This is a genomic window from Amycolatopsis heterodermiae (assembly GCF_034929455.1).
GTDB lineage: Bacteria > Actinomycetota > Actinomycetes > Mycobacteriales > Pseudonocardiaceae > Amycolatopsis > Amycolatopsis heterodermiae.
This window is the reverse complement of the sequence record NZ_JAYFSI010000012.1, coordinates 1-56138: the sequence shown is the minus strand read 5'-3', so window position 1 is coordinate 56138 and position 56138 is coordinate 1. Positions and strand designations below refer to the sequence as shown.

54 protein-coding genes (1 of these 54 running past the window's edge) are annotated in these 56138 nt (G+C 71.9%); 20 read left to right on the top strand and 34 right to left on the bottom strand.

All coding sequences use genetic code 11. The features are described 5' to 3' along the window. The 3 genes in view from VA596_RS37870 to VA596_RS37860 are tightly spaced (each overlapping or abutting the next) and all read left to right on the top strand, a layout consistent with a single transcriptional unit that may run on beyond the window. A protein-coding gene (locus VA596_RS37870; protein ID WP_323333797.1) for an ATP-binding SpoIIE family protein phosphatase crosses the window boundary here: on the top strand, nt 1–364 show its end. The gene continues 668 nt to the left of window position 1, outside the view; 364 of the gene's 1032 nt are visible here — the last part of the coding sequence; its start codon lies beyond the left edge, outside the window; its stop codon occupies nt 362–364. Further along, nucleotides 361–2121, top strand: coding sequence for an ATP-binding protein (locus VA596_RS37865; protein WP_323333795.1), 1761 nt, complete (start codon nt 361–363; stop codon nt 2119–2121). Before VA596_RS37870 ends, VA596_RS37865 begins: the two co-directional genes overlap by 4 nt. Continuing rightward, nucleotides 2118–3674, top strand: a complete 1557-nt coding sequence (locus VA596_RS37860; RefSeq protein ID WP_323333794.1) for a fused response regulator/phosphatase — start codon at nt 2118–2120, stop codon at nt 3672–3674. The genes VA596_RS37865 and VA596_RS37860 overlap by 4 nt, the downstream gene beginning before the upstream one ends. 3 nt (nt 3675–3677) lie before the next feature. Here the strand turns inward: VA596_RS37860 and VA596_RS37855 are convergent, their stop codons facing one another. Further along, a complete protein-coding gene (locus VA596_RS37855) occupies nt 3678–4628 on the bottom strand; it encodes a methanogen output domain 1-containing protein (protein WP_323333791.1) in 951 nt (316 codons plus the stop codon). Between the two features lie 180 nt (nt 4629–4808). On the opposite strand from VA596_RS37855, the gene VA596_RS37850 reads away from it, so the two are divergent. Beyond that, a complete protein-coding gene (locus VA596_RS37850) occupies nt 4809–5171 on the top strand; it encodes an STAS domain-containing protein (protein ID WP_323333789.1) in 363 nt (120 codons plus the stop codon). 43 nt (nt 5172–5214) lie between these two features. Here VA596_RS37850 and VA596_RS37845 read toward each other — a convergent pair whose 3' ends face one another. Next, nucleotides 5215–5715 (bottom strand): hypothetical protein, encoded by a 501-nt coding sequence (locus VA596_RS37845; RefSeq protein WP_323333788.1) that lies wholly within the window; start codon nt 5713–5715, stop codon nt 5215–5217. Nucleotides 5716–5842: 127 nt separating this feature from the next. Beyond that, nucleotides 5843–6427, bottom strand: coding sequence for a nitroreductase family protein (locus VA596_RS37840; protein WP_323333787.1), 585 nt, complete (start codon nt 6425–6427; stop codon nt 5843–5845). Nucleotides 6428–6512: 85 nt separating this feature from the next. Between VA596_RS37840 and VA596_RS37835 the strand changes: the two genes are divergently transcribed. Together VA596_RS37835 and VA596_RS37830 are read left to right on the top strand one after the other, a co-directional pair. Continuing rightward, nucleotides 6513–6998, top strand: a complete 486-nt coding sequence (locus tag VA596_RS37835) for a MarR family winged helix-turn-helix transcriptional regulator (RefSeq protein WP_323333785.1) — start codon at nt 6513–6515, stop codon at nt 6996–6998. A gap of 117 nt (nt 6999–7115) precedes the next feature. Further along, nucleotides 7116–7868 carry a HisA/HisF-related TIM barrel protein gene (locus VA596_RS37830; RefSeq protein WP_323333783.1) on the top strand — a complete coding sequence of 251 codons (753 nt, stop codon included), beginning with the start codon at nt 7116–7118 and terminating at the stop codon, nt 7866–7868. Between the two features lie 89 nt (nt 7869–7957). Here the strand turns inward: VA596_RS37830 and VA596_RS37825 are convergent, their stop codons facing one another. Further along, nucleotides 7958–8494: a GNAT family N-acetyltransferase gene (locus VA596_RS37825; protein ID WP_323333782.1), complete on the bottom strand. Its 537-nt coding sequence runs from the start codon at nt 8492–8494 to the stop codon at nt 7958–7960. Between the two features lie 55 nt (nt 8495–8549). Between VA596_RS37825 and VA596_RS37820 the strand changes: the two genes are divergently transcribed. Together VA596_RS37820 and VA596_RS37815 are read left to right on the top strand one after the other, a co-directional pair. After that, on the top strand, nt 8550–9137 hold the full coding sequence (locus VA596_RS37820) for a TetR/AcrR family transcriptional regulator (RefSeq protein ID WP_323333780.1): 588 nt from the start codon (nt 8550–8552) through the stop codon (nt 9135–9137). Between the two features lie 171 nt (nt 9138–9308). After that, nucleotides 9309–9575, top strand: coding sequence for a hypothetical protein (locus VA596_RS37815; protein ID WP_323333778.1), 267 nt, complete (start codon nt 9309–9311; stop codon nt 9573–9575). A gap of 5 nt (nt 9576–9580) precedes the next feature. Here the strand turns inward: VA596_RS37815 and VA596_RS37810 are convergent, their stop codons facing one another. The 16 genes from VA596_RS37810 to VA596_RS37735 form a co-directional block, all read right to left on the bottom strand. Continuing rightward, nucleotides 9581–10183, bottom strand: a complete 603-nt coding sequence (locus VA596_RS37810) for an anthranilate synthase component II (RefSeq protein ID WP_323333777.1) — start codon at nt 10181–10183, stop codon at nt 9581–9583. Further along, nucleotides 10180–11526, bottom strand: a complete 1347-nt coding sequence (locus VA596_RS37805) for an anthranilate synthase component I family protein (protein WP_323333776.1) — start codon at nt 11524–11526, stop codon at nt 10180–10182. The genes VA596_RS37810 and VA596_RS37805 overlap by 4 nt, the downstream gene beginning before the upstream one ends. Continuing rightward, nucleotides 11523–12692, bottom strand: a complete 1170-nt coding sequence (locus VA596_RS37800) for a DUF362 domain-containing protein (protein WP_323333775.1) — start codon at nt 12690–12692, stop codon at nt 11523–11525. Before VA596_RS37800 ends, VA596_RS37805 begins: the two co-directional genes overlap by 4 nt. Then, nucleotides 12685–13359 (bottom strand): cyclase family protein, encoded by a 675-nt coding sequence (locus VA596_RS37795; RefSeq protein WP_323333774.1) that lies wholly within the window; start codon nt 13357–13359, stop codon nt 12685–12687. The genes VA596_RS37800 and VA596_RS37795 overlap by 8 nt, the downstream gene beginning before the upstream one ends. Nucleotides 13360–13375: 16 nt before the next feature. Next, nucleotides 13376–14719, bottom strand: coding sequence for a hypothetical protein (locus VA596_RS37790; RefSeq protein WP_323333773.1), 1344 nt, complete (start codon nt 14717–14719; stop codon nt 13376–13378). 15 nt (nt 14720–14734) lie between these two features. Beyond that, nucleotides 14735–15988, bottom strand: a complete 1254-nt coding sequence (locus VA596_RS37785) for an MFS transporter (protein WP_323333772.1) — start codon at nt 15986–15988, stop codon at nt 14735–14737. Further along, nucleotides 15985–17208, bottom strand: coding sequence for an ATP-grasp domain-containing protein (locus VA596_RS37780; protein ID WP_323333770.1), 1224 nt, complete (start codon nt 17206–17208; stop codon nt 15985–15987). The genes VA596_RS37785 and VA596_RS37780 overlap by 4 nt, the downstream gene beginning before the upstream one ends. Before the next feature lie 85 nt (nt 17209–17293). Next, the gene (locus VA596_RS37775; RefSeq protein ID WP_323333768.1) at nt 17294–18544 is read right to left on the bottom strand and encodes an ATP-grasp domain-containing protein; all 1251 of its coding nucleotides are present in this window, start codon (nt 18542–18544) and stop codon (nt 17294–17296) included. A gap of 10 nt (nt 18545–18554) precedes the next feature. Continuing rightward, nucleotides 18555–19157 (bottom strand): mycothiol-dependent nitroreductase Rv2466c family protein, encoded by a 603-nt coding sequence (locus tag VA596_RS37770; protein WP_323333766.1) that lies wholly within the window; start codon nt 19155–19157, stop codon nt 18555–18557. Continuing rightward, nucleotides 19154–20254 carry a branched-chain amino acid aminotransferase gene (locus VA596_RS37765; protein ID WP_323333764.1) on the bottom strand — a complete coding sequence of 367 codons (1101 nt, stop codon included), beginning with the start codon at nt 20252–20254 and terminating at the stop codon, nt 19154–19156. Before VA596_RS37765 ends, VA596_RS37770 begins: the two co-directional genes overlap by 4 nt. Then, the gene (locus tag VA596_RS37760) at nt 20251–21612 is read right to left on the bottom strand and encodes a class-II fumarase/aspartase family protein (protein ID WP_323333762.1); all 1362 of its coding nucleotides are present in this window, start codon (nt 21610–21612) and stop codon (nt 20251–20253) included. The genes VA596_RS37765 and VA596_RS37760 overlap by 4 nt, the downstream gene beginning before the upstream one ends. Continuing rightward, the gene (locus VA596_RS37755) at nt 21609–23576 is read right to left on the bottom strand and encodes an FAD/NAD(P)-binding protein (protein ID WP_323333760.1); all 1968 of its coding nucleotides are present in this window, start codon (nt 23574–23576) and stop codon (nt 21609–21611) included. Before VA596_RS37755 ends, VA596_RS37760 begins: the two co-directional genes overlap by 4 nt. 25 nt (nt 23577–23601) lie before the next feature. Continuing rightward, on the bottom strand, nt 23602–24654 hold the full coding sequence (aroF, locus tag VA596_RS37750; RefSeq protein WP_323333758.1) for a 3-deoxy-7-phosphoheptulonate synthase: 1053 nt from the start codon (nt 24652–24654) through the stop codon (nt 23602–23604). Between the two features lie 29 nt (nt 24655–24683). Further along, entirely contained in the window at nt 24684–26354 is a 1671-nt protein-coding gene (locus VA596_RS37745) for a class I adenylate-forming enzyme family protein (protein ID WP_323333756.1), read from the bottom strand. 156 nt (nt 26355–26510) lie between these two features. After that, entirely contained in the window at nt 26511–28361 is a 1851-nt protein-coding gene (locus VA596_RS37740; protein ID WP_323333754.1) for an AfsR/SARP family transcriptional regulator, read from the bottom strand. Between the two features lie 345 nt (nt 28362–28706). Beyond that, the gene (locus VA596_RS37735; RefSeq protein ID WP_323333752.1) at nt 28707–29531 is read right to left on the bottom strand and encodes an ATP-dependent sacrificial sulfur transferase LarE; all 825 of its coding nucleotides are present in this window, start codon (nt 29529–29531) and stop codon (nt 28707–28709) included. 195 nt (nt 29532–29726) lie between these two features. Between VA596_RS37735 and larB the strand changes: the two genes are divergently transcribed. From larB to VA596_RS37720, 3 genes are all read left to right on the top strand, one after another. Continuing rightward, nucleotides 29727–30422, top strand: coding sequence for a nickel pincer cofactor biosynthesis protein LarB (gene larB / locus VA596_RS37730; RefSeq protein WP_323333751.1), 696 nt, complete (start codon nt 29727–29729; stop codon nt 30420–30422). Continuing rightward, nucleotides 30419–31606 carry a nickel pincer cofactor biosynthesis protein LarC gene (larC, locus tag VA596_RS37725; protein ID WP_323333750.1) on the top strand — a complete coding sequence of 396 codons (1188 nt, stop codon included), beginning with the start codon at nt 30419–30421 and terminating at the stop codon, nt 31604–31606. The genes larB and larC overlap by 4 nt, the downstream gene beginning before the upstream one ends. 83 nt (nt 31607–31689) lie before the next feature. Further along, nucleotides 31690–32763, top strand: a complete 1074-nt coding sequence (locus tag VA596_RS37720; RefSeq protein ID WP_323333749.1) for an aldo/keto reductase — start codon at nt 31690–31692, stop codon at nt 32761–32763. On the opposite strand, the gene VA596_RS37715 is transcribed toward VA596_RS37720, so the two are convergent. The 3 genes from VA596_RS37715 to VA596_RS37705 are packed head-to-tail and all read right to left on the bottom strand — an operon-like array spanning nt 32760 to nt 35790. Beyond that, complete coding sequence (locus tag VA596_RS37715) at nt 32760–33965, bottom strand: metal-dependent hydrolase family protein (protein ID WP_323333748.1); 1206 nt, start codon at nt 33963–33965, stop codon at nt 32760–32762. The genes VA596_RS37720 and VA596_RS37715 overlap by 4 nt on opposite strands. Continuing rightward, nucleotides 33962–34402: a GAF domain-containing protein gene (locus VA596_RS37710; protein ID WP_323333746.1), complete on the bottom strand. Its 441-nt coding sequence runs from the start codon at nt 34400–34402 to the stop codon at nt 33962–33964. Before VA596_RS37710 ends, VA596_RS37715 begins: the two co-directional genes overlap by 4 nt. Continuing rightward, entirely contained in the window at nt 34399–35790 is a 1392-nt protein-coding gene (locus VA596_RS37705; RefSeq protein WP_323333744.1) for an MFS transporter, read from the bottom strand. The genes VA596_RS37710 and VA596_RS37705 overlap by 4 nt, the downstream gene beginning before the upstream one ends. 125 nt (nt 35791–35915) lie before the next feature. Here VA596_RS37705 and VA596_RS37700 point away from each other — a divergent pair, with 125 nt between their 5' ends. Next, complete coding sequence (locus tag VA596_RS37700) at nt 35916–36791, top strand: MurR/RpiR family transcriptional regulator (RefSeq protein ID WP_323333742.1); 876 nt, start codon at nt 35916–35918, stop codon at nt 36789–36791. Nucleotide 36792: 1 nt separating this feature from the next. Here VA596_RS37700 and VA596_RS37695 read toward each other — a convergent pair whose 3' ends face one another. From VA596_RS37695 to VA596_RS37670, 6 genes are read right to left on the bottom strand one after another with little or no spacing between them, the layout of a single operon-like run. After that, nucleotides 36793–37608, bottom strand: a complete 816-nt coding sequence (locus VA596_RS37695) for a tetratricopeptide repeat protein (RefSeq protein WP_323333740.1) — start codon at nt 37606–37608, stop codon at nt 36793–36795. A gap of 42 nt (nt 37609–37650) precedes the next feature. Further along, complete coding sequence (locus VA596_RS37690) at nt 37651–39384, bottom strand: glycoside hydrolase family 35 protein (RefSeq protein ID WP_323333738.1); 1734 nt, start codon at nt 39382–39384, stop codon at nt 37651–37653. Next, nucleotides 39377–40834, bottom strand: a complete 1458-nt coding sequence (locus VA596_RS37685; RefSeq protein ID WP_323333736.1) for an alpha-N-arabinofuranosidase — start codon at nt 40832–40834, stop codon at nt 39377–39379. Before VA596_RS37685 ends, VA596_RS37690 begins: the two co-directional genes overlap by 8 nt. After that, entirely contained in the window at nt 40831–42168 is a 1338-nt protein-coding gene (locus tag VA596_RS37680; RefSeq protein WP_323333734.1) for an ABC transporter substrate-binding protein, read from the bottom strand. Before VA596_RS37680 ends, VA596_RS37685 begins: the two co-directional genes overlap by 4 nt. Before the next feature lie 28 nt (nt 42169–42196). After that, a complete protein-coding gene (locus VA596_RS37675) occupies nt 42197–43060 on the bottom strand; it encodes a carbohydrate ABC transporter permease (protein ID WP_323333732.1) in 864 nt (287 codons plus the stop codon). Beyond that, nucleotides 43060–43884: a carbohydrate ABC transporter permease gene (locus tag VA596_RS37670; protein ID WP_323334290.1), complete on the bottom strand. Its 825-nt coding sequence runs from the start codon at nt 43882–43884 to the stop codon at nt 43060–43062. Before VA596_RS37670 ends, VA596_RS37675 begins: the two co-directional genes overlap by 1 nt. A gap of 203 nt (nt 43885–44087) precedes the next feature. Here VA596_RS37670 and VA596_RS37665 point away from each other — a divergent pair, with 203 nt between their 5' ends. Both VA596_RS37665 and VA596_RS37660 read left to right on the top strand, forming a co-directional pair. After that, a complete protein-coding gene (locus tag VA596_RS37665) occupies nt 44088–45074 on the top strand; it encodes a LacI family DNA-binding transcriptional regulator (protein WP_323334288.1) in 987 nt (328 codons plus the stop codon). A gap of 128 nt (nt 45075–45202) precedes the next feature. Then, the gene (locus VA596_RS37660) at nt 45203–45388 is read left to right on the top strand and encodes a hypothetical protein (RefSeq protein ID WP_323333730.1); all 186 of its coding nucleotides are present in this window, start codon (nt 45203–45205) and stop codon (nt 45386–45388) included. Here VA596_RS37660 and VA596_RS37655 read toward each other — a convergent pair. Continuing rightward, complete coding sequence (locus tag VA596_RS37655) at nt 45385–46020, bottom strand: DsbA family oxidoreductase (protein WP_458364028.1); 636 nt, start codon at nt 46018–46020, stop codon at nt 45385–45387. The two genes, VA596_RS37660 and VA596_RS37655, sit on opposite strands and share 4 nt — an antisense overlap. Before the next feature lie 565 nt (nt 46021–46585). Here VA596_RS37655 and VA596_RS37650 point away from each other — a divergent pair. After that, complete coding sequence (locus tag VA596_RS37650) at nt 46586–47596, top strand: ABC transporter substrate-binding protein (protein ID WP_323334285.1); 1011 nt, start codon at nt 46586–46588, stop codon at nt 47594–47596. A gap of 104 nt (nt 47597–47700) precedes the next feature. Here VA596_RS37650 and mdlC read toward each other — a convergent pair whose 3' ends face one another. Then, nucleotides 47701–49287 carry a benzoylformate decarboxylase gene (gene mdlC, locus VA596_RS37645; RefSeq protein WP_323333728.1) on the bottom strand — a complete coding sequence of 529 codons (1587 nt, stop codon included), beginning with the start codon at nt 49285–49287 and terminating at the stop codon, nt 47701–47703. A 145-nt stretch (nt 49288–49432) separates the two neighbouring features. Between mdlC and VA596_RS37640 the strand changes: the two genes are divergently transcribed. Continuing rightward, complete coding sequence (locus VA596_RS37640; protein ID WP_323333726.1) at nt 49433–50020, top strand: QsdR family transcriptional regulator; 588 nt, start codon at nt 49433–49435, stop codon at nt 50018–50020. A gap of 357 nt (nt 50021–50377) precedes the next feature. Continuing rightward, nucleotides 50378–51313 carry a bis(hydroxyethyl) terephthalate hydrolase gene (bdeA, locus tag VA596_RS37635; RefSeq protein ID WP_323333725.1) on the top strand — a complete coding sequence of 312 codons (936 nt, stop codon included), beginning with the start codon at nt 50378–50380 and terminating at the stop codon, nt 51311–51313. A gap of 30 nt (nt 51314–51343) precedes the next feature. On the opposite strand, the gene VA596_RS37630 is transcribed toward bdeA, so the two are convergent. Continuing rightward, nucleotides 51344–52189 (bottom strand): helix-turn-helix transcriptional regulator, encoded by an 846-nt coding sequence (locus VA596_RS37630; protein ID WP_323333724.1) that lies wholly within the window; start codon nt 52187–52189, stop codon nt 51344–51346. A gap of 100 nt (nt 52190–52289) precedes the next feature. Here VA596_RS37630 and VA596_RS37625 point away from each other — a divergent pair, with 100 nt between their 5' ends. Then, the gene (locus tag VA596_RS37625) at nt 52290–53132 is read left to right on the top strand and encodes an aldo/keto reductase (RefSeq protein WP_323333723.1); all 843 of its coding nucleotides are present in this window, start codon (nt 52290–52292) and stop codon (nt 53130–53132) included. On the opposite strand, the gene VA596_RS37620 is transcribed toward VA596_RS37625, so the two are convergent. Then, nucleotides 53119–54087 carry an NAD(P)-dependent alcohol dehydrogenase gene (locus tag VA596_RS37620; protein WP_323333721.1) on the bottom strand — a complete coding sequence of 323 codons (969 nt, stop codon included), beginning with the start codon at nt 54085–54087 and terminating at the stop codon, nt 53119–53121. The genes VA596_RS37625 and VA596_RS37620 overlap by 14 nt on opposite strands. 99 nt (nt 54088–54186) lie before the next feature. Here VA596_RS37620 and VA596_RS37615 point away from each other — a divergent pair, with 99 nt between their 5' ends. Together VA596_RS37615 and VA596_RS37610 are read left to right on the top strand one after the other, a co-directional pair. Beyond that, nucleotides 54187–54900, top strand: coding sequence for a TetR/AcrR family transcriptional regulator (locus VA596_RS37615; RefSeq protein WP_323333720.1), 714 nt, complete (start codon nt 54187–54189; stop codon nt 54898–54900). Nucleotides 54901–54962: 62 nt separating this feature from the next. Next, complete coding sequence (locus VA596_RS37610; RefSeq protein ID WP_323333718.1) at nt 54963–55964, top strand: LLM class flavin-dependent oxidoreductase; 1002 nt, start codon at nt 54963–54965, stop codon at nt 55962–55964. Between the two features lie 59 nt (nt 55965–56023). Here VA596_RS37610 and VA596_RS37605 read toward each other — a convergent pair. After that, a partial coding sequence (locus VA596_RS37605; RefSeq protein ID WP_323331648.1) for a fasciclin domain-containing protein occupies nt 56024–56138 on the bottom strand: 115 nt, incomplete at its 5' end.

The window sequence follows — 56138 nt, the reverse complement described above, 5'->3', positions numbered from 1 at the left end:
CCTGCGCCGGACCCGCGGCGGCGCGGTCGCCGTGGCGGACGTCGACGTCGCCGCCGGCTCGGTCCGGTTCGCCGGCCTGGGCAACATCGCCGGCTCCGTGGTCGCCGGCGGGCGCAAGCAGGGCATGATCTCGGCGCCCGGGGTCGCCGGGCACCAGGCCCGCACGATCCGCGCGTTCGACTACGAGCTGCCGCCCGGCGCGACGGTGGTCCTGCACTCCGACGGCCTCACCGAGCGGTGGAGCGTGGACGGCCGCGACCGCCTGTTCGCCGCCACTCCCCTCGCGATCGCGGCGGCGCTGCTGCGCGACGCCGGGGTCCGCAACGACGACGCCGGCGTGCTGGTCGGCAAACCACGCCCATGACCGCCCGGGCCCGCGACGAGCTCATCCGGCTGCCGGTCAGCGCGGAGACCGACGTGTTCACCGTCCGCCGGTGCGGCCGCGAGGTCGCCGCCGCGGTGGGCCTGGAGAGCCAGGACCAGATCCGGGTCGCCACCGTCCTCAGCGACCTCGGGCGCGATCTGGTGCACGCCGGGGTGAAGGCCACCGTGCGGTTCGTCCTGCAGGAGGCGCCGCCCGCGCTCGTCGTCGAGTTCACGTGGCACGGCGCCGCGGCCGAGACCGTGCTCCGGGTCGGCCGGGACACCGCGGACCGGCTGATGGACAACGTGCGCGTCAGCCGGGAGAACGACCAGAACGTCGTCTCCCTGCACAAACTGCGCTCTCCCGCGGCGCGCACCCCCACCGCCGCCGATCTGGCCCGGCTGCGCGAGGTCCTGGAACAGCGCGGGGTCAGCACGCCGATGGACGAGCTGCGGGCGCAGAACCAGGAACTGCTCGAAACGCTGGAAAGCCTCGAAGCGAAGAGCCAGGAACTGATGCGGGTCAACGAAGAGCTCGAAGAGACCAACCACGGTGTCGTCGCGCTCTACAAGGAACTCTCCGAAGAGCTGGAGGAGACCAACCGCGGCGTCGTCGCGCTCTACGCCGAGCTGAACGAAAAATCGAGCCAGCTCAAGGCGGCCAGCGAAGCCAAGACCCGGTTCTGGTCCAACATCAGCCACGAGCTGCGGGCGCCGATCAACTCCGTCATCGGCCTCGCGCGCCTGCTCACCGGCCCCGGCGCGGACCCGCTCACCGAGGACCAGCAGCGTCAGGTGGCGCTCGTCAACGACGCCGGCTCGACGCTGCTCTCGCTGGTCAACGAGCTGCTGGACACGGCGAAGGCCGAGTCCGGCCGGCTGGTCGCGCAACCGACCCAGGTCGACCTGACCGCGGTCTGCCTGCAGCTGCGGGGCGCGCTGCGCTCGACGGTGACGTCGCGCGAGGTCAAGCTGGTGATCGAGGCGCCCGTGCCGGCGCCGCCGCTGGTCACCGACGAGACGATGCTCGTCCGGATCCTGCGCAACCTGCTGTCCAACAGCCTCAAGTTCACCGAACGCGGCGAAGTCCGGCTGGCCATCGACACCGACGAGGACACCGTCCGGTTCACCGTCTCGGACACCGGCATCGGCATCCCGGACGAGCACCAGGAGCGGGTCTTCGAGGAGTTCCACCAGGTGCAGCACGACCTGCAGGTCGGCGTCGCGGGCACCGGGCTCGGCCTGCCCTACGCCCGCCGGCTGGCGGAGATCCTGGGCGGCGGCCTGACGCTGTCGAGCGAGCACGGCCGGGGCACCACCGTCGTGCTCCGGCTGCCGCGGCCCGACCCGCGCCGGGCCACCCCCGCCGGCGTCGACTCGCTGCTCATCGTGGACGACGACGCCGACTTCCGCGACCGGCTCGCGCGGCTGGTCCACGGCGTCTCCGCCAACGTCCGGCACGCCGCGGACGGGCGGGAGGCGATCGAGGTGCTCGACGAGCACCGGCCGGACCTGATCTTCCTCGACCTGTTCATGCCGGGGATGAACGGCAAGGAGGTGCTCCAGGTGCTGCGGGAGAAACCCGGGCTGCGCGACATCCCCGTCGTCGTGGTCACCTCCTCGGCGCCGGAGGGACTGGACCTCACGGGGACCGGGCTCGGCGCGGGCCTGCTGCTCAAGTCGCAGGTCACGCCGGAAACCCTCAAACTCGCCATCGGAGAAGCATTCGCGGTCGTGGCCAGGACGGTGCCCAGATGAGTTCCCCCGAAGACGACACCACGGCCGGGCGGGCCAGCATCCTGGTCGTCGACGACCTCGAAGCGAGCCGGTACCTCACCAGCAGCTGGTTGCGCCGCAACGGCTACCGCGTCACCGAGGCCCGGACCGGCCGGGAGGCCCTGGACGTCCTCGCCACCGACGAGCTCGACATGGTCCTGCTGGACGTCAACCTGCCGGACATGAGCGGGTTCGAGGTCTGCGAGCGGGTCAAGGGCGACCCGCGCACGGCCGCGATGCCGGTCATCCACATCTCCGCCACGGCCATCGAGGTCGAGGACCGCACCACCGGGCTCGACCGCGGCGCGGACGGTTACCTCGTCGAACCGGTCGACCCGGGTGAGCTGGTGGCGACCGTCGAGGCCGCCCTGCGGTACTACCGGGCCCGGAGCCACGCCGAACGGCTGGCGCTGCGGCTGGGCCGGCTGACCCGCGCCACCCTGGCGATGAACAGCGCCCGCACGTTCGACGACGTCCTCGTCGCGGCGGCGGCCGGGGCCGCGACGATCTTCGAAGGGCCGGCCTCGGTCGTCAGCGCGAGCCACCGTGGCCTGGTGCGCTCCGCGACCACCGACGACCCCGCCGAACCGCCGGCTGTCCGCGCGGACACCCTGCGCGCGCTGGAGCAGGTCACCAAGGAGGTCGGCGACGGTGCGACGGCGTCCGCCGTCTTCCCCACCCCGGACGGGCTTTCGACGGTGACCCTGGCCTACCCGAACCCGTCGCAGCTGCCCGTCGCGATCACGGTGGCGGCGCGGTCGATCCGGTCCGAGGACGACCGCAACCTGCTGCTGCAGCTGGGCCAGGCGACCGCGCTCGCGTGCGAGGCGATGCGGACGTTCTCCGAGGAGCACCAGCTCGCCCTGACCCTGCAGCGGAGCCTGCTGCCCCGGGAGCTGCCGGCCCGGCCCGAGCTGGAGATGGCCGCCCGGTACGCGCCCGCGAGCGACAACGCGGAGATCGGCGGCGACTTCTACGAGGTGTCCGACCTCGGGGGCCGGCTCCTGATCGCCGTCGGGGACGTCGTCGGGCACTCCATCGAGGCGGCCACGGTGATGGGCGAGGTCCGGCATGCGCTGCGGGCGTACGCGGTCGAAGGGCACGGCCCGGTGGAGATCCTGCACCGGCTGGACGCCATGCTGCGCCGCTACCACCCGCGCAGCCTGACCACGCTCTGCCTGGTCGTGATCGACCCGGCGTCGGGCGCGGTGGAGATCGCGAACGCCGGCCACATCCCGCCCCTGCTCGCCGACGCGACCGGCGCCCGCTACGTCGAGATCGCCGGCCCGCTGCTGGGCATCGGCCTGCCCCGCCCACCGGCCACGGAGCTGACCGTGGCGCCCGGCACGCTGGTGCTCCTGGTCACGGACGGCCTGATCGAGCGCCGCGGCATCGTGATCGACGACGGCATGGAGTCGCTGCGCACGGCGGTCGTCCACGACGCCGACCTGGAGACCCTGTGCGACCAGCTGCTGGAGCGCTTCGGCGAAGCCGCGGAGGACGACATCGCCCTGCTGGCCTTCCGGCGCCGCTGAGGTCTAGGGCGCCGCGCTGTAGCGGTGCGCGCGTTCCGCCTTGGCCGCCGCCGCACCCAGGTGGACGACGACCCGGCACTGCGGGTCGCCCATGGCGATGCGCTCCTCCAGCGTCACCGCCGACGAGCCCACGTTGCGGGCCGCGATGCCGCCGAACACCGAGGACGTCATGCGGCACAGGGACGGCGACTGGCGCACCGCGGCACCGAACGGGCAGTCGGAGTTCACGAAGACCAGCCGGTCCTCGGTGACCTCGACCACCTCGAACGTGCCGCCGATCGCCGCCTTCAGGCGGATCAGGCACTCCGCGATCTGGGCGGGCTCCAGCGGGGCCTCGTGCGCCGCGACGGCGTCGCGGTACTCCTGCTCCATCTGGCCGCCGATGTCGGCCGCGACCTGGGCGATCGCGCGCTGCGCCGCTTCCGGGCCCTGCTGCTGCTCGATGGCCGTCGACAGCTGGACGACCAGGGCGCGCAGGAAGCTCTCCCGGCCGAACCCGCCCTCGGGCCGGGCCTCGGACAGCGCGGGCAACGGGCTGACGCGACGCGCGGGCAGGTCGAGCGTCAGCTCGAGCGGGCGGACCACCGGCAGCACGGACCGGACGACCTTCCCGCCGGCGCGTTTCGCGGCCACCGCCAGCTCGGACGAGAACCGGGACACGATCCACAGGCCACGGCCGCGGGACTGCTCGGCCGAAGGCGCCTCCCGCGGCAGCGTGAACGCCGCCCCCATGTCGTGCACCTCGAGCACGGGCCGGGCCTCGGTCCACTGCAGCGACACCCAGATGTCGCCCTGCCCGTGGTCGTAGGCGTTCGCCAGCAGCTCCGCCACGATCAGCGCGGCGTCGTCGATCTCCTCGGCCTGGTCCACCGTGTGGCGGGTGAGGAAGGCGGTGATCTCGCGGCGCAGCAGGGATGCCGACGCCCGGTCCTGCCGGTCAAGGAACCAATCCACGCCAGGACCTCCTCCGTAGCCCTCCACACCGTACGCTCCCCGGACGCGTCTCCCCGGTGTTCCGGAGCACGGCCGCCGACGCCGTGGGCTGCTACCGTTTGCCCATGCGGCTGAACTCGGCCGTGGTCCAGTCATGCGTGGCCCGCCACCCGGCCCGCGCTGACCCGGAGGAGTCCCCTCGTGCTCGATGGCCCGCCCGCTCGCCTCAACTTCTCGATCGAACTCACGACCACCGGCACCGCCACGGTGCTCAAGGTGGCCGGCGAGATCGACGCGGCCGTGTCCGGCCGGTTGACCGAACAGCTGGCCACCGCCGTCGAGGCCGGGCGGCCCGTGGTCGCCGACCTGGCCGGCGTGACCTTCTGCGACTCCACCGGGCTGACCGCCCTGATCCACGCCCACCGCACCGCCGAGGCGGCCGGCACGAGGTTCGTGATCGCCACCGGGCAGCGCGCCGTGCTCCGCCCGCTGTCCCTGCTGGGGCTGACCCAGCTGCTGGAGATCCACCCGGACGTCGAAGCCGCCCAAGAGGCCGTCGCCTGAGTCGTGAAGACCGCGCCGCCGGCCCGGCGGCGCGGCCACGGCTTCAGCTGCGGATGGTCTTCGACGCGTTGATGTAGGCGTTCGACGGGGCCATGAACGACAGCACGACACCGACCACCGCGGCGAGGACGCTGACGTAGCCCGCCCAGGTGCTCTGGCCGACCAGGACCGACAGCAGCTGCAGCGCCGTGATCACGGTGAGCACGATGCGCGCCCAGTTGCGCCCGGCCCGGAGCTTGAACGCGAACAGCAGGTAGAGCAGCGCGATCACGACGGCGATCACCAGGGCCACGACGATGCCGATGGTGACGAGCTGGTCGATCTGCGCCTCGGTGAGGCTGCTGCCGCTCTGCTGGCTGCTGGTACGGGTGGCGTCGGCGAGGGCGTCCCTGTTGCCGAAGACCAGGATCCCGCCGAGCAGGCTGATCACGGTCGAGGCGATGAACGCCCAGAACGCGCCCTCGATCGTGCTCGGGCGGGCCTGCGCGGCGGCCCCGGAAGGGGATGGGTCGGACGAAGCCGGATAACTCGGGTATTCGCTCATGGGATCAACTTGGCACGGCCGTTCGGCGGTCGCTAGCTGAATACGTAAGGCCGACTCGACCGGCCCAACCGGACGCCGGAAACCGGCGATCGTGACCCGCGTCACCACGAATTCCACGGCCGCGAGGTCAGCCCCAGTGGCCGCGGTGCACGACGTCGGCCGATGGTTTCCGCCGGCGCTTGAACCGGTCCCGGTCGACCGGCACGGTCTCCGCCGGGTACCCGATGGCGATGGCCCCGATCGGCTCCTGGTCGTCCGGGACGCCGTACAGCGCGCGGAACGGCGCCACCTGCGGCGGCACGATCCCGAAGTACAGCGCGCCCAGTCCTTCGTCGACCGCGGTCTGCAGGATCAGCAGCGCCGCCATCCCGGTGTCGATGTGCCAGAACGGCACGGGCCACCGGGATTCGTCCCGATCGGTCCAGCCCTTGTCGGGCTCGGCGTAGCGATCCAGGTACACCCGCTTGCACGACAGCGGGACGATCACCAGCGGTGCGCTGCGCACCGATTCCTGGACGGCGTCGGAGCCCACGGTCCAGAACCGTTCCAGGGCTTCGCCTTCGAGCACCAGGAACGCCTGCCCCTGCGAGAACCCGGCCGACGGCCCGCGGGTGGCGTTGTCGAGGATGCGGTCCAGGCTCTCGGCGGGGACGGGATCGGGCCCGAACTCCCGCACCATGCGCCGCCGGCGCACGACGTCTTGGAACTCCATGATCGAAGACCCTAGCCGTCCCCGGCTGCGAACTCCCGGATCAGTGTCAATTACGGTTATCCGAATTGAAGGTATCTTGAGGGGCATGTCCAGGGAGATTCCGGCGACGGCGGGCCGCGGCGAGCGGGTGCCGTCCGGCGCCGATCTGGCGAACGCGCTGCTGCGGGCCACGCACACCTTGCGCCGGTTCGCCGGCCGGCCGTACCGGCAACGCGGCTGGTCGACGCCGCGCGTCCTGCTGATGCTGGCCGTCGAAGAAGCCGGCTCGCCCCGCATCGGCGAACTCAAGAAGCAGCTCGGCGTGACCGGTCGCTCGATCACCTCCCTGGTCGACGGCCTGGAGCAGGAGGGCGTGCTCACCAGGCACGACGACCCGGACGACCGGCGCTCGACCCGGCTGCGGATCACCGGGAAGGGCCACGAGCACCTGGCGGAGATCAAGGCGCTGCACGGCGCACACGCCGACCGCACGTTCGGCGTGCTGGGCGCCGCGGAGAAGATGCTGCTCCTCGAAATGCTCGAACGGCTGGAGCGGCACGTCCTCGAGCAGACCGAAAACCCTGACAATTGACACTTTAATAGTCGCCGAATCCCGGGCCGCCGTATTGGTATAGACCAGGATGCGGCATCCTCGCCTGTGGGCGCCGGCGGTCGCCGGCGTCGAGTCACCGAACTGACGAGGAGGATCGTGCGCGACACGAACAGTCCGGCCGACGCCCCCGCCGGACGACCCTGGCTGGTGGCCGGCGGGGTCTCCTTCACCTCCCGGCTGATCGTCGGGATCGAGCAGTACTCCGACCCCCGGCTCGTCGCCGACGTCCTGGCCGCCGGCGGCTGTGACGTCTTCATCACCACCTACGACCCCGCCGGGGACCGGGCCAGCCTGCTGCTCTCCGACCTCGACGAAGTGGTGGACCTGTCCCGGTTCGGCTGGATCGGGACGACCTCGTTCGCCTACTCGGCCGGGGAAGCCGTGGACACCGCGAAGCGGCTGCGGGACGCGTTCGGCATCGAGGTGATCAAGCTGGACGTCCGCACGCCGGACAACCTGCCCGACGGCGAGCCCACCGTGGCCGCGGCCCGCACCCTGGTCGCCGACGGGTTCGCCGTGCTGCCGTTCATCCGGCCCGACGTGGACCTGGCGACGCGGCTGGTCGACCTCGGCGCCGTGGCCCTGCGGGTGATGGCCTCCCCCGTGGCCAGCGCGCAAGGCGTCCTCGACACGGACGCCGTCCGCGCCGTGATCGACACGGCCGGCGTCCCGATCGTCGTCGAGGGCGGCCTTGGCACACCGGACCACGTCTCGGACGCGATGGCCCTCGGAGCGGACGCGGTCCTGGTGAACACGGCGATCGCCACGGCACCGGACAGCCCCGCCACGGCGGCGGCCATGCGGCGAGCGGTCGACGCCACCCGCCAACCCGAGGTGGCCGGTACGTAAGTCCACATCGGACACTGTCCCGACCGGCCGCTGTCCGTGAAGGCCACATCGAGGGACTCTGAGTCCCTCGATGTGGCCTTCACGGACGGTCAAGCGGTGCGGGCGGGCCAGTCGCGGGCCAGGATGGCCCAGATTTCCTTGTCGTAGCGCTTGCCTTCGTACGGCCAGTGCTCGCGCAGGACTCCTTCGCGGACCATGCCCAGCCGCTGGGCCACCGCGGAGCTGCGGGTGTTGTCCGCGCGGCAGCGCCACTCCGCGCGGTGCAGACCGCGGGTGGTGAACGCCCAGTCCAGCAGGGCCGCGCACGCCGGCGTGACCAGGCCGTGGCCCACCGCCGACGGTTCCAGCCAGCAGCCGACCTCGCACGTGCCCCGCGCCGCGTCGACGTCCACGAAGAGGACGCCGCCGACGAGCACGCCGTCCAGGCGGATCCCGAAGATCCGGCCGCCGTCCGCGGCCTGGCTGTCGGCGTAGCGGCGCAACGTCGCCCGGGCGCCCTCGAGGCCGTCGGCGACGAACGACGCCCCGACCCACGGGCGGATGTGCTCGCGCGCCCGGTCGAGATGAGCGGCGAACTCCTCGGCCTGCCACGGCTCCAGCGGCTCGAGCCGGGCGTTTTCCTTCAACGGCAGAGAGAACACGGTGACCCCCAATTCGCACAACGCTTGTTATGCTATCACCGTGCCCCGCACCAAGGGAGACCACGAGGCCCGCCGCCGTGACGTCTCCGAAGCCGTCTGGCGGGTCCTGACCGCGCACGGCTTCGGCGGGCTGACCCTGCGCGCGGTCGCCGCCGAGCTCGGGGCCACCACCGGCCTGCTCACCCACTACTTCCGCGGCAAGCAGGAACTGCTCACGCATGCACTGGACCTGCTCGACGAACGCACCGGCACCCGCGCGCGCCGCGCCGCCGGCCCGGGACTGGCCGGGGTACGGGCACTGCTGCTGGACGTGCTGCCGCTGAGCGAAGAAGCCGTCACCGGCAACCGGATCTGGGTGTCCTCCTGGGACACGGCCCTGGCCGATCCGGCGTTGAGCGCCGCGTACGCGCGCAAGTACGGGCGGAGCCGCGAACGGCTGAGCGACCTCGTCGCCGACGCGCAGCGGCGAAACGAGCTGCGGCCGGGTGATCCCGCCCGCATCGCCGAGGGCGCGTTGGCCTTCACGCTCGGGCTGGTCGTGCAGGCGCTGTTCGACCCCCGCGCCTTCCCGCCGAAACGGCAGGTCGAGCTGCTCGACGACCACCTGAACACCCTGGTGGAGCCGTAGTTCCGGGCGGGCGGGTGATCTCGTGTTAGCCTGTCGCCGTGCAGCGCCCGATGACGTCCTCGCGACTCGTAACCCGGCGCGCCGGCTGAACCAGGTCGCCGGCGCGCAGCGTCGTCGACCCCCGGGGCCTGGCCCGGATCCCGTCAGCTTCCCCAGCTCTGGAGATCCGTCATGGCCCCCACGTCCTTCGCCACCCGTTCCCCGCTGGTCCGCCGCCGGATCGCCACGTACTTCACCGGCGGTGCCGAGGGCATCCCCGCCCTGGTCGGCGCGCTGTCCGAGCAGGGCCGCGTGATCCACGAACTGTCGGTCGACGTCCGGGACGGCGTCCGCGAGAGCAACCTGGCCTGCGCGGTCCTGCTCCCCGGCGACGAGCTCGACGGCCTGCTCGACCGGCTGCGCGCCCTCCCGACGGTCGTCTCGGCCGAACCGGCCTGACGGGCTCAGGCGACGATCAGCCCCTGCTCCGAGTCCCGGCTCCGCAAGCCGCGCACGGCGTTCGCCACCATCGCCACCCCTTCCTCGGTGAACAACGACTCCGGGTGGAACTGGACACCCTCGATCGGCAGCGTGCGGTGGCGGACGCCCATGATCTCGCCCGTCCCGGACCAAGCCGTCACGACCAGCTCGGCGGGGATCGTGCTCGGCTCGAGGACCAGCGAGTGGTACCGCGCGACCGTCAGCGGGTTCGGCAGCCCTTCGAAGACCCCGTGACCGTCGTGGGCGAGCGGGGAACACTTGCCGTGCATGGGTTCCACGGCGTGGCGCACGTGCGCGCCGAACGCCGCGCCGATCGCCTGGTGGCCCAGGCAGACGCCCAGGATCGGGAAGCGGCCGGCCAGCGTCCGCACCAGCTCGACCGAGATGCCCGCGTCCGCCGGGTCGCCGGGGCCCGGAGAGATCAGCACCAGCTTCGGGTCGAGCGCGGCGACCTGCTCGACCGTCACCTCGTCGTTGCGGTGCACCACGCACTCCGCGCCGAGGTTTCCCAGGTACTGCACCAGGTTGTAGACGAACGAGTCGTAGTTGTCGATGACGCAGATCACGCGGCGTTCCCTTCCACCGATACCCCCAGGGCGCGGGCCCCGGAGCCGAGCTTCGCCAGGCACTCGGCGTGTTCCTCCGCCGGGTCCGAGTCGTGGACGATGCCGCCACCGGCCTGCAGCCGGATTTCCCCGTCGCAGAACACCATGCTCCGGATCGTCAGGTAGAGGTCCACATGGGACGGTCCGAACGAGCCGACCGCGCCCGAGTAGAGCCACCGCCGCGACGGCTCGAGGTCGTCGATGATCTCCATCGCGCGCACCTTCGGCGTGCCGGTCATGGTGCCCGCCGGGAACGTCGCCCGGATCAGCTCGTCGGTCCCGCGCTCGCCCTGCGGCCGGCCCCACACGTCCGACGTCAGGTGCATCACGTGCGAGTACCGCTCGACCTCCATCAGCCGCCCGACCGAGACGCTGCCCGGACGGCACACCCGCCCGAGGTCGTTGCGGGCGAGGTCGACGAGCATCCGGTGCTCGGCCAGCTCCTTGACCGACGACCGCAGCTCGTCCTCGGCGCGGCGGTCGGCGGCGCCGTCGTGTCCGCGCGGGCGGGTGCCGGCGAGCGGGCGGATCAGCGCCCGGCCGCCGGAAAGCGTCAGGCACGGCTCGGGGGACGCGCCGACGGCCTCGAACCGCGGCCCGGCGTACCAGAAGTGGTACGGCGACGGGTTGATCTCGGTGAGCCGGCGGTAGACGCGCAGACCGTCCACTGTGGCCGGTGCGGTCCAGGCGTTGGACAGCACCAGCTGGAAGACGTCGCCGTCGAGGATGTGGCGCTGGGCGCGGCGCACCGCGTCGACGTACTCGTCGTAGGCGAAGCCGAACCGCCCGGTGCCGACGGAGACGGCGCCCAGCCGCGCGGCACCGGCGGCGTTCAGCGTCCGGGCCGCGCGCACGGCGGCGGCGCGTGCGGCGGCGGGGGTGACACCCCGGCCGATCACCTGGCCGTCGGCGAAGCGGACCAGCACCTCGGGCAGGAAGAACTCGTACACCGGGCGGCCGGAATCCGGGTGCCGGGTGGGCAGCCGCTCGAAGTCGCGCACGGCGTCGTAGCCCAGGAAGCCGTACCAGGCCTGCTCGGCGTCGGCGGTGTCCGGCGGCAGGTCCAGCCCGGTCAGGAGGTTCACCGCGGCGGCCAGCGGGGTGTGGCCGTCACCACCGTGGTGCGAAAGGACGGCCAGCTCCCCCGCGGCCAGCACCGCCGACGTGCCACCGGCCCCGGCCGTGAGCATCACGCGCCCGGCGGACCGCAGCGCCGCCGCGGCCGCCACCGGGTCCACATCGGACGTCAACGCCACGACGTGCCGGTGCAGCCGGTCGCCCGGGGACAACGCGGACTCGATCATTTCACCCCGCCCACCAGGCTCGGCGGCACCCGGAACTGCGTCCGCTCGTGGGCGCCGACGGGTTTGCCCATGCCGTAGCGGAACGCGGCGAGCTGGATCGCCCGCGGCGGGCACCCTTCGACGAAGATGCCGAGGTCACGGCTCTCGTACAGGCAGTTGCCGACGAGCATGACGACTCCGCGCAGCGGCGGCATCTCCACCTGCGGGCCGGAGATGACCGTCATCTCCCCGTCCCACTCGCGCAGCTCGCCGGCCAGCGCCTTCATCGCCCCGGCGACGAACCGGCTGCACGCCGGGCACGCGTTTTCGGCGTACACGTGGATTCCCTCGCGGGGCACGACGATCTCGACCGGCGCCTTGACCATGTCGAACGCCACGTCCGCCAGCGGCGTCCCCAGCAGCTCGATGTGCGACAGGGAAAGCGGCCCCATGCCGCGCCCGTGCGCGTCCCGCAGGTAGGCGACGCTCTCCGGGTCGAACCCGGCCAGCGTGCCGACCGCGACGTCGAGTGCGACGGCGTTGCGGCTCGCGGCCAGGAAACCGACCTCCCGCGCCGTGCCGTCCATCGGGTAGTTGCCCTCGATCACCGTGGTCCCGTCGCAGACGACCAGGTCCTGCGGCCGCATCACGTTCAGGTCCACAGTGGACTCGTCGACCCCCGCCATGTGCACGATCCGGGTGGTGTAGCCGGGCAGCAGCCCGACCAGGTTCTTCATCGCGTTCGAATAGACGACGCTCGCGTGCGTCCGCAGCTGCGGCACCCCGATGAAGAAGTCGCAGTCGAGGATCAGCTCGGGCACCGCGATCGGCACCCGCAGCGACGTCGCGCCCTCGATCCCGGTGATGCGCAGCGGCAGGTCGTCGAAGCTGACGACGCGGGCGTACTTCGCGGCCTCGTGGTCGCGCAGGATCTCGTAGATCGCGTGCGTGCGCTCGGCGATCACCGGCTGCGCGCCGTGCTCGGCGACGACCTTGGCGATCGCCGCCAGCAGCGCCGGGCTCACGTGGAACCCGGGCGCCGTCTGGAACAGGTTCGGCTTGATCAGCACCTCGTCGCCGGCCCGCAGCCCGGCCAGCGGCGCGCCGAGCAGGTCGAGGAGGCGGTGCAGGCCGTCCGGGACGCCGGTTTCGCCGTCGACCGCCGTGAGGGCGACCGATTCAGTCATCGGTCTCCTCCAGCGCGATGACGCGGGCCGGCGCGGCCTCGGCGCCGGCGACCTTGGTCGGCAGCGCGAACAGCTGGACGACCTGCTTGGTCAGCTCGTGCATGTTGGTGACGTACTCCAGCAGCGGGATCCCGGCGGCGAGCAGGGCGTGGTGCACCGGCGACTCGGCGTCGCCCGGCCGTTCGGTGAGGCAGTCCAGGCCGAACAGGCTCGCGCCGTTCTCGATGGCCCACTCCGCCGCGGACGGCGTCAGGTACGGCGGGCGGTCCCAGTAGTCGGGCCGGCCCCAGTTGTGGCGCAGGTAGTCGGTGCGCACGAGCAGCCGGTCGCCGCGCTGCCACACCGGCCGCAGCGTCTTCTCCAGGTCGTCGCCGGTCACCTCGTCCAGCTCGCCCTTGTGCGAGAGGTCCGCGACGACCGCGCGGCCGATCAGCGTCTCCAGCGGCACCTCGTCGATGCCCTCGGCGCCGGGGAAGAAGTGCAGCCGGTACTCCATGTGCGTCCCGTTGTGCGGGAAGACGTGCAGGTAGGAGAAGGTGCGCTTGGTGCCGTACGGGTCGGTCTCGGGTGTCATCGACCGTTCGCTGGCGAACTTCGGGAACCAGTCGGCGGGGTAGGACGGCATTCCGTCGTAGAAGCCGTGGGTCAGGTCGACGAGTCGGGTCATCGCCGTGCTCCTTTGCTCAGCAGGTGAAGAGGCAGGTGTTGCGGACGTCGGGGTTGTTGATCATGGTGATGACCGTGGTCCCGCCGGGCGGGATCGCGCGCACCCCGCCGCCGGACAGGCCGGACGGGGTCATGAAGGCGGCCCACAGCGCGTACCACTCGGCGCTCTCGCCGGTCTGCGGGTCGATGACGGTCTCGAGGTTGGGCTGCACGATCTCCTGGACGAGCGAGCCGGTCCGCGAACCGGCGTCGAGGGTGTCCCGCCAGGTCGCGGCGTCGACCTCCTGGCCGATGACGACCCCCTTGCCGCCGTAGGAACCGGTCGGCTTGAACACGAGCTGGTCCTGGCGCCGCACGCACTCCTCGATGCGCCCGGCGTCCGGGCCGGCGCCGGGGCGGCCGAGCATGCGGCTCCACGGCAGCACCCGGTCGATCGCGGCCCGTTCCTCGGCCGTGAACACCGTGGTGTCGGCCGAGAACTCGGACAGCATCGCCAGCGTGCCCTTGTTGCTGTAGACGTTCGTCGGCGTCCAGACCACGACCGCGCCCTCTTCGTGCGCGCGGAAGACCGGCTCCAGCAGCTCGACGCCGTCGGGTGCTTCGAGCATCTCCTCCAGCCCGTAATAGCGGAGGATGACGTCGATCCCGGTGCCGTCCAGGTACGGCTTGCCGTCCCGGAACTCGAGGTCGCCGATCTCGCCGACCAGGCAGGTGACGTTCTGCTCGGCCAGCAGCTCCCCGATCGCGCGGCGCTGGTGCCCGTACGTCGTCATCCCGCCGGGGCCTTCGAGGATCGCGACGACGGGTTCGCCCGCCCCGATGGTCTTGCCCGCGTTGCGCAGGGCTTCGGCGAGGTCGGAGCCCATGTCGAGGAACCCGAGGCCGTGCTCGGCGGCGAACTCCGCGACGGCCGGGACCTTCAGGTACGCCTTGGGCAGCGTCCCCACCATGTCGAGACCGCCGAGCGCGCTGCCGATGTTGTACTCCAGCAGCTTGAACGCCTCGCCGTCGTAGTAGACGTCCGCGCGCCCGTACAGCGGCGGCGGCCCTTCGCCGAGCAGCCGGCACATCAGCCTGGTGTGGACGTCGTCGAGGCCGAGCGAGGTGCGGAACCGCTCGAAGTCGCCGTCGAACAGCCGCCGCGGCAGGCTGGTGACGAGGTCGAAGACGGTGACGAGGTCCCGGCCGAACGCCCGGTACTCCGCCTCGTCGACCACCACCGGCCGGGGCAGCAGCCGCGGCCAGGCCGCGCGCTTGGTGTCCGACACGTCGAGGTTCGCCAGCGCGTGGCGCAGCCCGCTTTCCGGCGCGGCGCAGTCCGCGAGGTAGGCCTCGGTGACCCGGTTCGCCTTTGCCGACATGGTTTTCTCCCTGGGTTAGACCGAGACGGAGGTGTCCGCGGCGGCACGCGCCGCGCGGCGGTTGAGGATCACCCGGTACTGCAGGATGATCACGACGCCGAAGACCAGGTAGATGCCGGCCATCCCCTGGGTGCTCACCACCGCGCCCAGGCTGATGAGCAGCGAGTTGACGACCTGGCCGAAGCGGATGTGGAGGTAGTACGCGGCCAGGTACCGCGGCCGTCCCTCCTCCGGGGCCAGCTCCGCCAGCAGCGCCTGCTGCACCGGCAGGTTCATCAGCTCGCCGACGGTCAGCACGACGCACGCGGCCAGCAGCAGCCAGGCGTCGTGGCTGACCACGAGCACCGCGAACCCGCCCGCGTACAGCGTGATGCCCGCGTACAACCGGACCCGGTCGGGCATCCGGCGCAGCATCGTGTTGACCACCAGCGCGAACACGACGACCAGCACCGTGTTCACCGCCTTGAGCACCCCGAGCATCTCGACGCCGGTGACGTCGCCGAACGGGAAGACCTCCTGCTCGGGGAAGTCGGTGGAGAGCCGGATCCCGATCGACGTGCTCAGCTGGCCTTCGAGCGTCAGGATCAGCGTGGCCGCGATGATCAGCCGCCGGAACGTCGAGTCGACCAGTACCACCTTGTAACCCTGGACGAACTGCGCGAGCCCGGTCAGTTTCGCCGACGGCGCCGGGGTTTCCGGCTTGGTCTCCGCCACCAGCGTCACGGTGACGAGCAGCGCGAAGGCCATGCCGATGGCGCCGCCCAGGATCACCGCGCCGAAGTGCGAGCTGTAGAGGAAGGCGCCGAGCAGCGCGCCGCTGCCGAGCGCGAGGTTGATCACCCAGTAGTTGACCGTGTAGACGTACTTGCGGTCGGCCGGCGGGGTGACGTCGATGATCGTCGCGTCGTTGGCGGGCAGCGCGAGGTTCGTGCCGAACTTGACCACGGCGTAACAGAAGTAGACGGCGAGCGCGCCCCAGTCGGCGTAGTAGGCCACGGCCATCAGGACGAGGAACACCGTGCCGACGAGGTCGCCGACGATGAGCACGGGCCGCCGTCCCCGCCGTTCCGACAGGTGCCCGCCGACGAGCATGCCGAACACCGCGAACACGGCGAAGACCAGGATCAAGGCGCCGGCTAGGGCGACCCCGACGTGGGCCGCGAGGTAGATGGCGATGAACGTCAGGATCATCGCGTCGATCAGCTTGTGCACGAAGGCCAGCCCGATCCGGAGCCGGACGTTGCGGTGCAGCGCGAAGAAGGTCCTCATCGGGCTTCGACCTCGACCTCGATCAGTTCGCGGACGCGGTCCGCGCGGGCCGTCGCCTGTTCGGCGTCTTCGGAAGCGGTGAGGATCACGTAGCCGTGACGGGTCTTGGAGCTGACCGTCTCCGGCAGGACGTCCCCGGCGGAGAACGGGAAGTTCAGCGTGTCGACGAAGTCCAGCTGCCGGGCTTCGTCCACACCGGACACCGAGCGGAGAACCCCGGCAGGAAAGGCGAAGTAGGCGATGTGCCCGACGCCGCCGTCCGGGATCGGCGGCGGCGTCCGCCCGGCCAGCGCGGCGAACATCGCGCGCTTGACGTCGTAACCGCGGCCGAGCCGGATGATGTCGGGGATCTTGTCACCGCCGAGGCGGGCCTGGGACTCGACGATCCGCGGGCCGGCTGCGGTCAGGATGACCTCGGTGTGCGCCGGGCCGCACTGGTACCCGGTGGCGTCGAGCAGTTCCACGGCCAGGTCGGCGACCTGCCTCGTCTCCGGAGTTTCCGGCTCGCCGAACAGGTGCCCCCGCTCGACGAAGTGCGGCAGCGGGCCGAGCAGCTTGCGCGTCACGCCGAGCACGTGGTGCTCACCGCGCACGGTCATCGTCTCGACGCTGAACTCCGGGCCGCGCAGGTACTCCTCGACGAGCAGCGGCCCGTCGTAGGCGAGGGCGGCCAGCTCCGCGCCCCAGGCGGGCAGGTCCGCCGGGTCGGTCAGCAGGAAGGTCCCGCGGCTGGCCGACAGCGCGGCCGGCTTGACGACCACCGGCAGCGTGAAGTCCGCCAGCAGCCCCTCGACGTCCTGCCAGCGTGAGGCCGTCGCGAACCGCACCGACGAGATCCCCTTGTCGCGCAACAGGGTGCGCATGGCCAGCTTGTCGTTGAGCAGCGCCACGGACGCCGGCGAGTTGACGGCCTTCCCGAGCTCGTCGGCGACGTCGTACGCGAGCTGCATGCTCTCCTCGCTGCCGACGTGCCAGACGTGGTCGGCACCGGTTTCCCCTACCGTTTCGCGAATCGCGTCGGCGTAGGCGGCGGAGTCGGTGAAGTCGACCAGCCGGAAGCCGTCGACGAGCTCTTCGACCTTCCGGAGGTAGGCAGGGGCCTGCGCGCCGAACAGCCGCCCGGCTTCGGCCGGGTCCCAGATCGCGAAGATGCGGAAGCCCTCCGCCTGGGCCTTTGCGATGTATGCCTGGTAGGGCATCACCATGACCAGGTTCGGCATATCGTCTCTCTCCCGTGGGCATGAAGGCTTCGGTGGGTCCAGGCTCGCCGACGCCGCCATCGGCGGAGCATCGGCCGCACATCCGTCAGTCCCGGTGGGTGCGCACCGTGATCTGCTGGGCGGCGGCCTCCGCGATCCGGCCGGCCAGGTAGGACGTCTCGGCCGTCGCCAGGACGTGGCCGACCCGGTCTTCGTTGACGTGCAAGTGGTTGACGTGCGAGCCCGGGGAGACGGAGACCACCGCTTCGGCCACGCCGGGCACGGCGGCCGCGATCTCCACCCCGGTCACGCCGTCCACGACTCCCGGGTGCGCCGTCAGGTAGCGGATCGCCGCGCCGCGGACCGGACGGACGTCGATGGAGCCGACGGACTCGCCGAGGTACTGGCGGAGCAGCAGCTCCATCGTTGACAAGCCGAAACTGCGGTCCATCAGCTCGGTGATCTGGTCGCCCGCCGGGCGCGGGTTGATCTCGATCAGCTTCGGGCCGCCGGCCGTGTACTTCAGCTCGACGTGCGCGATGCCGAGGTCGAAGCCCACCGCCGTGGTCGCGGCCACCGCCGCGGCCTCCAGCTCGGTCCGCACCCCCTCCGGCAGCGCCGACGGGAAGTTGTGCCCCAGCTCGATGAACCGGTTGCGGCCGCCCAGGAGCTTGTCGGTCACCCCGAGCACGCGGACCGCACCCGCCTCGGCCAGGACCTCGATGCTGACCTCGAACCCGACCAGGCACTCCTCGACGAGCACCTCCGCCGGCCGGGTCTGGCCGCGCCGGTTGGTCGCGACCGCCCGGATCGCGGTGTACGTCTCGACGACCTCGGCCACCGTCGTGCAGCGGACGACGTGGGCGCCGCTCGTCTCGTCGACGGCCTTCACCACGCACGGGAACCCGAGCTTCTCGGCGGCCTGCATGGCCTCCTCGGGCGTCGTCACGGCGTGGAACTCGGGCACGGGCACCCCGCGCTCGGCCCACCGCCGCCGTTGCTCGGCCTTGTTGCGGGCGATCCGGATCGCGGCCGGGTCGGGACCGGGCAGGCCCAGCTGGCGGGCCGCCTCGGCGGCCGGGACCACCTCGTACTCGGCGACCGAGAGCAGCGCGTCGAGCGGCTGCCGCGCGTCGACCTCCTTCACCGCCGCCAGCAGCGGTCCGACCTCGTGGGTCGGGCAGGACACGAACTCGTCGACGCAGCCCTCGAGCACCTCGGTGCCGCCCGGTGTCGCGTGGTAGCGGTCCAGCCCGCAGCTGAAGAAGGTGACGTGCAGGCCCAGCCGCCGCGCCGCGCGCAGCGCGTCGAACCCCGAGCCGGACCTGTTCGACTCCACGAACCCGATGCGTTTCATCGTCCGTTCCTCACTCGTAGTTCAGGCCGGGCGTACGGGCCCGCTTCAGCTCGAAGAAGTGCGGGTTGCGGGCCATCGCCACGGCGCCGTCGAAGAGGCTGACGGCGTCTTCGCCACGCGGGATCGCGTTGAGCACCGGGCCGAAGAACCCGACCCTGTCGATGTGGATGGCCGGGGTGCCGAGATCCGCGCCGACCGGCTCGAGGGCCTCGGCGTGGCTCTTGCGCAGGGCCTCGTCGTAGTCGGTGCTCTCCGCCGCGTCCGCGAGCGACGCCGGCAGCCCGACCTCGGCCAGCGCCTGCGCGACGACCTCGGGGAAGTCCTTGTTCTTCCCGTTGTGGATCCGGGTGCCGAGCGCGGTGTAGAGGTCGCGCAGCACCTCCTCGCCGTGGTCACGGGCGGCGGCGACGCAGACCCGGACCGGGCCCCACGCGCGGTCGCAGAACTCCCGGTACCAGGGCTCGATCTCGCGGTCCTCGTTGAGCACGCCCAGGCTCATCACCCGGAACCGCAGGCTGATTTCGCGGTGCTGCTCGACTTCGAGGATCCACCGCGAGGTGATCCAGGCGAACGGGCAGGCCGGGTCGAAGTAGAAGTCGACCTTCGGCTTCATCGGGGAGCCTCCTGGGCGTCGGTGCCGACCAGCCGCAGCCAGCCGAACTCGTCGGGGGTTTCGCCGTACTGGATGTCGAGCAGGGCCTTCAGCAGGCGCCGGGTGACGGGTCCCGCAGGCCCGGTCGGCCAGTCGCGGTCCGGGGTGACGACGTGCCCGACCGGCGCGATGGCCCGCGCGGTGCCGCAGGCGAACACCTCGGTGATCCGGCCGTCGCGGCAGCCGCGCTCCCAGTCGTCCAGCGCGACCGGCTCCTCGGCGACCTCGATGCCCAGGCGCCCGGCGAGGCGCAGGATCGAGTCGCGGGTGATGCCGGCCAGCAGCGTGCCGCTCAGCGGGGGCGTGACGAGCCGGTCGCCCTCGACGAAGAACAGGTTGGAGCCGCCCACTTCCTCGACGTACCGGCGTTCGCGCGCGTCCAGCCAGACGACCTGGTCGCAGCCGTGGGCCACGGCCTCCCGTTGCGCGACGTAGGAGCCGCCGTAGTTGCCGCCGCACTTGATCGTGCCGGTGCCGCCGTCCGCGGCGCGGACGTACTCCGGGGACGCCCAGAGCCGGATCGGCTTCGGTTCCGCGCCGGCCGCCGGGCGCGCCGGGCTGCCGATCACCGCGAAGAGGTACTCCTCGGCGGGCCGGTTGCTCAGGTGCGTCTCGGCGGCGAGCATGAACGGCCGCACGTAGAAGCTGTGGCCACGGGTGCGGGGCACCCAGGCGCCGTCGACCCGCAGCAGCGCCTCCACCGCGGCGACGAAGTCCGCTTCGGGCAGTTCGGGCATCGCCATCCGGCGGGCCGAACGGGCGAACCGGCGGGCGTGGTCCTCCGGGCGGAACAGCGCGCGCTGCCCGTCCGGACGCCAGAACGCCTTCAGGCCCTCGAAGACCGTCTGTCCATAGTGGAACGCCATGGTCGCCGGGTGCAGCGAGAACTCCGCGAGCGGCCGGCTCCGCGCGTCGTGCCAGCCGTGGGCGGCGTCCCAGCGCGCGGTGACCATGTGGTCGGAGTAGAGCGAGCCGAACCCGGGCATGCTCAGCAGCTCTTCGCGCTGCTCGGCCGGCATCGGCTCGACGCGGTCGGTGGTGAACTCCAGCGTGGTCATGCGGACTCCTTGAAGACTTCTTCGAAGCGGGCGACGGCCCGGTCGGCCAGCGGCCCGGACAGGCCGGTGTAGGCGGCCGGGTCCAGCAGCCCGGCCGGAACGTCCACTTCGGACCCGAGCACGGCGGCGAGGTCCGCCCCGGTGCGCTCGGCCTCGGCGGAAGCCGCCGCGAGCAGGCGTTTGGCGGCCGCCTTGCCGAGCGTCGGCGCCAGCACGGCGTTGACGCGTTCGGAGACGATCGCGCCGCGCGTGAGCCGCAGGTTCGCCGCCATCGCCTCGGGCGACACGTGCAGCACCCCGGCCAGCCGGGCGGCGTTGGCGGCGGCGCCGGCCGTGATGCGCAGGGCGTCCCGCAGCGGCTGCCACTCCGCGTGCCAGCCGCCGGACGACCGCTCGTCGGGCACCGCCATGGACTGGAACAGCACGACGGCGACCGGCGGCAGCTGCCGGGCCGCGGTCGCGACCAGGGTGGCGTACACCGGGTTGTGCTTCTGCGGCATCGCCGACGACGCCCCGCGGCCCGGCGCCCGCTCCTCGGTGACCTCGCCGATCTCGGTGCGCGACAGCACGAGGACGTCCTCGGCGAACTTGCCGAGCGCGCCCGTGGTGACCAGCAGCGCCGAGGCGACGTCGGCCAGCGGCGTGCGGATCCCGTGCCACGGCAGGGTCTGCGGGGCGAGCCCGAGCCGCGCGGCCACGAGGTCGGGCAGCCGCAAGGTGCCGTCGACGTCCCCGCCGGCGTACTCCTGGTACGCGGCGAGCGTGCCGGCCGCCCCGCCCAGGGACACCGGCAGGGCCGCGCGAGCCCGGCGCACGCGCTCGACGGCGTCGAGCACGAGGTGCAGCCAGGTCGCCGCCTTCAGCCCGAAGGTGACCGGCACCGCGTGCTGGGTCAGGGTGCGCCCGGCCATCGGCGTGTCCCGGTGCCGCCGCACCTGCCCGGCCAGGCTTTCCGCACAGGCCAGCAGGTCCCGCGTAACCCGGTCGAAGGCAGCCGCGCACAGCAGCATCAAGGCCGTGTCGAGGATGTCCTGGCTGGTGCTGCCGCGGTGGACGTACTCGGCGGCCGCCGGATCGACGGCCGCGGTGAGCTGCCCGAGCCGGCTGACAAACCCGACGACGGGGTTCGCCGTCTCGCGCACCCCTTCGGCCAGCGCCGCCGGATCGAGGTGCGCGGGATCGGCCGCGGCCCGGATGGCCTCGGCTGCGGACGCGGGGATCACGCCCAGCTCGGCCTGCGCCTCGGCGAGCGCGACCTCGGTGTCGAGCATCGCGGTCAGCAGGGCGTGGTCCCCGACCAGCTCCGCCGCCCCCGTCGCCGCCCACGCCGGGGCGAGGATGCCGTGGTCGGTGCTCATGCCGTCCTCCCGAAATCGGTGAGTTCCGCCCGGTCCGCCACCAGTTCCAGGCAGGACCGGGCGATCGCGTCGGCGTCGCCGAGGATCACCGAGTCGACGCCGGGGCGGATGCCCGCCGCCGTCACCCAGTGCACCGCCTCCGTCGGGACGCCGAACGCGAAGCGCCGCGGGTGGGGCCGGTCTTCGGCGTCCAGCACGTGGTACGGCCGCCGGGTGACGGCCAGGCCGCCGGTGACGTACTCGCCGCCGCCCGAGACCGGGATGTGGTACGGCCGGCACTCGCCGCGCCGGAGCAGCGCCCGCATCAACGGGTCCGTCGTCCGCCGCAGGTCCGTCTCCGGCAGGCGCGCCTCGATCAGCGTCGCAGCCGACGCGGTGACGTCCGGGCAGGCGGCCGAGCGCGCGACGAACCGGCCGCCGACCCCCTCGACCCGCAGGTCCGGGCCGAGCACCTCGAGCACCCCCGCGTCCAGCAGCGCGCCGAACTGCTCGACCCGTTCGGCGGGCGGCCCGATCGACAGGTACGCGTTCAGCGGCATGTACCAGCGCTGCAGGTCGTCGCGGTAGGACTCGCCGGAGAGCCCGCCGTGGTCGACGACCAGCCGGATCTCGTTGCGCAGGTCGCGCAGCACGTCCAGCGCCGCCTTGAGCGGGCCGGTCACGTTCCCCAGCTCCGCCTCCCGCAGCTCGCCGTCCACATAGGACCGGAGCCAGCGGCGGAACCGGGCGGTCGAGGTCAGGTCGGCCGCGGTGTAGGGCACCGCGACCTTCCGCCAGTCCCAGCTCTGCTCGGGGTCGAGCCCGAACTTCGTCAGCACGGTGCGCTGGGCGTCGCTCTCCCGGATGGCCAGGGGTTCGGCGGCCGGCGGTACCTCGGCGGGCTCGGCCGCGGCGAACGCGGTGACGAACTCGTCGACGTCGCAGACGCACCGGCGGTCCCGCACGAGCGTCGCGTAGAAGACCGTGCGGACCTCCTGGTCGATCAGCGGCCAGACGTCCCGGCGGAAGTCGGCGGGCCCGCCGTCGCGCAGCCGGGCGATCACCGCCGGGGTGAGGTACCGCGGCCGGTGCCGGCCGAACGGGCCCTTCTCGTTGCGCGCGCGGGCCTGGTACGGCACCCCGCGGCGCGACCCGGCGACCAGGTGCGGTTCCCGGCCGGACGGGACGTAGGTGAGCACGCCGTCCGGGCCCCGGGTGAACTCGCCGCCGCGGCCGAGGGTGAACAGCGCCAGGTGGTCGAAGAAGTTCAGGCCCATCCCGCGCAGCAGCACCGGTTCGCCCGCCGGCACGTCGGCCAGCGCCAGGTCGGCCGGGTTGTCCGGCGCGAGGTAGCGCAGGCCGTGACGGACGGCGAAGCGGCTCAGGTCCGCTTCGGCCGCGCCGAGTTCGTGCGACTGGTGCCCGAGGGCCAGCACGACGGCCCGCAGCCCGCCGAGCGTCTTCCCGTCGTCCAGCACGACCTCCTGCCGGCCGCCGCCGGTGTCGCGGACGTCGACCGCCCGCGCGGCGTGCGGCACGAACCGCACCGACGGCGGCGCGAGCCGCGCGATCCGCCGCCGCGTCCACCGCAGGTAGCTGCCGTAGAACGCGCGCGACGGGTAGTCGTCCGGCCCCAGCGCCTCGGCCTCGGCGCGGACGCCGTCCGGCACCTTCGGGCTGCCGAGCAGCGCGATCGACCGCGCCCACTCGTACAGGCTCGGCCCGCGGACCACCGGCCCCGCGCAGGCGACCGTCTCGTCGACGAACATGGTCACCTGACTGGCGACCGTGTTCATCAGCAGCAGGCGGTCCTGGCTGCTGCGCCACACCCGCCCGCCGTCGAACACCTCCGGGTCGACGAGGTGGACGACGAGCGCACCACCGCGAGGCACGAGCTCCCCCGCGTTGGCGCACAGCCGTTCCGCGACCGACAGGCCGCGCGGGCCGAGGCCCACGACGGCGATCTCCGACGTCTCACCGAACACAGTTCACTCCGGTTCCGCTCCCGAACTAGTGACCGCCGCTCAGACGGCGGCCGAGGCCGGCCGCGGCGCCGGCGAGCCGCTCCATGAGCCCGGCGAACTGCTCGGGTCTGAGCGCCTGGTTCCCGTCGCACAACGCCTGCTCCGGCTGGACATGGACATCGATCAGCAACGCGTCCGCCCCCGCGGCGACGGCGGCGAGCGACAGCGGCTCGACCAGCTCGGGCCGGCCACCGGAGTGGCTCGGGTCCACGATCACCGGCAGGTGGGTGCGCTGCTTCCACAGCGCCACCGCGGTGAGGTCGAGCGTGAACCGCGCCGACGGCTCGAAGGTGCGGATCCCGCGTTCGCACAACATGACCTGGTCGTTGCCTTCGAGGAGCAGGTACTCGCCGGCGGCGAGCGTCTCCTCGACGGTGCAGCCGAACCCGCGCTTGAGCACCACCGGCAGGCCGCTCTGGCCGACCGCGCTCAGCAGCGCGAAGTTCTGCATGTTCCGGGCCCCGATCTGGAACCCGTCGACCACCTCGGCCAGCCGCTTGACGTGCTCCGCGTCGACCACCTCGGTGACGAACGGCAGGCCGGTCCGCTTCCGGGCCTCCACCAGCAGCTCGAGCCCGCTGAACCCGAGGCCCTGGAACGCGTGCGGCGAGGTGCGCGGCTTGAACGCCCCGCCCCGCAGCGCGACGGCCCCGTGCGCGGCGACCAGCTCCGCCGTCGCGTTCATCTGCTCCGGGTTCTCGACCGCGCACGGCCCGGCGATCACCGCCACCGAGCCGTCGCCGATCGTGACCGGCCCGAGCGACACGTGGGTGCCGCCCGGGCGCAGCTCACGGCGGCCCAGCCAGGCCTGGCCCTCCCGCGGCACGCGGCGGGTCGGCGCCGGCAGGTCCGGGCCCGCGGCGGCGACGGCGTCCACCGTGCCCGCGGAGTCCATTGTGGATACCGGGAGCACGTGGCCGGCGCCGAGCCGGTAGATCTGCGTCGGCGCGCCGGCCGACTCGAGGTGCCGGAGCCAGCGGTCGACCCCGGCACGGGTCACGGTCTCGTCGAACACGAGCAGCAGGTCTTGGTCAGTCACGACGGTCGTCTTCTCTCGGAGAGTGGGGTTCACCCGAGCGCATCGCTCGTGGCGAGGTTCTTGCCCCGGCGGTCACGGACGTAGACGGCGAGGTCCTTGTACTTGTCGCGCAGGTAGCGCTTCAGCGACTTGCCCGTGACACCGAGCGGGAAGTCGCCGTCGCCCCCGGCGACCTCGACGACGGACAGCTCCGGCTTCCCGTGGGCCCGCAGGGCTTCGTTGGCCGCGAACAGCACCTTTTCGGGGTCCACGCCGTCCCCGGTGACGACGGCGACGGCGACCTTCTCCCCGCCGAACCCGCCGGCGACGACCGTGCAGTCCTCGACGCCGGCCACCTCGTTGAGGATCAGTTCCTCCATCTGCACCGAATAACCCGGGCCGGCCGCGGTGTGCACCACGTCGACCGCGCGGTCGACCTGGTAGAAGGTGCCGTCGCCGTCCTGGTAGGCGACGTCGCCGGTCAGCCAGTAGCCGGCGAGCTTGCTGCGGTAGTAGGTGTCCTGGTTGCCCCAGTACCCGACCGTCATCGACGGCGGCTTCGCCCCGAGCAGGCCGATCTCACCGGGCTCGGCGAGCGTGCCGTTCTCCCGCACGATCGCGACTTCGGCGTAGCCCACCGACTTGCCGACGCAGCGGTCGTCGCGCTCGGTCGCCAGGGTCCGCGGCTTCATGAGGACGCCCCAGCCGAGCTCGGTGGTGCCGAGCCGGTCGAGGAAGGCCGCCGGCGGGAGGCCGGGCGAGCGCCGCGCGAGGATGTTCTTCAGGTGCCGCTCGTGGATGGCGTCCGCCATGGACACCCAGATGTTGACGGAGTCGAGCGCGCCCTTCGGCGTCTCGATCGCGGCCAGCTCCGGGTAGGCGTGGCCGAACGCCATCACCATGCTCGGCTTGTGCTCCTCGACGGCCTTCGCGAGCTCTTCACCCGAGACGTCGCGCCAGACCACGGTCGGCTGGCCGCCGAGCACCGTGTAGGCGTTGAACGACACACAGCCCTGGTGCGACTGCGGGAGCGCGTTGAGGATGACGGCGTCGGGCTCTTCCTGGTAGTTCACCGCGCGCCACTTCGGGCCGTCCAGGATCGTCTTGTGTGTGTGGATCACCGGCTTCGGCAGCCCGGTGGTGCCCGAGGAGTGCATCAGGCCGACCGGGTCGTCCGGGTGGTGCCGGAAGCGGTCCGCGTCGGGCAGCACCGCCGAGGGCAGGGCCGGCAGCTCCTCCATCGTCTTGACCCACCGCAGGTTCAGGCGGTCGAGATCGGGGGCGATCCGGTCGAGCCGTTCCTGGTCGGTGTAGAGCCCCAGCGCGCCGCTGCGCTCGATCAGCGCGACCGCGCTCTCCCGCGGTGCCTTGCTGTTGATGAGCATCGAGATCGCGCCGATCTGCGCGAGCGCCGAGAGGTGCAGGAAGTACTGGATGGAGTCGGGCGGGAAGACCGCGACCCGGTCGTGCGGCCGCACCCCCTGCTCCAGGTACCAGACCGACCAGCTCTGCACGAGGTGGTCGAGGTCGCGCAGGCTGAACCAGTGCCGGGTTTCGCCGTCGGTGTAAGGAATCGGCGTCAGCAAGTGGAGGAACGGCTCGTCCGGGTACGGGTTGAGCTCGAGCATCGAGGGAAGCAGGTTGCCACCGCCGATGTCCGGGTCTCGCAGCACTCGGGCACGCAACTCGGGGCTCAGGACGGTCTTGTGGGTGAACTCCATGTTTTCGCTCTCTGTGCGGGCCCACGACGGCGACGGCAGCGGGAGCGGTCCGGCCGACCGGCTCCGGTACCCAGCCTGCCGGTGGCGGCCATCCGCCCGGCCTCGCCCGCCCATCGGTGGTGCATCGGAGCGCGATGGTGTTGCCGGGCAAGCGGTTCAGCCGAAGCTGCACTCCAGCTCGGTCACCGTCGCCAGTGCGGTGCGGCCGAACGTGCTCCGCAGGCCGTCACCCGGCTCCCGGTCGTCGGCCTTGGCGCGGGCGTGGTCCTGCACCAGCTCGTGGAAGTGGTACCGGCCCGCGGTCCGCTGCCGGACCAGGTGCGCGTCGAACAGTTCTTCCAGCAGCCGTTCCGCGTCGGGCACGGGCAGGTTCAGCAGCAGCGCGGCGGTACCGGCGTCGAACTCCTCACCCGGGTGCGTGGTGCTGCCCAGCACGCGCACCAGCTTGCGCTGCCCGGCCGAGAGCTTCCGGTAGGACGCCTCGAACTGCGCGGCGACACTGCGGTCGTCCAGGGACAGCACCCCGAGCCGGTTCGCGCGGTCGCGCAGGCGGGTCACCAGGTGCTCGAGCGTCCACGCGGGCCGGTTGTGGAACCGGGACGCGGCGATGCTGACGGCCAGCGGCAGGAACCCGCACAGGGACACGATCTCCGCGACGAGGTCCGGCCGGACGCCGGTGCGGCCGAGCCCGGCGATCCGGGTGAACAGCGCCGCGGCCTCGGCCGGGGAGAACACGTCGAGCGAGCGCGACGTCACACCGTCGAGCCCGGCGAGGCGCCGCTGGCTCGTGACGATCACCAGTGCCTTCCCGGTCCCGGGCAGCAACGGCCGGATCTGCCGGGCGTCGAGGGCGTTGTCCAGCACCACCAGCACCCGGCGCTCGGCGAGCTCGGCCCGCCAGCGCGCGGCGCGGTGCCCGCTGTCGTGCGGGATCCGGTCCCGCGCGACGCCGAAGTCCAGCAGCAGCCGCTCGAGCGCGGCGTCCGGGCCGAGGGGTTCCTGGTCGGCCGAGTGCCCGTGCAGGTCGACGAACAGGTGCCCGTCCGGGAACCGGTGCGCCAGCTGGTGGGCCAGCCGCACGGCGAGCGTCGTCTTGCCGACGCCGGGCATGCCGTCGAGGGCGAGGATGCTCAGCGCGGTCCCGGCCGCCGAGCGGCAGCCGGTGAGGAACCGCAGCTCCTCGGCGCGCCCGGTGAAGTGGGCCGTGTCGTAGGGCAGGAAGGAGCGGTTGCCGCGCTCGGCGGCCCGCGACGGCGCCGGGGCCGGGGTGCGCGGCCGGTCGTCGCGCAGGATGCGCTCGTAGAGCTCCCGCAGGCTCGCACCGGGGTCGACGCCGAGCTCGGCCCGGAGCAGCCGGCGGCACTGCTCGTACGTCGTGAGCGCGTCGGCCTTGCGGCCGCACCGGTGCAGCGCCAGCATCAGCAGCTTCCGGGTCTCCTCCCGCAGCGGGTGCTGCGAGACCAGCTCGCCCAGCTGGGGGACGAGCGCGGCGGCGTCCCCGCCGTCCAGGCGCAGCCCGATGAGCCGTTCGGTGGCGGACAACCGGTTTTCCTCGAACCGCGCGGCGGCGATCTCGAACACCGGGCTGTTCAGCCCGGACAGCGCCGGCCCGTCCCACAGGGCGAGCGCCGACTCCAGCTGCTCCACGGCCGCGGTGGGGCGCCCGGCGGCCGCCGCCGCGGACGCCGAGGCGACCATGGCGGTGAAGCGGTGGGCGTCGATGTCCTGCTGGTCCACCTGGATGCGGTACCCGGGGCCGTCCTTGACGACGAGGTGCTTGGCGGCGGCGAAGCTGCGCCGGAGCGCGGCCACGGCGTTGTGGAGCTGCCGCCGCGCCGTCACCGGTGGTTCGCCGTCCCACATGGCTTCGAGCAGCCGCTCGGCGCTGACCACCTTGTCGGCGTTGAGCAGGAGCATCACGAGCAGCCGCTGCTGCCGCAGCCCGCCTAGATCGACCCGCTCCCCGTCACGCTGGACCCGCAACGTGCCGAGCACCTTGAAGTACACAGGACCTCCCCCACCGTACGCGCACGGCTACCGCTCGCAGCGGCCCGCGTGCAGAACTCAGGAACAATAGCTGAAATATGCGCTTGGCAAGGCGGGAGAAGCAGGTTCGGTGTTCTCGGCATTGCTTCGGCGTGACTAATTCATGATCGCGCCGTCAAGATCGTCGCGGACCGTGTGCGATCGGTCGCAATTGACGGACGAATGACATCAACGGGATAGCGCGGACTCCGGTTACTGGTTCTTTTGTCTGCCTTTTGGGGACACCGTGGGGACACCTTGGGACATAGTCGGGAACAGCGGGGAACACATCGGGGAACGCGCCGGGAAGAATCCGGGTGCGCGGTCCTAGGTGGGCGGGGCGAGCGCGGGCGCCCGGTAGGCCGCCACCGCACCCGGGCCGGTCAGCCCGAGCTCGCCCAGCGCCGCGAGCACCGCCCCGGAGAGTCCGGGCCGGGCGTACACGGCGGCACGGGCGGCCGGGTCGAGCTCGACCCGGAACCCCTCGCCGAGCAGCCGGACGCGCAGATCACGCGGGTGGACGCCGGCCCCGGCAAGCCGGGCCCCCACCGCGATCTCGGCCCGTTCCACCAGACCCAGCCTCCGTAAAGAGACCGGCACGCCGACGGAGATACGTGACGCGAGGCACGGCGTCGACGATTTGTCGGCCACGGAAAGTGACCACTCGGCCGCGAGCGCCCGCACGTCCTGTTTGCCCAGGCCGGCGTCGGCGAGTGGCTCGACCACCTGCAGCTCCCGGGCGGCCCGCAGACCAGGGCGGTGTAACGCACGGTGGTCGTCCGCGTGGGTTCCGGTGGCCACGTGCGCGAGCCCGCGCCGGACCGCCAGCTCCCCGACCGCGCTCAGCACGGTGCGCTTGCAGAAGTAACAGCGGTCGCCCGCGTTCGCCCGGTAACCGGGCACCTCCAGCTCCGCGACCTCCACCTCCGCGAGCTCCGCGCCGAGGCCGGCCGCGAGCTCCCGGGCGGCGGTCAGCTCGGCCCGCGCCAGGCTCGGCGAATCGGCGATCACGGCCAGCACGCGGTCACCCGGCAGCGCCCGCAGCGCGGCCGCCAGCACCAGCGCCGAGTCGACGCCGCCGGAGAAGGCGACGGCCACGCCGCCGAGCTCCCGCAGCCGGCTCAGCAGCCGGCCGGCCCGCCCCGCGTCCACTAGGGCGTCCCCACTGCTCGTACGGGCGCGATGATCCATTTTCGACAATAGAAGAGCACGGTTCCTCCGCTCGAGGCGTCTTGCGTGCGGTAAGTCGATCGCGGCGGTCCCGCGCAGTCAACACATTGCTGTATTCGTGCGCTTGTCCCCCGGCGCAGTTTACATGTGTAGCGGACGAACACTAACGTGTCGACTGTGGTATCGACTGATGGAACGGCGGCAACCACCGCGGATCTCGGCTTTGCGCGATTGGACCTCGACCGGGTGGTCCGGACGGGCGATCCCGAAGTGGTATTCGGCGCGGGCAAAACTCCCGACCAGATAGTGGCCGCGCTCGCCCGGCTGCACGAAGAACATCCCGGACGGGCGGTACTCGCGACCCGGGTCGACGGGGAAGCACGCACCCGGTGCCGGGAACGGCTTCCCGGCGCGCGGGTCGACGACGCCGGCCGCACGGTCACCCTCGGGGAGCCGCCCGCGCCCCGCGGCCGGGTGGCCGTCGTGTGCGCGGGCACGTCGGACCTGCCCGTCGCCCGCGAATGCGCCACGACGGTGGCGGTGTTCGGCGCGGAACCGGACCTCGTCGTCGACGTCGGGGTCGCCGGGCTGCACCGGCTGCTGGCCGAACGCGACCGGATCGCCGGCGCCGACGCGATCGTGGCGATCGCCGGGATGGAGGCCGCGCTGCCAACCGTCCTCGGCGGACTCTGCGGGGTGCCGCTCATCGCGGTGCCGACCAGCGTCGGGTACGGCTGGCACATGGACGGGCTGACCGCGTTCCTCACGATGCTCAACAGCTGCGCGCCGGGCGTGGTGACCGTCAACATCGACAACGGCTTCGGGGCCGGTGTCGCCGCGGCCCGCGTCGCGCGTCAGTCGGTGGCGTCGTGACGGTCGGGTGGATCGACGCCGGCAACGGCTGCGCGGGCGACATGCTGCTGGCCGCGCTGGTCGACGCCGGTGCGGACTTCGACGGGATCGTCTCGGGCCTCGCCAAGCTGCCGGTCGACGACGTCCGCCTCACCGAGCAAGTGGTGCGGCGCCACGGGTTGCGGGCCCGGCAGGTGCTCGTCGAGGCGCCGGAGACCCGGCACGCCCGGCACCTGCCCGAGATCCTCGACCTGATCGCGGGCGCCGGGCTGCCCGTCCGGGCGGAGCGGTTCGCCACGGCGGTGTTCGGCAGGCTGGCCGAAGCGGAAGCCGCCGTGCACGGCATCGAAGCGTCCCGGGTGCACTTCCACGAGGTCGGCGCGCTGGACGCGATCGTCGACATCGTCGGCTGCGCGCTGGGGCTGGAGGCGCTGGGGCTGCTGGAAGCGAGCGTCACGGTGTCGCCGATCGCGGTGGGCGGCGGCACGGTGACGGCGGCGCACGGCAGGCTCACTGTGCCGCCGCCGGCGGTGCTGGCCCTGCTGACCGGCGCGGCCGCCCCGGTGGCCGCCCACCCCGCGGCACGTGAGCTCTGCACGCCCACGGGCGCGGCGTTACTCGTCACGCTGGCCGGCGCGTACGGCCCGATGCCTTCGTGCGTACCGGAAAAGGTGGGCGTCGGCGCGGGCACGGCCGACCCGCCCGGGCACGCGAACATCGTCCGCGTGGTCGTCGGCGCGGGCACCGGCGCCGCGCCAGCGTGGGTGAGCACGGCGATGACGGTGATCGAGACCACCGTGGACGACCTCGACCCGCGCCTGTGGCCGGAGGTCCTGTCGGCCCTGCGCGGAGCGGGCGCCGCGGACGCCTGGTGCGCCCCGGTGACGGCCCCGAAGGGCCGGGCGGGCGTGGTCCTGACGGTCCTGACGGCCGACGACCGCGTCGACGGCGTGTGCGCCGCGGTCTTCGCCCACACGTCCACTTTGGGCGTCCGCCTGTCCCCCGTGGAGCGGCGCGCCCTGCCGCGCGACAGCGTCACGGTGGATCACCGCGGCCAGGCGGTCAGCGTGAAGCGCGGGTACCTGAACGGGGTGGTGGTCACGGCGCAGCCGGAGTACGAGGAGGTGCGGGCCGCGGCGGAGGCGACCGGGCAACCGCTGCGGCAGGTCCTGGAGGAGGTCCGCGCAGCAGCGGGCCGGCTCTAGCCCGGAGTGGACTTGCCGGTCCAAAAAAGTCCCGGCACGCTGAGGAGGTCCACGAGAATTCCGCTGTACAGGAGCACTTCCCCATGGCACTCGACCAGTACTACCTCCTCGGCCGCTCCGGGCTGCGGGTCAGCAGGCTCGCCCTGGGCACGATGAACTTCGGCACCGGCGGCTTCCACGCCGCCTACGGGAAGACCGAGGACGAGGCCCGCCCGATCTTCCGCCGCTACCTCGAAGACGGCGGCAACTTCGTCGACACCGCGGACTTCTACACCGCCGGCGAAAGCGAAACCATCCTCGGCAAGCTCATCGGCGAGGCGAACGTCCGCGACAAGGTGGTGCTCACCACCAAGTTCACCAACAGCGTCACCGAGGGCGACCCGAACGCGGGCGGCAACGGGCGCAAGCACATGGTCCGCGCGCTGGAGGCGTCGCTCCGGCGGCTGGGCACCGACTACGTCGACCTCTTCCTGCTGCACACCTGGGACCGGCTCACCCCGGTCGAAGAGGTGATGCGCACGTTCGACGACCTCGTCCGCGCGGGCAAGATCCGCTACGCCGGGCTGTCGGACGTGCCCGCCTGGTACGCCTCGCGGGCCCAGACGTTCGCCGAGGCCAACGCGCTCACGCCGGTGATCAACGTCCAGCTGCCGTATTCGCTGGTGCAGCGGGAGATCGAGACCGAGCACGTCACGATGGGACAGACGCTCGGCCTCGGCGTCACGGCGTGGAGCCCACTGGCCGGCGGCTTCCTGACCGGCAAGTACCGCACCGGAACCGAGGGCCGGTACGCCAACCCGGACACCCAGACCTGGACCGAACGGGACTGGCATCTGCTCAAGCCGCTGGAGGAGGTCGCGGGCAAGCTCGGCGTGACGATGGCCCAGGTCGCGCTCAACTGGGTAGCCACCCAGCCGGGCATCGCGTCGGCGATCGTCGGCGCCAGCAGCGCAGAGCAACTCGGAGCAAGCATGGCGGCCCTCGACTTCGAGATCCCCGCCGAGCTGCGCACCCTCCTAGACGAGGCGAGCGCGGTGCCGCCGGCGTCGGTCTACCGGATGTTCACGCCGGAGTACCAGAACTGGATCGTCACCCCGGGCCTGAAGATCGGCGACAAACCGGAGGGGTACGCGCCAGGAGTGCGGAACTGGGTCTAGGACACCACGTCCCCGCCCTGCACCACGTGCCGGAACCGCCCGGTCAGCACTCCGACATCGGCTAGCGGGTCGCCGTTCACCACCAAGAGGTCCGCGTGTGCGCCGATGGCCAGGGTGCCGATCTCGCCGGTGAGGTTCAGCAGGGCCGCGGCGGTCGACGTTGCCGAGCGCAGCACCTCCAGCGGTGACTGGACTTCGGCGCGCAGGCGGAACTCGTGGTTCTGGTGGCGGTGCATGCCGCCCAGCAGGTCGGTGCCGTAGACCAGGTTCACGCCGCCGCGGGACGCGCGCTCCACGGCGGCCAGGCCCGCGCCGAGGACCTCGTCCACCTTGCGCCAGCTGGACTCCGGCAGGCCGTGCTCGCGGCCTTCCTCCTTCAGCGCCCAGTACGTCACCAAGGTCGGCACCAGGTAGGCGTCCCGCTCGAGGAACAGCTCGACACTGCGGTCGTCGAGGAGGTTGCCGTGCTCGATCGAGCGGATTCCCAGCTCCAGGGCCCGGTTGACGGCGCGGGCGGTGTAGGCGTGCGCGGCGACGTACCGGTTGGCCGCCTCCGCCTCCTCGACGATCGCGCGCAGTTCGTCGGCGGAGTACTGCGTCGAGTCGATGCGGTCGGTCGGGGAGGCGACGCCGCCCGAGGCCATCACCTTGATGTGGTGGGCGCCCTTGCGCAGCTCGTCGCGGGCGGCGGCGCGGACCGCGTCGACGCCGTCGGCGACCCGGCCGAGGCCCGCGCAGCACTGGTGGTCGTCCCGGACGTGGGTGCCGCGGGTCCGGCTGTCGCCGTGCCCGCCGGTCTGGCTCAGCGCCTTGCCGCAGAACAGCAGCCGCGGACCGCGGATCAGCCCTTCGGCCTGCGCGTCGGCGAGGCCGTAGTCGGCGCCCGAGGCGTCGCGGACGGTGGTGAAGCCGCGGTCGAGCATCCCGCTCATGGTGTGGGCGGCCTGGGCGCCCACGTAGAACGGGGACGCCGACGGCAGCGAGCCGAGGTCCGCGGTCGACGCGGTGACGTGCACGTGCGCGTCGATCAGCCCGGGCAGCACGACGGCGCCGCGCAGGTCCTCGGTGCGGACGTCGGCCGCGGCCAGCCCGGGCCCGGCCTCGGCGATCCGGCCGTCGGCGCACCGCAGGTCGCCCTCGGTGTACTCCCCCGTCGCCGGGTCGAGCAGGCGGGCGTTGCGCAGCAGCAGCGATCCGGTCACCGGTTCTTCTCCTCCTCTTCGAATCCGAGCAGTGCGGGGACGGCCAGCGGCGCGAGCGACGCGGCCGTCACCACCGAATCCTCGTCGTAGCGGCCTTCCGCGTCGAGGATGTTGAGCACGCCGAGCGTCCGGCCGTCCGCGACGACGGGCACGTTGATCACGGCACCGCAGCCGAGCGAGTCGATCAGCGCGTGGTCGGCGAAGATCTCGCGCACCGCCGCGCGGTCCGGCCCGAGGTAGGGCTCCTGCGCGGTGACGCACCGCGCGAGCCAGCCCGCGGCCACCTCGACGGTCTTCTCCCCGCCGACCGGGTACTCCGCGGGATGGCTGCTGTGCACCCGCCGCAGCGCCTGGCGCTCCGGTACCCACGCGAGCACGGTGAACAGCCGCACGCCGATCGCGTCGCGCACCCGTTCCTCCACTGTGGACAGCTTCACTTCGTCATCTCCTTGGCGGTGGCCGCGGGCGCACCGCGTTCGGTCAGTTCCTCGAGCGAGCGGCCGGCGGTGGACAGGCCGAACACGACCACGCACACCACCCCGGCGGCCAGCACGATCGTCGTCAGGCCGAAGACGCCGGCGAACCCGAGGCTCGCCGAGGACAGGCCGATGATCGTCGGCGCCAGGATGCTGCCGACCCGGCCGAACGCGCTCGACAGGCCGGTGCCGCTGGCCCGGATCCAGGTCGGGAACACCTCGGGCGTGTAGGAGTACACCCCGGCGTAGGTGCCGTTGAGGAAGAACGAAAGCACCGCGCCCGCCAGCGTGATCGACCATGGCGCGGACATCTGGCTCAGCCAGAACGCGCTCACCGCCGAGCCGGCCAGGTACAGCGCGATGGTGTGCTTGCGGTCGAGCCGCTCCGACAGCCAGGCCGCCGAGAAGTACCCGGGCACCTGGGCCAGGTAGATGATGATCGAGAACTCGAAGCTCTTGGTCACCGTGATCCCGCGCTCGACCAGCAGCGTCGGGATCCACGAGAAGAACCCGTAGTAGGAGAACGTGATCACGAACCAGACGGCCCAGATCACCGCCGTCCGGCGCGCCATCGCGGGGCTCCACAGGAACTTCAGCGCGCTGAGGAGGTTGACCTTCGGCGTTTCGGTCACGGGCTGGGCGTCAGCGGCCGGAACCGGCGGGAGCGCGGTGCCGGTCGCCTTCTCGACGTCGCGTTCCAGCTTGGCTACGACCGTCTCGGCTTCGGCGTCCCGGCCCTGCGCGAGCAGGAAGCGCGGCGATTCGGGCAGCGACCGGCGCCACCACAGGAGCATGACGATCGGCAGCGCGGTGACCAGCTGCGCGACGCGCCAGCCCTCGTCGAACGACGGCACGACGAACCGCCCGATCAGCGCGGCCGCGACGAAGCCGAACGAGAAGAACCCGGCGAGCGCGCCGACGAACCAGCCACGCCGCTTCGCGGGGACGAACTCGGACAGGAACGGCGCGATGATCGCGCTTTCGGCACCCGCGCCGGCCCCGGCCAGCACCCGGGCGCCGAGGAAGACCTCGTAGTTGGGCGAGAAGGACGCGATGACCGAGAACAGCGCGTAGAAGGCCAGCGCGTACATCATGACCTTCTTGCGGCCGATGCGGTCGCCGAGCAGGCCGGCCGCGATCGCGCCGAAGAGGAAGCCGAACGGCGTGGCCGAGCCGATCAGCCCGAGCTGGCCGTTGTCCAGCCCCCACACGGTCTTCGCGCTGGGCAGGAGGAACGCGACGACCGCGGAGTCCATGCCGTCGAAGGTGTACCCGAGCCCGCCGATGAGCAGCAGCTTGTAGTGCGGGCGGCTCAGCGGGAGCCGGTCCAGTCGTGCCAGCAGCGTCATGAGGAGCACCTTCCGTGATCCGGGCTGCGCGAGTGCGGACAACGTATACTGCACTTCGGCGAATATGCAACGTTCTTTGCATGTGCACCCTGCGTTACGGTGGCGCGGTCAAGGGAGGGGCTCAGGTGGCGGAGACCGACGACGGTTTCGAGGGATGGCTCCGGGACCGGCTGCCGGACCGGGGGCTGCGGCCCAAGTCGGCGGCGGTGCTCGACGTGCTGGTGACCCAGCCGAGGCGGGCGTCGTTCGGCTCGACGGCGGAGCTGGCCCAGCTCGCCGGCGTCAACATCGCGACGGTGACGCGCACGGCCCAGGCGCTGGGCTTCGCCGGCTGGCCGGCGTTGCAGCAGGAGCTGCGGGCGCGGTACCTGTCGTCGCTGAGCGCGCCGCAGGTCGCCGAGGAGCACCGCGGCGTCGACTCGCCGGGCTCGGCGTCCTTGAGCCGCGACCTCGACAGCCTCGCCCTGCTCAACCGCCGGATCGACGAGGAGCTGATCCGCGAGGTCGCCCGGGCGATCGCGGCGGCCCGCCGGACCGTGGTGATCGCCGACGGCAGCTACGCGGCGGTCGGCATCGCCTTCGCGCACAACGCGCGTCTCGCGGGCTACGACGTCCACGCGGTGACGGCGGGCGACGCGGAACTGGCCAACACGACGGCCAAGCTGACCGGCGACGACGTGCTCGTGGCGATCAGCTTCTGGCGCCTGTACGAGAGCACGGTCCTGGCGGCGGAGGAGGCGAAGAGCCGGGGCGCGCGGGTCTTCGCCGTCACGGACGCGGCCAGCCCGTCACTGGCCGGCGCGGCGGAGAGCGTGCTGCTGGTGCCGGCCGAGGGCGTCACGTTCTTCCCGTCCCTGACCGCGGGCATGGCCCTGGTCCAGGCGATCGTCGCCCAGCTGGCCGCGGTGGACCCGGCCCGCACGGGCAGGTCCATCGAGGCGGCGGAGGCGATGTGGTCCCGCTTCGACCTCCTGCACCGGCGCCCCTCCGGAAAACCCTGACTCAGGCTTCGAGGTCTTCGAGCAGGGCTCGTGCTTCGAGGTCGCCCCACGCCGACGCGTGCGCCAGGACGTCACCGGCCTCGTCCGGCCGTCCCCGCTCCACCAGGAAGTTCCCCAGCTCGTACCCCCAGCCCGGTTCGTCGTCCTCCTTCGCCAGCCGGAACTCACGCTCGGCGGCCACCGGATCGTCGCGTTCTTCCCACAGGAAGAGCGCGAAGTTCTGGTGCGCCTTGGGCGCGCCCAGCTCGACGGACCTCCGGTGCGCCTCCTCGGCTCCGGCCAGGTCTCCCCGCGCCGCGAGCACGGCGGCGAGCGCGACGTACGTGCTCGGCCGGCGCTCGTCGAGGTGCTCGCGAGCGAGCCGCTCCGCGGTGCCGACGTCCGCGAGGTCCTCCAGGTACAGGTGGACGAGGTTGCCCGCGGCCAGCGTGTCGCCGGCTCGGACCGCCTCGGTCAGCACCGCGATCGCCTCGTCGAAGCGCTCCTGCCCGCGCAGGAACACCCCGAAGTCGTTGGCGGCTTCGCCGTTCCCGGCCGCGAGCGCCGTCCGGTAGGCCGACTCGGCCGTCACGGCGTGCCCGAGATCGTCGGCGACGGCGCCGAGGAGGCCGGCCAGCCGCGTCTCACCGCCGTCGACCGCCGTCACGAGCACCTTCTCGGCCGCTTCGTAATCACCGGTTTCCATGAGCGTGAGGGCCAGCTGGCGCGACGCGCCCGGCTCGCCCGCGGCCACCGCGTCCCGCAGCAGCGGGAGGGCTTCTTCGTGGCGGTCGTCGTCGCGCAGCCGGGCGCCGCGGTCGGTCAGCGAGGGGGTCACCGCGCCAGTGGACCGGCCCGGCGGCCCCGCCGCCACCGAATTTCACGCCTCGGTGTGTCCCAGCAACGGCCGCGGGACGAACCGGGCCGCCGGGTCCAGGAGCGTGTCCAGTTCGAGCACCGTGAGTTCGTTGGCCCCCTCCCGGACGACCGGGCGCGGCACGTACAGCGTGCGCTGCGGCCCGCGCCGCCAGTAGCGGCCCAGGGGGAAACCGTTGAACCACGCCATTCCCTTGCCCCACTCGCCTGTGTCCAGGAACAGGTCGGCCGGAGCGGGGACGTCCACCGAGGCGCGCAGCAGCACCGGCCCGGCCACCGGCCCCGCGACCGGGGAAGGCCGCGCCGACGGAAGGGCGGCCAGGTCGATCGGCAGGACCTCCCAGCCGAGCAACGGCGAGCCGTCCACCGACGCGCCGCCGATGATGCCCTTCGGCTCGCCGATCCGCGGGCCGTAGTCGACGCGGCCCTCGTCCTCGACCAGCACCAGCAGCTCACCGGGGCCGGCCGGCAGCGGGAGGGCCCGCTCGTGGTGCTCCCGCAGCAGAGTGCCGACGCGGACGCCGTCCAGGAACACCGTCGCGCGGTCGCGGACCTCGCCGAACACGAGCACCCCCGGCCCGTCGACCCAGGTCCGCAGCAACGCCAGCCGCGGCATCGGGGACAGTTCGTCGAACACCGGCAGCTCTTCGAAGGACCGCCACGTGCCCCAGCGCTCCGGGGCGTCGAGCAACGGCACCGGGCCGCCCAGCACCGCCGACGGCGTCGGCGCGGACCGCGCCGGGGGCGGGACCGTGTCGGGCACCTTGTGGTAGCGGGCGATCACCTCCCGGAACGCGTGGTACTTCGGCGTCGGGTCGCCGCCTTCGTCCAGCGGCGCGTCGTAGTCGTAGGACGTGACGATCGGCTGGTAGACGCCCTTGTCGTTGGCCCCGCTGGTGAGCCCGAAGTTGGTGCCGCCGTGGAACATGTACAGGTTGACCGACGCGCCCGCGGCGAGCAGCGCGTCGAGCTCCGCCGCGGCGTCGGCGGCGGACGTCGTGTGGTGGTGGGCGCCCCAGTTGTCGAACCAGCCGTTCCAGAACTCGCTGCACATCAGCGGCCCGGTCGGCTGGTGCTCGCGCAGCAAAGCCAGCCGCGCCGTCGCGTCGGAGCCGAACGACGCCGTCCGGTGCAGCCCGTCCAGGCCACCGGCTTCGAGCATGTCCGGCTGGTCCACTGTGGTCAGTGGCACGGTGACACCGGCTTCACGCGTGTAGTCGGCCAAGGCCTGCAGGTACCGCTTGTCGCTGCCGAACGCGCCGTACTCGTTCTCGACCTGGACGAGCAGCACCGGCCCGCCGCGGTCGATCTGGTGCGGCACAACGACTTCGAACACCCGCGTCAGGTACTCGCGCACGGCCGCGAGGTACCGCGGCTCGAACCGGCGGACGCCCACCGCGGGGTCGCGGAACAGCCACGCCGGCAGGCCGCCGTTGTCCCACTCCGCGCAGATGTACGGGCCGGGCCGCACGATCGCGTACATCCCGGCGTCGGCGACCAGCCGCAGGAACCGGTCGAGGTCGAGGCCGCCGGAGACGTCGAAGGTGCCGGGTTCGGGCGCGTGCGCGTTCCACGCCACGTACGTCTCGATGGTGTTGAGCCCCATCCGCCGGGCCTTGTCGATCCGGTCGGCCCACAGGTCAGGGTGCACCCGGAAGTAGTGCAGCGCGCCGGACAGGATCCGGAACGGGCGGCCGTCGAGCAGGAAGTCGGTGTCCCCGATGGTGAACTCAGGCATCCGGGGCCGCCAGCCGGAGCAGGGACCAGGACCGCGGGGGCAGCGTCACGGTGACGGTGGTTCCTTTCGCGTCGGACGTCGCGGCGGCACCGGGCAAGGACACCGGCCCCGCCGCGGAAAGGGTTTCGGCGGCGGCCACCTCGAACCGCGCGCCACGGAGGCGGATCTCGACGTCGGTGCTCGCAGTGGCGCGGTTCGTCAGGAACACCGCTCCGGCCGACCCGTCGAGCGTCGCGGCGACGTCGACGAGGTCGACCTCACCGTGCCGCTCCGTCCGCAGCCGGTCGCCTTCGACGGACACTTGCAGGCTCACTCCCCGGGCCAGCGACGAGACGAGCCGGAACGGGTGGAACGTCGGCTGCCGCCACGCCGCGCCGCCGGGCTCGGTGCGGATCGGCGCGATGACGTTCACCAGCTGCGCCTGGTTGGCCATCGTGACCCGGTCGACGTTGCGCAGCAGCGCACCCAGCAGCGAGCCGACGACCACCGCGTCGGTGAGGGTGTAGGTGTCCTCCAGCAGCGGCGGGTGCTCCGGCCAGCCACCGGCGACGAGCCGGGGCTGGTCGGTCTCGTTCCAGCGGCGCAGGTCCCAGACGTTCCACTCGTCGACGCTGATCCCGACCTCGAGCCCCAGCTCGTCGATGACGCCCGCGGCCGTCCGGATGTAGGCGTCCAGCGCGGCCGCGCTCGCGAGGTAGCTGGCGGTGTCGCCGTCGTGTTCCTGGTAGTAGGCGTGCAGCGAGATGTGGTCGACGAGCCCGGCCGTGTGCCGCAGCACCGTGCGTTCCCACTCGCCGAACGTGGGCATGTCGGCGTGGGAACTGCCCGCGACGACCAGCTCGACGTCCGGGTCGATCATCCGCATGACCCGCGCGGTCTCCGCGGCCAGCCGGCCATACTCGTCGGCCGTCTTGTGCCCGATCTGCCACGGGCCGTCCATCTCGTTGCCCAGGCACCACAGCCGGAAGCCGAACGGGCGGTCGGCGCCGTTCGCGCGCCGCCGCTCGCTCAGCTCGGTGCCGCCGGGGTGGTTGCAGTACTCGAGGACGTCCGCGGCCTCCTGGACACCGCGGGTGCCGAGGTTGACCGCGTACATCACCTCGACGTCCGCGGCCTGCGCCCACGCGGCGAACTCGTGCAGCCCGAACCGGTTGGACTCCACGCTGTGCCAGGCCGGGTCGAGCCGGACCGGCCGGTCCGGCCCGACACCGTCCTCCCAGCGGTACGCCGAGACGAAGTTGCCGCCGGGGTAGCGCACGACCGTCGGCCCGAGCTCCCGGACCAGCTCCAGCACGTCACCCCGGAAGCCACGACTGTCCGAAGTAGAATGTCCCGGTTCGTGAATCCCGGTGTATACGGCCCGGCCCAGGTGCTCGACGAACGAGCCGAACAGACGCCGCGGGACCGGCCCGACGACGTCCGAGACGGAGGCTTCGATCCGGACGCTCATCCCGCGCTGACCGTGAAACCCTGCTGGTTGCCGTAGTCGACCAGCGCCTTCTGCCACGCGGCCAGCCCGGCGTCGAGGCTGGTGCCGTTGAGGTAGGCCTGGCCGACGGTGTCGGTGAAGACGCTGTTGGCGTAGGTCTGGTACGGCAGGTAGGTCCAGCCCTTCGCGACGTCCTTCGACGCCTGCGTCAGCACCTGGTTGACCTTCTGCCCGCCGAAGTACGGCACGGCCTCGTCGACGAACGCGGGCGAGGTCAGGTCGGCCGTGGTGGCCGGGAAGCCGCCGCTCTCGATGAACGGCTTGACGCCGTTGCCGTGGTTGAGCCAGCGCACGAACGCCGCGGCCAGCGCCGGGTTCTTGCTCTGCTTGAGCACGGACTGCGTGCTGCCGCCGTTCTCCGCGGTGACCGGCTGCCCGTCGTAGGTCGGCATCGGCGCCACCGCCCACTTCCCGGCGCCGCCGGGCACCGAGGACTTGAAGTTGCCGGGCATCCAGGCGCCGGTGACCAGGGAGGCGACGGTGCCGTCGCCCAGCGCGCGGAACCAGTCGTCGGACCACTCCTTGACCGGGGCGAGCAGCTTGCCCTCGACCAGCTGGTTCCACAGCGCGGTCCACTTCTTCGAGCCCGCGTCCGCCAGGTTGATCTTCACGTTCCGGCCGTCCGCGGTGAACGGGTGCCCGCCCGCCTGCCAGATCATGCTCAGCGCGAAGCCGGGGTCACCGGTGTCGGACGTGATGTACTTCGACGGGTCGGCCGCGTGCAGCTTCTTGGCCGCGGCGACGTACTCGTCCCACGTCTTCGGCACGGTGATGGCGTTCTTGTCGAAGACCTCCTTGTTGTAGAACAAGGCCATCGGGCCGGAGTCCTGCGGCAGGCCGTACAGCCCGTTGTTGCTCTTCACCTGCGCCCAGGTCGACGCGCTGTAGTCCTTTTCGAACGCCTGGAAGCCGAACTGGCCGAGGTCGGCGAGCGAGTCGGTCAGCGCGAACTGCGGCAGGGCGTAGTACTCGACCTGCGCGACGTCCGGGGCGCCGGAGCCGGCCTTGATCGCGTTCTGCAGCTTGGTGTACTCGTCCTTGTTCGTGCCCGCGTTGACGTAGTTCACCTTGACGTTCGGGAACTCCTTCTGGAACGCCGCGACCTGGTCCTTCGCCGACGGCGTCCAGCTCCAGTAGGTGATCTCCCCGCCGGCCTTCAGCGCGGCGTCGACGGAGTCCTGGGTGCCGGTCGCGGCGGCGGGCCCGGAGGAGCTTCCGGACGAGCAGCCCACGGCCAGCAGGGCGGCCAGCGCGACGGCGCCGAACGCCTTGGCGCGACTACGGATGCGTGACATCGGGTGTCCCTTCACGACGGTGTGACGGTTATTGCTTTACGCTGCCCGCGCTGAGACCGGACTGCCAGAAGCGTTGCAGGAGAAGGAAAGCGACCACGAGCGGGATGATCGTGAGCAGCGAGCCGGTGAGCACCAGGTTGAACACCGGCCGCGCGCCGGCGCCCGAAGCCTGCGCGCTCCACTGGTTCAGCCCGACGGTCAGCGGGTACCACTTCGGCTCGCTGAGCATGATCAGGGGCAGGAAGTAGTTGTTCCAGGTGGACACCATCGTGAACAGCGCGACGGTGACGATGCCGGGCACCAGCTGCCGCAGCGTCACGGTGAAGAAGATCCGCAGCTCGCCCGCGCCGTCGATCCGCGCCGCCTCCATCAGCTCGTCGGGGATGGCGTCGGCGGCGTACACCCAGATCAGGTAGAGGCCGAACGGGCTGATCAGCGACGGGATGATGATGGCCAGCGGCGTGTTCGTCAGGCCGAGCTTGCTGAACATCAGGAACGTCGGCACCGCCAGCGCCGTGCCGGGGACGGCCACCGCGCCGAGGACGACGGCGAACACCGCCTTGCGGCCCGGGAAGCGGTACTTGGCCATCCCGTAGCCCGCCGCGGTGGCGAGGATCGTCGCGCCGCCGGCCCCGACGCCGACGTAGAGCAGCGTGTTCCCCAGCCAGCGCAGGAAGATCCCGTTGTCGTAGGTGAACGTCTCGCCGATGTTGTCGAACAGCGCGAACGGCCCGCCGAACGCCAGGCCGGACGACGTGAACAGGGCGGCCTGCGTCTTGGTCGCGTTGATCACCAGCCACAGCAGCGGGACCAGCGTGTAGAGCAGGTACAGCGCCATGACCGTGGTGAGGACGCGGGAGCGCCGCGGCCGCGTCACCGAAACCGCCGTCATCACATCCCCTTCCGGGAGCCGCGCAGCTGCACGACGTAGGCGATGACGGCGGTGATCGCGCCCATCACGATCGCCACCGTGGCGGAGTAGTTGTACTGCTGCCCGCCGAAGGAGAGGTTGTAGGCGTACATGTTCGGCGTGTAGAACGTGCCGATCACGTTCGGCGCCAGCGTGCGCATGATGTTCGGCTCGTTGAACAGCTGGAAGCTGCCGATGATCGAGAAGATCGTGGCGATCACGATCGCGCCCCGCAGCGCCGGGAGCTTGATGCTCGAGATCGTGCGGAACGCGCCCGCGCCGTCGATCGCCGCGGCCTCGAACAGCTCCTTCGGGATCACCTTCAGCGAGGAGTAGAAGATGAGCATGTTGTAGCCCACGAACTCCCACGTGACGACGTTCCCGATCGAGGCGAGCATCCAGTGGTCCGACAACGGTTGCACGACGTCGCGGCCGAGCAGGTGGTTCAGGTCGGCCGCCAGTCCGAAGTGGTCGCCGTAGATGAAGCCCCACATCAGCGCGGCGACCACCGCGGGCACGGCGTAGGGCAGGAAGATCACGATCCGGAAGAACCCGGCCGCGTGCAGCCGCGCGCTGTCGATCGCCAGCGCCGCGACCAGCGCGAGCAGCAGCATCACCGGCACCTGCACGGCGAGGAACAGCAGCACCCGCAGGAAGGACTCCCAGAACTTCGCGTCGGCGAGCACGTCGGCGTAGTTCGCGCCGCCCACGAACGTCGTCCCGCCGAAGAAGGCCTGGTCGCGGAAGAGGCTGAGCCCGAACGCGTAGGCGATCGGCGCGAGGAACGTCAGCGCGAAGACGACCATGAACGGGGCGACGAAGAGCCAGCCACGCCACTGGCGCCGGGGGCGGCGGGTCAGCGGAGCCACTGTGGACGTCATCGTCCCTCCGGCAGTTCGTGCTGATGTTAACGTCAACATGGACGACCGGAGGGTAACGTGTTGACGTAAACATGTCCAGGACACCCGAGGAGTCACCCGTGCCGGCTTCAGCCCGCCGTGGACCGTCGATGGCGGACGTGGCCCGCGAGGCGGGCGTGTCGGGGCAGACGGTCTCGCGGGTGGCGAACGGGAAGACCAACGTCGACGACGCGACGCGCGAGCGGGTCCTGGCCGCGATGCGCCGCGTCGGCTACCGGCCCAACAGCGCCGCCCGCGCGCTGCGCAACGGGAAGTTCCGCAGCATCGGCGTGATCATCTCGGCGCTGCCGACGTTCGGGAACAGCCGCACGCTCGACGCCATCGCCGCGGCGGTCGTCGCCGAGGGGTTCTCGATCATCCTGATGCCGGTGACGCGGCCGACGCAGGGTGAGGTCACCGGGGCGTTCGGCAAGCTCAACGAGCAGTCCGTCGACGGCGTCGTCATCCTCATCGAGCAGCACCAGCTCGACCAGAGCGAGATCGAGCTGCCGCACGGCCTGCCGGTGGTGGTGATCGACTCCAGCGCGCGCTACGACTACCCGGTCGTCGACACCGACCAGGCCGACGGTGCGGCGCAGGCCACCCGGCACCTGCTCGACCTCGGGCACCGCACCGTCTGGCACATCGCCGGACCGCCGCAGTCCTACGCCGCCGAGCGCCGCCGGAAGTCGTGGCAGGCCACTTTGGAGGGAGCCGGTCGCGAGGTTCCGCCGGTGTCGACCGGCGACTGGACCCCCGAGTCGGGTTACCGCGCGGGACAGCGGCTCGCCGCGGATCCCGCGGTGACGGCGGTGTTCGCGGCGAACGACCAGATGGCGCTCGGCCTGCTGCGCGCGTTGCACGAGGCCGGCCGGAGCGTGCCGGGCGAGGTGAGTGTCGTCGGGTTCGACGACATGGACGAGTCCGCCTGCTTCTGGCCCCCGCTCACGACGATCCGGCAGTCGTTCGAGGCGGTCGGGCGGCACGCGGTGGCGGCCCTGCTCGCCGAGATCGCGGCCGACGTCGAAGCGGGCGCGCCGGTGACCGTCCCGACCGAGCTGGTCGTCCGCGCCAGCACGGCACCCCCGCCGGAATAGCCGGTTTCACCCCGCGTCCCAGGGGGAACTACTGGCCACCAGCCGGACGGCGATTCCGTTGTCCGGTAACGCAAATGCCGTAGTGGTGTGGACCATTCAGCCGTGTCCACCAAGGAAACGAGGACGTCATGCTCGCCATCGTCGCCGCAGTGCTGTTCGGGCTCGCCCTGATCATGGAGCTCGCCGGGTTCGGTCTCGGCCCGGTCATCACCACGAGCACCCTGACCACCGCCGGGCTGCTGTGCGTCGCCCTGCACCTGGCCGGTGTCGCCACCGACCGCTCGCGCTTCAGCCGGAGCCGTCGCCGCCGCTAACCCGCCGCGGGCTCCAGCGCCCGGCGCAGCACCTGGGTGAACACCTCGGGCGTCTGCGCACCGGCCACCCCGAACCGGCTGTCGATCACGAAGAACGGCACCCCGGTCGCCCCGAGGGCCCGCGCCTGCTCACCGTCCGCCTCGACTTCGGCTTCGTAGGCGTCCGACGCGAGCACGGCGCGGGCCTCGTCGGCGTCCAGGCCGGCTTCGGCGGCCAGCTCGACGAGCGAGTCGCGGTCGAACAGCGAGCGCCGCTCGGTGAAGTGCGCGCGGTAGAAGCGGTCGACGACCTCGTCGGCCACGCCGCGCTCGGCGGCGAGGTGGACCAGCCGGTGCCCGTCCACGGTGTTTCCCATGTGGACACCGTCGAGGTGGTACTCGAGCCCGTCGGCCGCGGCGCGCTGTTCCATCTGCGCTTCCATCTCGTCGGCCTCTTCGAGCGTCCGGCCGTACTTCTCCGACAGGATCTCGCGGGTCGGCCGCGACGTCCCGCGCGGGAACGACGGGTCGAGCTGGAACGAGTGGTGCACCACCTCGACGTCCACGCCGAGCTCGGCCACGGCCTGCTCGAACCGGCGCTTGCCGAGGTAGCACCACGGGCAGACGAGATCGGACCAGATGTCGACGCGCACGACGCACTCCTTGATCGGGAACTGCCCCCACCGTAACCACGGCGCGCCACGCACCTCAACGTAACCGTCGGCGACCTGCGGGTGTCCCCCGCGTACGCGAGCCGACAGGAAAGTGAAGTGGGCGCGACATTCCGGTGCCGTCTCCGGCGTTTCGCCCGGACCGTCCCGGAAAATCACCGACGGCTACCCTGTGTCCACAAGGGACCACGATGGGTGAAACTCCCGCCGCGCGGGAGTGTCCTGAATGGTCGGCCGCGCCGGATTCCCGCTCGTCCGGCGCGCCTCCGACGAGTTCGATCACGGACAGCTTCTGTCATCTCATATTCAAGATCTTGGTCCTACACTGGGTGAGCTGCTACAACGACTGGAGTAACCGGTCTAGCCCAGAGAGCAAAAAAGTGACACGAGTCACCCTCTTGAGTATTGATCCCACCCGTTGTGAGTGGATGGTCACCGCCTCTACAGTGGCCCGCGTGACTCCCCCGAGAATGAGTCACGTACTCCCACCTGATTCGGTCCCCGAATCGACACTTTCTTCAAGGAGCAGGCCTTGCTTGGAAACGCCATGAGCGGTGGCCGGGTTCGCACTCGCCGCGCCGCGCTCGGGCTCGCCCTCACCGTCGCGGCCGCCACAGCCCTCACCGGCTGCACCGCCCTCGGCTCGGACAGCTCGAACGCCTCGTCGAACGGCAGCGGCGGCCTGGAGAAGACCAAAATCAAGGTCGCGATCCTGCCCACCATCGACACCGCTCCGCTGTGGCTCGCCCAGGAAGGCGGCTACTTCAAGGCCGAAGGCCTCGACGTGGAGGCCGTCATGGCCGCCAGCGGCCAGGCGGCCATGGGCAAGGTGATCTCCGGCGAGAACGACATCGCGATCTCCAGCTACATGCCGTTCTTCGTCGCGAAGAGCAGCGGCACGGCCGACATCCAGCTCGTCGCGGACGCGACCTCGGTCAGCTCGAAGTCCGTCGCGATCGTCACCGTGCCGAACTCGCCGGTGAAGACGATCAAGGACCTCGAGGGCAAGCGGCTCGCGATGACCGCCAAGAACACGGCGAGCGACCTGCTGGCCAAGTCCCAGATGAAGGACCACGGCGTCAACATCGACAAGGTGACCTGGGTCCAGCTGCCGTTCCCGAACGTCGCGGCGGCCCTGGCCGCCGGGCAGGTCGACGCGGCCCTGCTGCCCGAGCCGTTCCTCTCGCAGGCGGCCAAGAGCGCGGGCGCGATCCCGGTGGCCGACGTCAACACCGGCGCCACCCAGGACTTCCCGCTCTCGGGTTACGGTGCGACCAAGAAGTGGGTCCAGGCCAACCCGAAGACCCTCGCCGCCTTCCAGCGCGCGATGGCGAAGGCCACCAGCGACACCGCCGCCGACCGGTCCAAGATCGAGCCGCTGCTGGGCAAGTACGCCAAGATCGACGAAGGCACGGCGAAGCTGCTGAACCTGCCCGCCTTCGTCTCCAAGCTGGACCCCCGGCGCCTCCAGCGCGTGCCCGACCTGATGCTCCAGATGGGCGCGATCACGTCCCCGGTGGACGCCGCGTCGATGATCGCCCCGCAGGCGACCAGCTGAGGTAGCGCCGACCCGCTCCAAGAAATCGGCCGGCCTGGCCAGTTTCCTTCCCTTCCGGGAGGAAACCGGCCAGGCCGGCCTTTTGTGTCAGTACCGCGTGTCTGTCAGTACAGCGACTTCTCCGCCGAGGTGACGCGGACGTGCACCAGCGTCGGGCGCTTGTCGTCCAGGGCCGCGGCGAGGCCGGCGGCCAGGCCCGACGGCTCGGTGATCGTCACGCTCTGGCAGCCCAGGCTCGACGCCAGTGCGGCGAAGTCGATGCCGCCCAGCGTGGTGCCCGGCAGCTTCCCGCCGTCGATCGACTCCCCGAAGATGCGGACCGCCGCGTACTCGGTGTTGTCGAGGATCACGATCGTCACCGGCAGTTCCTGGCGCGCGGCCGTCCACAGTGCCTGGATGCCGTACATGCTCGAGCCGTCGCCGACCACGCCGACGACCTTGCGGTCCGGCCGGGCGAGGGCCGCGCCGACCGCGCCCGGGACGCCGTACCCGAGCGTGCCGCTGGCGACGGTCAGGAAACCCGTGTCGGTCGAGGTGATCGGCAGGTGCTCGTGCAGGACGCCGCGGTGGCTGGGTGCCTCCTCGACGACGATCGCGTTGTCCGGCAACAGATCCGCGAGGGTCGAGTAGACGAGCTCACCGGTCAGCTTCTCCGCGCTCGGCTTCGCGGGCCGCCGGCGCGGCGACGGCGCGAGCCGCTCGCTGGGAGCGACGGCGTCCAGCACGGCACGGAGGCCGAGCTTCAGCGTGGCGCGGATCCCGGTGCCCTCGGCGGCGCGCGCGAGGATCTGCTCGTCGTCGCTGAGCAGGAACATCGGCGGCAGCGGAGCTTCGCCCCGGCCGCGGTCGACGTGGTAGGTGAACGCGGGCGCGCCGAGCACGACGACGAGGTCGTGCGGGGCCAGCTTGTCCGACACCGCACCGCGTTCCGGCTCCAGGAAGCCCTGAAAGAGGGGGTGGTTCTCGGGGAACGAGCAGCGGAAGGACATCGGCGCCACGAACACCCCGGCCTGGACCCGCTCGGCGAGTGCGACGGCCTCCTCGACGGCGGTGTCCTGATCGACGGCACTCCCGACGACGAACGCGGGCCGTTCGGCGGCGGCGAGCGCGGCGGCGAGTTCGCCGACCGCCTCGGGGTCCGGCGCGAAGCCGCGGATGCGCGGCCGGCTGATGCCCGGGCGCTCGGTCGTGACGGTCCAGTCGTCGGCCGGAACGGAGACGAAGACCGGACCGGCCGGTGCCTGCGTCGCGATGTGGTAAGCGCGCGAGAGGGCGGCCGGGACGTCCTCGGCGGAGGCGGGTTCGATCGACCACTTCACGTACGGCTTGGGGAATTCGGCGGCGTCGATCGCGCCGAGGAAGGGATCGTGCGGGAGCAGCGCCCGGTTCTGCTGCCCGGCGACGATGATGAGCGGGGTCCGGTTGCGGTAGGCGGTGAAGAGGCTGCCGAGGCCGTGCCCGACGCCACCCGCGGAGTGCAGGTTGACGAGCACGGCTTGACGGGTGGCTTGGGAGTAGGCGTCGGCCATCGCGACGACGGCCGACTCCTGCAGCCCCAGGATGTAGTAGAAGTCGTCCGGCCAGTCGGCGAGGAAGGGCACCTCGGTGGTACCGGGATTGCCGAATACTGTGGTGAGACCGAGTTCCCGGAGGAGCTCGCGGGTGGCGTCCAGCACCGTGCGCTTGATCATGCCGACAGAATAACGCTTAGCTTCGCGAAGGAAAGCCCCCAAAGGGACCCTCCGTCCGCCCGATCACAACCTTCCCAGTGGACGTCCACAATGGACAGTCGACGCGGGAACGGAGCCGTGCCGGCGAGGCGCTAGGCTCCGCCCGGTGACTGTCTCGACCGACGACATCGTCCGGCACGCGGCCCGGCTGCTGTTCGCCGGCACCCGCCTCGACCTGGGGCGGATGGCGGCCGAGCTGGGGATCTCGCGCACGACGTTCTTCCGCCGCGTCGGCAACCGCGACGAGCTGATGGGCGCCGGCCTGCGGCTGCTGTCCGACCGCACCTGGCAGCAGGCCCTGGACCGCTGGCACGCCGAGCACGGCGACGCGGTCCGCGACCCGGCCGGGCGGCTGCGCTGCCTGTGGGTGATGGAGGACTACCGCCGCGAGGTCGCCGGCAACGAGGGCATGCGCAAGCTGTTCGAGACCGAGTCGACGGTCGCCCTGCGGGTGCTGACCGACCCGCGCGGAGGCGTCCAGCCCGCCCTGGTCGACGCCCACGTCGACCTCTTCCGCGCCGACGCCGAAGCCGCCGGGCTGACGCCCCTGGTTCCGCTGCCGGACCTGGCGTTCGCCGTGGTCCGCCTCGGCGAGTCGTTCCTGTACTCGGACGTACTGGCGGCGCGGTCGGTGGAGCTGACCGTCGCGACCACGCTGCTCGACAAGCTGGTCCAGGGCGCCCTGGAGCGCTAGGCACCGCCGCGGGCCGTCACGGCGTGAGCCGGACTTGGCACCGCCAGGCCCGGTCCCAGCCCTGCCGCGGGGTCGTGAGTGTTTAGAAGGGTTAGAACCCTTCTAAACACTCACGACCCCCGACCAGCCACCCCAGCCGAGCGGGCACCGGGCCGTCACTCATTCACGAGCAATCGGACACCCTCACCCGTTCGGCCGTTGTGGAACATTTCGCCTAAGTGTTTCATGGGGCGACGGAAGCGACTATCCCCGCCTCCTCGCACGCGGCATGCGTTCCCCTGCCGTGCCACGGTTCCATCGGTCTGCCCGTCCGTATCCGGGCGCGCTTTTCGCCTGCCCGGGGAAAGAGAGCGATCCATGTCCGTACTCACCAGCCCGCCGACGTCGTCTGGCTCGGGTGAGAAAATCCCCGCCCGCCGCCACCTCGGCTGGCGGGGCAAGGCCACCGCGGTGGTGGCCGCCGCGCTGGCGCTGACCGCCGGTGTCGTCGCGCCGGCACCGGCCGCCGACAACCCCTACGAACGGGGTCCGGCACCGACCACGTCCAGCATCGAAGCCAGCCGCGGCAGCTTCGCGACCAGCACCACCACGGTGTCCCGGCTCGCGGTGTCCGGCTTCGGCGGCGGCACCATCTACTACCCGACCAGCACCACCGCCGGCACGTTCGGCGCGATTTCGATCGCCCCCGGCTTCACGGCCACCCAGTCGAGCATCTCCTGGCTGGGCCCGCGGCTCGCGTCGCAGGGGTTCGTGGTGTTCACCATCGACACGCTGACCACGAGCGACCAGCCCGACAGCCGGGGCCGGCAGCTGCTGGCGTCCCTGGACTACCTGACCCAGCAGAGCTCGGTGCGGTCGCGGATCGACAGCAGCAGGCTCGGCGTCGTCGGCCACTCGATGGGCGGCGGCGGCACGCTGGAGGCGGCGCGCTCGCGCCCGTCCCTGCAGGCGGCCATCCCGCTGACCGGCTGGAACCTGACGAAGAGCTGGTCCACCCTGCGGGTGCCGACGCTGGTCGTCGGGGCCCAGGCGGACACGGTCGCGCCGGTGGCGTCGCACTCGATCCCGTTCTACACGAGCCTGCCGTCCACTTTGGACAAGGCGTACCTGGAACTGCGTGGTGCCAGCCACTTCGCGCCCAACTCGTCGAATACGACGATCGCGAAGTACACGCTGTCCTGGCTCAAGCGGTTCATCGACAACGACACGCGCTACGAGCAGTTCCTCTGCCCGATCCCGGGCACGAGCACGACGATCTCCGACTACCGGGGCAACTGCCCGCACTCGGGCTGAGCGGACGCGGGAGGTGCGCCGGGCCCGCGGTCAGCGTCCCGCGGGCTCGGCGGCCCACTGCAGCAGGAACCGCAACGCCGCTTCCGAGTCGGACCCGGGTTCGGCGGTGTAGGCCACCAGCCGCTGGCCCGGGTGCGTCTCCACGGAGAACTGCTGGACGTCCAGGGTGACCGCGCCCGCCACCGGGTGCACGTACGTCTTGGTCAGCTCCCGCGGCCCGCGCACCTGGTGGCTGCTCCACCACGACCGGAACTCCGCGTCCTTCAGCACCAGCTCGCCGACGAGCGCGGCCAGCACCGGGTCGGCCGGGTCGCGGCCCGCTTCCATCCGCAGCACCTCGACGCACGCCCGCGCCGCCCGCGGCCAGTCCGCGTAGCGCGAGCGGTACTCCGGATCGAGGAACGTCAGCCGGATCAGATTGCGCTCGGCGGGCGGCAGCGCGCCGAAGTCGATCAGCAGCGCGACGGCCGCACGGTTCCACGCCAGCACGTCCTGACGGCCGTTCAGCACCAGCGCCGGGATGTCCGGCATGCCGTCGAGCAGCCGCCGCAACGGGCCCGCGACCTGGTCGGCGGCCGGCGGACGCGCCTGAGTGCGGGGCGCGACGTCGGCCAGGGTGAACAGGTACGCGCGCTCGTCCGCGGCGAGCCGGAGGGCGTCCGCGAGCGCGTCGAGGATCGTGCGGGACACCCGCCGCGTGCGGCCCTGCTCCAGCCGGACGACGTAGTCGGTGCTCACGTGCGCGAGCTGCGCCAGCTCCTCCCGCCGCAGGCCGGGCACCCGCCGCGGGCGGCCGTCGTCGGGCAGCCCGGCCCGGCGCGGGTCGAGCGCGGCGCGGCGGGCCCGCAGGAACTCGCCCAGTTCGGTGCCATCCATGCCCCCAGTCTCCGCCGCCCCGCGCCGTCCTGCCTGGTACGCGTTTGCATAGGCAGGTCCCTCCCTGGCCCGGCGTCCAAGGACGGCCGACGGTGGACGCATGACCACTCTGCGAATCGGTTACGGCGCGATGCGGCTCACCGGCCCCGGCCACTGGGGCGACTACCCCGACCGGGAGGCCGGGATCACGCTGCTGCGCCAGGTCGTCGACGCCGGGGTGACGCTGATCGACACCGCCGACGTCTACGGCCCGCACACCAACGAAATCCTGATCCGCGAAGCGCTCCACCCGTACCCGGAGCACCTGCTGATCGCGACCAAGGGCGGCTTCGTCCGCAGCGGTCCCGAGCTCTCGACGATCGCCGCGCTCGGCCACCGCCAGTACCTGCGGCAGTCCGCGAAGCTGAGCGCACGGCGCCTCGGCGTCGAGCGGATCGGCCTCTACTACCTGCACAGCGGCTACGCGCGGGACGCGTCGTTCGAGGAGCAGGTCGGCACCCTCGCCGAGCTGCGCGCCGAAGGCGTGATCCGGGACATCGGCCTGTCGAACGTGACGCTCGGCCAGCTGCGCGCCGCCCAGGAGATCGTCGAGATCTCCGCCGTCACCGCGCACTACAACGTCGTCGACCGCCACGAACAGCCGTTGCTGGACGCCGCCGCCGAGGCCGGCGCGGTCTTCGTCCCCTGGCAGCCGGTCTCGCTCAGCACGCCGGGCGAGCCGACCGACACGGCTGGGCCAGCGGCGATCCGCGGCGTGCTGGAGCCGATCGCCGCCCGGCACGGCGCGACCGTCTCCCAGGTCGCGCTGGCCTGGCTGCTCGACCGATCGCCCGCCGTCCTGCCGATCCCCGGGACGACGTCGCTCGCGCACGTGCGGGAGAACCTCGCCGCGCAGGACCTCGTGCTGAGCCCTTCCGAGATCTCGGCGATCACCGGGTTATGACGACCTTTCCCTTGGCGTGCCCCGCTTCCTGGTAGGCGATGGCCTCCCGGAGGTCGTCGAACGGGTAGGTCCGGTCGATCACCGGGGTGACGGCGCCGGACTCGGCGTACCCGGCCAGCTCGACCAGAGCCGCCTTCTTGTCGCAGCCCACCGTGTCGGCGAGCACGACCCGGCGCCGCGCGAGAGGCCCTGCGGCCAGCGCGGCGAACACGTGCCCGGCCGGCTGCACCCAGCGCCCGGCCGGGCCGCCGACGGCGACGAACCGGCCCGTCCGGTCCAGGAGGCGGCGGCACGCCGGGAGCAACCGGCTACCTGCGATGTCCACCAGCACGTCGTAGGTGCGGCCGGTGCGGGTGAAGTCGTCCGTGCGGTAGTCGGTCACTTCGGTCGCGCCGAGCGACCGGGCCAGCTCGACGTTGGCCGTGCTGCACACGGCGTCGACCTGCGCGCCGAGCGCCTTGGCCAGCTGGACGGCGAAGGTGCCGACGCCCCCGGAGGCGCCGTTGACCAGGACTTTCTGCCCGGATTTCACCCCGCGCAGGCTGACCAGCGCGGTGACGGCCGCCATCGGCATCGCCGCCGCCTGCGCGTGGGACAGGTTCGCGGGCTTCGGGGCGAGCAGGGCTTCGGGGACGCTGACGTACTCGGCGTAGGCGCCGTGCGGCAGCAGCGCGTAGACGTCGTCACCGGGCCGGAACGCCGTCACGCCCGCGCCGACCGCCTCGACCCGGCCCGCCAGGTCGCAGCCGAGGATCGCGCCGTGCGGCCGGCGCGGGCCGCCGGGCATCAGGCGCGCGATCCGCGGCTCGCCGCGCAGGTAGTGCCAGTCGTACGGGTTCACGGAGGTCGCGAGCACCCGGACCAGCACCTCCCCGGCGGCGGGCACCGGATCGGGGACGTCCTCGAAGGTCAGGCTTTCCGGTGGGCCGTACGCGTGCAGGACCAGCGCTTTCATGGCGTCTCCCCGAGTTCTTACGATGTAAGTCGTACGTCGTAAGGGCGACCTTACGCTGTAAGGCCGTTGATCGCCAGCCTTACCTTGTACGATCTTGCGGTGGCCACCGAAGCCGACCCGCGCCCGCGGACCCCGCTGAGCCGCGAGCGCGTGCTGCGTGCGGCGGTCGCGCTGGCCGACGAGCACGGCCTGCGCGCGCTGACGATGCGCCGGCTCGCGGAGGAGCTCGGCGCCGAGGCGATGTCGCTCTACTACCACGTGGCCAAGAAGGAAGACGTGCTCGACGGGATCGTCGACGCGGTGGCCGAGGAGATCAACGAGGCCGTCGCGGGGCTCCGGCCGCCCGAAGGCTGGAAACCCGCGGTGCGGCAACGGATCCTGACGGCGCGCGAGGTGTTCCTCCGCCACCGCTGGGCACCGGGCCTGTTCGAGACGCGCTCGTCGACCAGCCTGGCGGTCCTGCGCTACTACGACGCCCTGGTCGGCCTGATGCGCGACGGCGGATTCTCGTACGACCTGGTCCACCACTCGCTGCACGCGCTGGGCAGCCGCGCGCTGGGGTTCTCGCAGGAGCTGTTCGACCCGTCCGAAAGCGCGGACGCGCCGCCGGACGCGCTGGCCGAGCTGGCCGGGCAGCTGCCGAACCTGGTCGGCATGCTGAGCGAGATCGCCCACGACGACCCGGACTCGACCCTGGGCTGGTGCGACGACCAGGAGGAGTTCGAGTTCGGCCTGGACATCATCCTCGACGGCCTGGACCGGCTCCGCGGGCGTGATCCCGGCTCCGTCGCCCAGCAGGTGGAACGCTCGTAGGTCCCAGCCCGGCCGGGGGCAGGATCGGGGTGTCAACCCGTCCCGGATCGTGGAGGAAACCGGTGTCGCGACCACTGCGGAAGCTCGGCTTCCTGACCATCGGCCTGTTCGACGCGGCCGACCCGCGCCGGGGTCACGAGTCGACCCTCGGGATCATCGAACTCGGGGAACAGCTCGGTTTCGACAGCGCCTGGGTGCGCCACCGGCACCTGCAGTACGGCATCTCGTCGCCGGTCGCGGTGCTGGCCGCCGCGTCCCAGCGCACCAGCCGGATCCACCTCGGCACCGCCGTGATCCCGCTGGGCTGGGAGAACCCGCTGCGTCTCGCCGAGGACCTGGCCACCGTCGACCTGCTGTCGGGCGGGCGGCTCAACCCGGGGCTGAGCGTCGGGCCGCCGATGCGCTGGGACGAGGTCAAGCCCGCGCTCTACCCGGACACCGCGGACGCCGAAGACTTCAGCTACGAGCGCGTCAAGCGGCTGCTGGGTTTCGTGCGCGGCGAGCCGGCCACCGGGTTCAGCGGCACCGAGGGGTTCGAGGTGTTCTCCGACCGCGTCCAGCCGCAGGCGCCCGGCCTCGGCGACCGCATGTGGTACGGCGGCGCGAGCCTGCGCTCGGCCCAGTGGGCCGGCGAGCACCGGATGAACTTCCTGACCAGCAGCGTGGTCAAGGCCGAAGAGGCAACGGACTTCGCCGAGATCCAGCTCTCGCACATCCGTACCTTCCGCGCCGCCCACCCGGACGGGGAGAACGCGCGGGTCTCGCAGGGGCTCGTCGTGGTCCCGACCGACAGCGCGACGCCGGAACAGCGCGCCAAGTACGAGGAATTCGCCGCGAAACGGCTGCCGCGCACCCGAGCGCCGCAGGGCCCGGCGCGGATGCTGTTCTCCCCCGACTTCGTCGGCACCTCGGCCGAGATCGCCGACCGGCTGCACGCCCACGCGGCGTTCCGGGAGATCGACGAGGTGGCCTTCGCGCTGCCGTTCACCTTCGAGCACGAGGACTACGTCCAGATCCTCACCGACATCGCGACGAAGCTCGGCCCGGAGCTGGGCCGCCCCTGAGACGTGGAAAGTCCACAGTGGCCTCATCGAGGCCACTGTGGACTGGTCCGGGATCGTGCTTACTTGTTGGTGCCCGGGGTCAGCACCTTGTCGATCACGAAGACCGTGGCGTTCTTGGTGGGGATGTTGCCGCACAGGATCTTCGCGCCGTTGACGGTCATGTTGTCACCGGTA

Coding starts and splice junctions, on each gene's coding strand:
- VA596_RS37865 (WP_323333795.1), top strand. CDS start 361: ATGACCGCCCGGGCCCGCGACGAGCTCATCCGGCTGCCGGTCAGCGCG.
- VA596_RS37860 (WP_323333794.1), top strand. CDS start 2,118: ATGAGTTCCCCCGAAGACGACACCACGGCCGGGCGGGCCAGCATCCTG.
- VA596_RS37845 (WP_323333788.1), bottom strand. CDS start 5,715: ATGAGCGAATACCCGAGTTATCCGGCTTCGTCCGACCCATCCCCTTCC.
- VA596_RS37840 (WP_323333787.1), bottom strand. CDS start 6,427: ATGGAGTTCCAAGACGTCGTGCGCCGGCGGCGCATGGTGCGGGAGTTC.
- VA596_RS37835 (WP_323333785.1), top strand. CDS start 6,513: ATGTCCAGGGAGATTCCGGCGACGGCGGGCCGCGGCGAGCGGGTGCCG.
- VA596_RS37815 (WP_323333778.1), top strand. CDS start 9,309: ATGGCCCCCACGTCCTTCGCCACCCGTTCCCCGCTGGTCCGCCGCCGG.
- VA596_RS37805 (WP_323333776.1), bottom strand. CDS start 11,526: ATGATCGAGTCCGCGTTGTCCCCGGGCGACCGGCTGCACCGGCACGTC.
- VA596_RS37800 (WP_323333775.1), bottom strand. CDS start 12,692: ATGACTGAATCGGTCGCCCTCACGGCGGTCGACGGCGAAACCGGCGTC.
- VA596_RS37795 (WP_323333774.1), bottom strand. CDS start 13,359: ATGACCCGACTCGTCGACCTGACCCACGGCTTCTACGACGGAATGCCG.
- VA596_RS37790 (WP_323333773.1), bottom strand. CDS start 14,719: ATGTCGGCAAAGGCGAACCGGGTCACCGAGGCCTACCTCGCGGACTGC.
- VA596_RS37785 (WP_323333772.1), bottom strand. CDS start 15,988: ATGAGGACCTTCTTCGCGCTGCACCGCAACGTCCGGCTCCGGATCGGG.
- VA596_RS37780 (WP_323333770.1), bottom strand. CDS start 17,208: ATGCCGAACCTGGTCATGGTGATGCCCTACCAGGCATACATCGCAAAG.
- VA596_RS37775 (WP_323333768.1), bottom strand. CDS start 18,544: ATGAAACGCATCGGGTTCGTGGAGTCGAACAGGTCCGGCTCGGGGTTC.
- VA596_RS37770 (WP_323333766.1), bottom strand. CDS start 19,157: ATGAAGCCGAAGGTCGACTTCTACTTCGACCCGGCCTGCCCGTTCGCC.
- VA596_RS37765 (WP_323333764.1), bottom strand. CDS start 20,254: ATGACCACGCTGGAGTTCACCACCGACCGCGTCGAGCCGATGCCGGCC.
- VA596_RS37760 (WP_323333762.1), bottom strand. CDS start 21,612: ATGAGCACCGACCACGGCATCCTCGCCCCGGCGTGGGCGGCGACGGGG.
- VA596_RS37745 (WP_323333756.1), bottom strand. CDS start 26,354: ATGGAGTTCACCCACAAGACCGTCCTGAGCCCCGAGTTGCGTGCCCGA.
- VA596_RS37720 (WP_323333749.1), top strand. CDS start 31,690: ATGGCACTCGACCAGTACTACCTCCTCGGCCGCTCCGGGCTGCGGGTC.
- VA596_RS37705 (WP_323333744.1), bottom strand. CDS start 35,790: ATGACGCTGCTGGCACGACTGGACCGGCTCCCGCTGAGCCGCCCGCAC.
- VA596_RS37690 (WP_323333738.1), bottom strand. CDS start 39,384: ATGCCTGAGTTCACCATCGGGGACACCGACTTCCTGCTCGACGGCCGC.
- VA596_RS37685 (WP_323333736.1), bottom strand. CDS start 40,834: ATGAGCGTCCGGATCGAAGCCTCCGTCTCGGACGTCGTCGGGCCGGTC.
- VA596_RS37680 (WP_323333734.1), bottom strand. CDS start 42,168: ATGTCACGCATCCGTAGTCGCGCCAAGGCGTTCGGCGCCGTCGCGCTG.
- VA596_RS37675 (WP_323333732.1), bottom strand. CDS start 43,060: ATGACGGCGGTTTCGGTGACGCGGCCGCGGCGCTCCCGCGTCCTCACC.
- VA596_RS37670 (WP_323334290.1), bottom strand. CDS start 43,884: ATGGTCGTCTTCGCGCTGACGTTCCTCGCGCCGATCGCCTACGCGTTC.
- VA596_RS37665 (WP_323334288.1), top strand. CDS start 44,088: ATGGCGGACGTGGCCCGCGAGGCGGGCGTGTCGGGGCAGACGGTCTCG.
- VA596_RS37660 (WP_323333730.1), top strand. CDS start 45,203: ATGCTCGCCATCGTCGCCGCAGTGCTGTTCGGGCTCGCCCTGATCATG.
- VA596_RS37650 (WP_323334285.1), top strand. CDS start 46,586: ATGAGCGGTGGCCGGGTTCGCACTCGCCGCGCCGCGCTCGGGCTCGCC.
- mdlC (WP_323333728.1), bottom strand. CDS start 49,287: ATGATCAAGCGCACGGTGCTGGACGCCACCCGCGAGCTCCTCCGGGAA.
- bdeA (WP_323333725.1), top strand. CDS start 50,378: ATGTCCGTACTCACCAGCCCGCCGACGTCGTCTGGCTCGGGTGAGAAA.
- VA596_RS37630 (WP_323333724.1), bottom strand. CDS start 52,189: ATGGATGGCACCGAACTGGGCGAGTTCCTGCGGGCCCGCCGCGCCGCG.
- VA596_RS37625 (WP_323333723.1), top strand. CDS start 52,290: ATGACCACTCTGCGAATCGGTTACGGCGCGATGCGGCTCACCGGCCCC.
- VA596_RS37620 (WP_323333721.1), bottom strand. CDS start 54,087: ATGAAAGCGCTGGTCCTGCACGCGTACGGCCCACCGGAAAGCCTGACC.